Consider the following 57,671-nt stretch of genomic DNA (forward strand, 5'->3'; position numbering starts at 1 on the left):
ATTATATTTTGAGTACAAGATTAACAGACTACTTCACTCCATTGTATTTTGTTCGTAGTGATGATTGTTAATGTCATTGCGATGATGTACGAAGAAGCAATCTCTCTAATAATAGTTGTAAATTATATTTTGAGTACAAGATGAACAGACTACTTCATTCCACTGCGTTTCATTCGTAGTGACGATTTTTCATTATACTTTCAAGTAAGTAACAACTAAAGGAAACCCTTAATTACCTAGGTAATTATACCTTTTTGATAAAAACTAATGACATTTTTGTCATTTATCAAGAAACTTTCCTATTAAAAAGCTAAAAAACTCTTAAAACCTTTTGTTTTAAAGGATAAAATATTATTTTTAAAAAACGTAAATTTAAAACATTAAACAAAAGGGAAGATGAAAAACAATTACACTTTAGAAGAGCAAGCATTACAATTAGGAGGAGGAGCAACTACTTTAGACAGCAATGGAGGTGGAAGTACTGATACAGGAGGGACAGGAGATGGTTCTAGTGGAACAGGAGACGGTGGTAAAAAATAATTTTGATAATAATATTAATTAAAAAANNTTTTTTAATTAATATTATTATTTACTAATTAGATATTTATAAAAATATATTACTTTTAGGAACTTTTATAAACAAAGTATGCGTCTTCTGTTTTTTTTTCTTTTTTTATCTACTATTGCTGTTTCTCAGAAAGAGAAAGATAGCCTTTTATATAAAAAACAGAAAGATATATTAATTGATCTAGGTGTAAAAGCTTTTTATTCTAAAGATACTTTTATTTTAAAAAAATCTACGAAACAACTTTTTCAATTTTATAGAAGGCATAAAGATTCTACAGCATTAGCTAAATACTATCATTTTAAAGCCTTATATCAAAAAATAATTTATGCAAATGATAGTGCTTTTTACTATTATCATCAATCTAAAAAGATTTATAAGAACTTAAAAGATTCTGCTAATGTAGGAGCTAGGCTGCTTGGTATATCTGCTTTACAAAGAGAGGTTAAAGATTTTTTAGGAAGTGAAATTAGTTCAATTGAAGCCCTGGAGTATTTAGAGCCTATTAAATCGTATAGTTATTTGGAAAGTGTTTACAATAGTTTAGGTTTGGTTTCAGAAGAGTTAAATCAAAAAGAAGAAGCAATAAACTATTATAACAAAGCATACGAGGTAAGTAAATTAAATAAAAACCCAATAAAAAAAGAAATAGGGTATCTACGAGTTTATAATAATTTAGGTTTACTATATCAAAGAGAAGAAAAGCATAAAAAAGCTATAACTTACTTTCAAAAGGGATTAGATTTTGATAGTGTTCAAGAAAAACGACCATTACAATATGCCAGACTCTTAGAAAATATGACTTTATGTAAATTTTCATTGGATAAAAAAGGAAGCCCACTAAAACAATATGAATTAGTTATTCGGATAAGGAACAAGGCAAAAGATTTAAAAGGATTAAGTACTGTTTATACAAATGTTTGTAGATATTATATAGAAACAAAACAAACAAAAAAAGCAAAGACTAATGCTATTAAAGCTTTAAATTATGCAAAAAAATCACATAATAATAAACGTTGGTTAGAAGCTTTAAGTTTACTTTCAAAATTAAGTAAAGGAAAACAAGCTATAAAATATTTGGAAGAACATATAGAGCTAAATGATAGTTTGGTACAAAAAGAACGTAGGCAGAAAAATCAATTTGCTAAAATTAGGTATGAAACAACGAAGAAAGAAGAAGAAAACAGTTTTTTAAAAATAGAAAATGATAAAAAGCAAACTGAAATAGTTCGCCATAAACAACAAAAAGTTATTGGATGGCTGGTGGCAGTTGCTGGTTTTTTAAGTTTAGGTTTAAGTATTTTGTTTTTTGTATTAAGACGTAGAAAATTACTATACCAAGCACAGTTACAAAAAGCACAAGCACGAGAGCAAGAGCGTAAACAAATTGCAAAATCATTACATGATGAGGTAGCAGGGGATTTACGTTTATTACATAGAAAATTAGAAAAATCGCAGTTGTTTGAAGAGGCTCAAAAGCTTGATGCGGTTAAAGAAAATGTACGTCAACTATCGCATCAATTAAGTAGTGTGAGCTTTAAAAAAGTTGGCTTTAAAGACCAAATAATAAACTTAATTTCTGATTATTTTGAACTTACTTTTAAAATAACAGTAAAAGGATTGCATGAGCAAGATTGGTCGCAAGTTAATAGTGCAATAAAAAGATTATTGTATTTAAGTATAAGAGAAAGCATACAGAATAGTAAAAAACATGCCAAGGCAACAAAATTTACGATCGCTTTTTCAATACATAAAAAAAATGTATTTTTGGATGTTACTGACAACGGTATAGGTTTTGATACCTCTGTTAGTAAAAAAGGGATCGGTTTACATAATTTACAAGAAAGAGTTGAAGAGTTAAATGGAACACTATCAATTACTAGTACTGTAGGGGCTGGAACCGAAACACACATTCAAATACCTTTAAATGTCTGAAAAAATTAAAATACTTTTTGTTGATGATCATCAACTAATTATAGAAGGAATTCTTTCCTATCTAAAAGATATTGATGGTCTAGAAATTACAAGTACCAATTCTTGTGATGAAGCATTTAACTTAGTGAAATCTCACTTAAATACTGATCCGTATCAAATACTTTTTACTGACTTAAGTTTTGATAATGCCAGTGATAACTCAAATATTGATGGAGGTGAAAACTTAATTAAAGCACTTCAAAAAGAAAATGTACCTATAAAAATAGGAGTAATAACTGGGCACTCTGAAACAAATAGAGTGTATAATGTAGTGCGTAACTTAAACCCGTTAGCTTATATTTTAAAAGGAAAATGTAATACTACCGAATTGAATTTTGCAATCCAAAAAATGTTAGCAGATCAGGTGTATTATACCCATGAAATTCATGAAAAATTACTAAAAAGAGCATTGATTGAAATTCAAATGGATGATGTTGCTGTTCAAATTTTAAAAGAATTACCAAAGCATTCAAAAATATCTAATATGGAAGGTATTATCACTAAAAGTGATGGAAACCTTGTTAAAATTAGAGCTATAGAAAGTAAGTTAGCCAAGCTACGTACTGATTTAGATGCAAATAATAATACAGATTTGGTCTTGAAAGCTAAGGAGTTAGGGATACTTGACTAATCCTTTGCGGAAAATCACACTATTTACTGCGGAAATCCCCTTTTGTAACTTTTAAGTAAAAGATATCTTTGTTATAGAATTAACACTGTAAGGGAGAAATTCTAGAAAAGAAGAGAAAAGATCAAAAACCTTTTAGCATATTAGTTAAAAGGTTTTTTGTGTTAAAATACTTTCCTGAATAATTAAATATTCCTTTTAAATTTCTACAAGGAATTTGTTTTTATAGTATAAGAATAATTTTTTTAATATTTAACTAATTGATTTAAAAAATGTTAAATATGTGTTTTGCGGAAAACTACATTTTTTTCTGCGGATATCCCCTTTTTTAAAAAGTAAATGAAATCTACATTTGTAGCATCACTCATTTAATGAGCGGATATTTTAAGGGGAAAAACAAAACCTTCTAGTTTCTCATACTACTAGAAGGTTTTTTTATGCAGTAAATTTAAGGTAACGGAAAGTTACATTTTAAAGTGCGGGAAACCCCTTTTGTACACTTGTATTTCAATATACATTTGCAGTGTTGTTTAATTAAACACAAAAATAAAGGGAAATTCAAAGTAGTATATAATGGGGAAAATATTCGTAAAAAAAGCAAGCAATGTAATGGTTAATTTATTAACAGGATTAGCCGAGTTAGGAAAAGGAGCGAGCTACGCACTTAAGCATTAAAAAATATTCAATAATAAATAAAAACCTCCTAGAACTTTATCTAGGAGGTTTTTTTATGGGTAAAAACAAACTACGGAAAATTACATATTTTTCTGCGGAAATCCCCTTTTATGAGTTTTTATTGCGAGGTACATTTGCCATGTCACTCATTTGTTATGAGTAGATAAATTAAGGGGAAAAAGAAACCTTCTGACTTAGCTGTCTAGAAGGTTTTGTTTTTAGTAGAAGTACATTATAACATTAAGGAGAATTACTTTTTTAATATTTAACTAATTGATTTAAAAAATGTTAAATATGTGTTTTGCGGAAAACTACATTTTTTTCTGCGGATATCCCCTTTTTTTAAAAGTAAATGAAAACTATATTTGTTACATCACTCATTTAATGAGCGGATATTTTAAGGGGAAAAACAAAACCTTCTAGTTTCTCATACTACTAGAAGGTTTTTTTATGCAGTAAATTTAAGGTAACGGAAAGTTACATATTAAAGTGCGGGAATCCCCTTTTGTACACTTGTATTTCAATATACATTTGCAGTGTTGTTTAATTAAACACAAAAATCAAGGGAAATTCAAAGTAGTATATAATGGGGAAAATATTCGTAAAAAAAGCAAACAATATTGTGGTAACTTTATTAACAGGATTAGCCGAGTTAGGAAAAGGAGCCAGCTACGCACTTAAGCATTAAATATATATTCAATAAAAAATATAAAACCTCTTAGAACTTTATCTAAGAGGTTTTTTTATGGGCAAAAACGAACTACGGAAAATTACATTTTTAGATGCGGAAATCCCCTTTTAGGAGTTTTTATTGCGAGGTACATTTGCCATGTCACTCATTTATTATGAGTAGATAATTTAAGGGGAAAAAGAAACCTTCTGACTTAGTTGTCTAGAAGGTTTTGTTTTTAGTAGCTGTATGTAATAATGGAAGAAGTCAAGTTTGTTATGTATTGTAAAAACCTGACTTAAAATCAATTAAGAACTTGTTTTGCGGAAAACCGCATTTTTTTCTGCGGAAAACCCCTTTATAAACTTGTTAACCAGTACTATATTTGTTGCATCACTCATTTTTATGAGCGGATATTTAAGGGGAAAACAAACCTTCTGGCACAGCTGTCTAGAAGGTTTTGTCATTTTATAGATATACAATAAAGAGAATAATATTAGCTACGGAAAGTTACATTTTTAGATGCGGACATCCCCTTTTCTGGCACTGAATTTGCAAGTACATTTGCCATGTCACTCATTATTATGAGCAGATGATTTAAGGGGAAAACAAACCTTCTGGATAAGTTCTAGGAGGTTTTGTCTTTTATATATAATAGATTACATCTAAAGACTATGAATTATACAAGGCAGTTTTTTTATTTGAAGGTTAATGAAAATGTAAGTTACGGAAAATCACGTTTTTATGCACGGATATCCCCTTTTAGATATTGATAATCAGGTATATATTTGTAGTGTTGTTTATTTAAACACAAAAAACAAGGGAAATTAAAAAATTTAGAAAAATGGGAAAAATGTTACTTAAAAAAGCAAATGAAGTATTAGTTAATTTATTAGAAAGTTTAGCCGATTTAGGAAAAGGAGCGAGCTACGCACTTAAACACTAAAATTAAATTAATATTCATTATAAAACCTCCTAGAAGAACTCTAGGAGGTTTTATTTTATATAAAAAATAACAGTTACGGAAAGCTACATTTTTAGATGCGGACATCCCCTTTTCTGGCACTGAATTTGCAAGTAAATTTGCCATGTCACTCATTATTATGAGCAGATGATTTAAGGGGAAAACAAACCTTCTAGATAAAGTTCTAGGAGGTTTTGTCTTTTATACATAATAGAGTTTTTACTTAATAATTATGAATAGCACAAGACAGTTTTTTATTTCAAGGATAATGAAAATGTAAGTTACTGAAAATCAAGTTTTTATGCACGGACATCCCCTTTTAGGTATTGATAATCAGGTATATATTTGTAGTGTTGTTTATTTAAACACAAAAAACAAGGGAAATTAAAAAATTTAGAAAAATGGGAAAAATGTTACTTAAAAAAGCAAATGAAGTATTAGTTAATTTATTAGAAAGTTTAGCCGATTTAGGAAAAGGAGCGAGTTACGCACTTAAACACTAAAATTAAATTAATATTCATTGTAAAACCTCCTAGAGTTCTTCTAGGAGGTTTTATTTTGTATAAAAAATAACAGTTACGGAAAGCTACATTTTTAGATGCGGACATCCCCTTTTCTGGCACTGAATTTGCGAGTAGATTTGCCATATCACTCATTATTATGAGCAGATGATTTAAGGGGAAAACAAACCTTCTGGATAAGTTCTAGGAGGTTTTGTCTTTTATACATAATAGAGTTTTTACTCTAATAGACTATGAATTATACAAGGCAGTTTTTTTATTTGAAGGTTAATGAAAATGTAAGTTACGGAAAATCACGTTTTTATGCACGGGTATCCCCTTTTAGATATTGATAATCAGGTATATATTTGTAGTGTTGTTTATTTAAACACAAAAAACAAGGGAAATTAAAAAATTTAGAAAAATGGGAAAAATGTTACTTAAAAAAGCAAATGAAGTATTAGTTAATTTATTAGAAAGTTTAGCCGATTTAGGAAAAGGAGCGAGCTACGCACTTAAACACTAAAATTAAATTAATATTCATTGTAAAACCTCCTAGAAGAACTCTAGGAGGTTTTATTTTGTATAAAAAATAACAGTTACGGAAAGTTACATTTTTAGATGCGGACATCCCCTTTTCTGGTCCTGAATTTGCAAGTACATTTGCCATGTCACTCATTATTATGAGCAGATGATTTAAGGGGAAAACAAACCTTCTGGATAAGTTCTAGAAGGTTTTGTCTTTTTTATAATAAATCTAATATAATGTATTGTATTTTAAGTGAATAAAAATTCAAAAATTCTTCTAGTTTAATTTTTATAAAGAAATATACTTATTGCGGAAAATTACAGATTTACATGCGGGAAACCCCTTTTTTACCCTAGTAATCAAGTATACATTTGTAACGTGTTTATTTAAGCACAAAAACTTAAGGGAAATTTAAATTTTATTAAAATGGGGAAAACTTTAGTAAAAAAAGCAAACGACGCCTTTGTGGGTTTTATGTCAGCTTTAGCTGAACTAGGTAAAGGTGCAAGTTATGCACTTAAACATTAAAATCCACTTAACGGTGACTCCAAAGCCTTCTAGATGAATTCTAGAAGGTTTTTTTATTTTTAAAAAGGATATATTGTAAATTGCTGTTTTTAACCCAATACCTAGAATGGCAAAAAAGTATATTATAGCTTTAGATCAAGGAACTACAAGTTCTCGTACAGTTGTTATCAATGAAGAAGGAGAAATAATAGGAATGAATCAGCAAGAGTTTACTCAAGTTTTTCCAGAACCTGGTTGGGTAGAACATAACGCAGAAGAGATTTTAGAGTCTCAACTAACAACATTAAAAAAAGTATTACAACAAACAAATATAAAAGCTTCAGAAGTAGCAGGGATTGGAATAACAAACCAACGAGAAACCACCGTTGTTTGGAATAAAAACACAGGAAAACCAATATATAATGCTATTGTTTGGCAAGATAAACGTACTGCAAATATTTGCGAAAAATTAAAACAAAGAGGATTTGAAAATCATGTTCGTAAAACAACAGGGTTAATTATAGATAGCTATTTTTCTGCAACAAAAATACATTGGATATTAAATCATGTTGAAGGAGCAAAAGATGAAGCTGAAAAAGGAAATCTTTTGTTTGGAACAATTGACACTTGGTTACTTTGGAATTTAACTAATGGAGAGGTGCATGCTACCGATTATAGTAATGCTTCTCGCACAATGATTTATGATATAAAAAACCTTTGTTGGGATACTAAAATTTTAGAAGAATTAGAAATTCCAACTACAATGCTTCCTGAAGTAAAACCATCATCATATCATTTTGGAAACTTTAATTTAAATAATATTCAAATCCCTATAGCAGGAATTGCTGGAGATCAACAAGCCGCGCTTTTTGGGCAAGCATGTTTTAATAAAGGAGAGGCTAAAAATACTTATGGTACCGGATGCTTTATGTTATTAAATACTGGAGAGAATATAGAATTTTCTAAAAATGGATTGTTAACTACGATTGCTTGGGGTATTGATGATAAGGTGTATTACGCGTTAGAAGGAAGTGTATTTGTTGCTGGCTCAGCGATTCAATGGTTAAGAGATGGATTGGATATTATTAAAAGCGCTAAAGAGAGTGAGGAATTTGCAAAACAAGTTACTGGTGAAAACCCGGTATATGTTGTACCTGCTTTTGCTGGTTTAGGGGCGCCTTATTGGGATATGTATGCACGAGGAGCTGTATTTGGTTTAACACGTGATACAGGAAAAAACCATTTAATTAAAGCCACGTTAGAATCATTAGCTTACCAAACTAAAGATGTATTAAACGTAATGCAAAAAGATAGTGAGGTTGGTTTAACATCATTGAAAGTTGATGGAGGCGCTTGTGCAAATGATTTAATAATGCAATTTCAATCTGATATATTAAATGTACCTGTTGAAAGACCAGAGATTATAGAAACAACAGTAATGGGAGCAGCATATTTAGCCGGAATTTATGTAGGACTTTGGAAACAAGAAGATATTATTAATAGAAAGAAAATTAATAAAGAGTTTATACCTACGTTTTCAGAAGAAAAAAGAGACAGGTTATATAAAAAGTGGCAAAAAGCTGTAGAAAGAACTAAAAACTGGATAGATTAGGTTTAATTTTTCACCGAGAAAATGAACAAGGTTATCGAAAAAAATAGGTATTAAGTGTTTAATATTTTTCTTTTGAACAAAGAATTTTAAAATATAATTTTATGAAAATTAGAAGTATAATTTGTTCACTTGCAATTTTATTTTTTTTAAACTCGTGTGTTGTAAAATCATTATCACCTTTTTATACTAAAGAGACAATTAGTTTTACTGAAGAGTTTTTAGGAAAATGGAAAGACAATGAAAAAGGAAAATGGGAGGTAAAAACCTTTGAAAGTGAAATATTAAAAGGATATAAAGGAAAAGTATCTAAAGAAGACAAGCAGTTAATAAGCTTATATAAGAATTCTTACTTTGTGTCTTTTGAAAAAAAAGGAAAAGAAGCTTTTTTTATTGCTACTCCATTTAAGATTAAAGACCAACTTTTTTTAGATTTTATTCCTGTTGATTATGATAGTGAAGGTATTAACTCATTAACATTTAGTCATATTGTGTATGCGCATTCATTAGTTAAGTTTGATGTGTTTTCAAATGGAAGTATAAAAATTAAATGGTTTGATGAAGATAGAATAGAAGATCTTTTTAAAGAAGGTAAAATTAAAATCAAACATGAAAAAATAGGCTTGTTAAACGACAAGTATTTACTTACGGCTTCATCAAAAGAATTACAGAAGTTTGTTGAAAAATATATTGTTTCTAATGCCTCAAAAAAATGGGAAACCTCAATTAAATTTACATTGACTAAAGTATAATGAATAAGAATTCATTAAATAGATATAAAGCACATCATAATAAATGGATATTTAACTTTTTATTATGGGTGCTTTTATTTTTTGTAATACTGTTTTTGTTTGCTGATTTCCCTTTAAAAAAAATTGATTTTATTTATGTGGTTAGTTATTTACTTACTTTAATTCCTCCAGTAAGTTTATTAATCTATTATTTGGTGCCTAAGTTTCTTAAAAAAGAGAAGTATGTGGTATTTGTAATTTTATCAATAATAATAATATCATTATTTTCATATCTTAATATTCAATTTCACCAGTTAATAATCGATAAGATTTTCACTGATTATTATTTCATTTCATATTATAATGACGTACAAACGCTTATTGTTTTTGCTGCTGTTTCTTTAATTGCTACATTTTTTAAATTGTTAGAAGATTGGATACACTATAATCAAAATGAAAGAAGAGAAATTGAAGAGCGGTTAAAGGTTTTAAAAGGGCAAATAAATCCTCATTTTTTGTTTAATTCACTCAATGTTTTATATTCATTATCTGTAGGGAAAAATAAAGAAGTTACAGAAGCTACGTTGCAATTATCTAATATTTTAAGATATGTATTGTATGACTCTGAAAGAAAAACAACAATAGAAAAAGAAAAGGAATTAATTGAAAATTATATAGCATTTGAAAAAAACAGGCACACTGTAAATTCAACAATTAAATTTATATCCAATATTGATACGGATTCAGAAATACAACCAATGTTGTTATTGCCATTAGTTGAAAATAGTTTTAAACATGGATTAAAAAGCAATATAAATAACCCTTTTGTAATTATTAATTTAGAATTTAATAAAAATGTTTTATTATTTGAGATAGAGAATAATTTCAAAGCGAATAATTTAAAGTATACAGAAGAGTATAATGGTATTGGTGTAAAAAACATAAAAGAAAATTTAGCAATACTATATCCAAACAAACATGAATTAACAATTGAAAAAACAAATGAAACTTATAAGGTTAAACTTGTAATAGATTTAAAATAATGAAAATACAATGCGTTATTATAGATGATGAACCATCTTCACAAAACATACTTAAACATCTTATAGGAGATGTTGATTTTTTAGAGATAGCAGGAATTTGTAATGATGCAGTTGATGCAATGACGTTTTTGAAAGAAACTAAGGTTGATCTTCTTTTTCTAGATATAAATATGCCTAACTTATCGGGAATTGCATTTTATAAAATGTTAAAAAACCCTCCTTTAGTTATTTTTACTACAGCCTATTCTGAGTATGCAATAGAAGGATTTGATGTTAATGCAATAGATTATTTATTAAAACCATTTTCATTTGAACGGTTTTTAAAAGCAGTTCAAAAAGTAAAAAGCAAACTAGTTTTAGAAAAAGAGTTTATAATTATTAAATCAGATAAGAAACTATACCAACTAAAAGTAAATGATATTTTATTTGTTGAAGCGTTAGGAGATTATATTAAAATATATACAAAAGATAAAGTTTTGGTGAGTTATAAAACACTTAGAAATATACTTTCATTATTACCAGATAATAAATATATGCAAATTCATAAATCATATATTATAAATCAAAGTAAATTAGACTTTGTTGAAGGAAATCAAGTTACTATTGGTTCAAAAAAAATACCTATTGGACAAAAATTTAAAATCAATTTTTTAAAAAGATTAAACAGTTAAACTATGGCTAAATTTTATAAAAAAATTACAAACAGACTTCAAAAGTTTATTGAAAACCAAAAAATGTTTTTTGTTGCTACAGCACCTAAAGAAGGAAGAATTAATTTATCTCCTAAAGGAATGGATACCTTTAGAATTTTGGATGAAAATAAAGTTGCTTGGTTAAGTGTTACTGGAAGTGGTAATGAAACCTCTGCACATTTAATCGAAAATAATCGCATAACAATTATGTTTTGTGCTTTTGAAGGAGCTCCTAATATTCTTAGGTTGTATGGAGAAGCAACAGAGATACAAGAAAAAGATAATGATTGGAATACTTATGTAAACTTGTTTCCAAAGCTACCAGGTACACGTCAAATATTTGTAGTAGAAATAATATCTGCACAAACTTCCTGTGGTTCTTCTATACCTTTTTATGAATATTTAGGTGAACGAAATCAGTTAAATGAATGGGCTGAAGATAAAGGGAAAGATGGAATTGAATCTTATTGGGAGGAAAAAAATCAAGAAAGCATTGATGGATTAAAAACAAAATTTTCCAAATCCTGATAAAAGTCATATTCTAACCTTTTCATTGTATTTACCTTTGTATAAAAGTTTACGATATGATACAATTAGTTAATATTCCTGCAGTTTCATGGACAAATGGAACTATTATGTTGATTGTTTTTGGTATTGTTAGTTTAGGCTTAATAGCTACTCTACTAATTTTTATGAATAGTGGTAAAAAGAAAGGGTAACTATTATTTAGTGATTTTTAATAGTTGATTGTAAGAAGTGTTCTAAAAGCCCGAGTTGTTTTTCTTTTTAGAACACTTCTTTTTAGTTTTATTTAAAAGCATTTAAACCAGTAATATCTAAACCTGTAATTAATAAATGCACATCATGTGTTCCTTCATAAGTAATAACACTTTCTAGGTTCATAGAGTGACGCATTATAGAATAGTCTCCCGAAATACCCATAGCTCCTAAAACTTGTCTGGCTTCACGAGCAATGTTTATAGCCATATCTACATTATTACGTTTAGCCATTGAAATTTGTGCAGATGTAGCACGACCCTCATTTTTTAAAACTCCTAAACGCCATGTTAATAATTGAGCTTTAGTAATCTCGGTAATCATTTCAGCTAATTTTTTTTGTTGTAATTGAAACTGTCCAATTGGTTTACCAAATTGTGTACGCTCTTTAGCATAACGTAAGGCAGTATCATAACAATCCATAGCTGCACCAATAGCACCCCAAGCAATACCATATCGAGCAGAGTCTAAACATTGTAAAGGAGCACCAAGTCCTGATTTTTTTGGTAATAGATTTTCTTTAGGAACTTTTACATTGTCAAAAATTAATTCTCCAGTAATAGAAGCTCTTAATGACCATTTGTTATGAGTTTCAGGAGTAGTAAAACCTTCCATACCACGTTCTACAACGAGTCCGTGAATTCTGCCTTCTTCATTTTTAGCCCAAACTACTGCCACATCAGCAATAGGAGCATTAGAAATCCACATTTTAGCACCATTTAATAAATAATGGTCACCCATATCTTTAAATTTCGTTTCCATGCTTCCAGGATTAGATCCATGGTTTGGTTCAGTTAAACCAAAACATCCCATCCATTCACCGCTTGCTAATTTTGGTAAATATTTTCTTTTTTGTTCTTCGTTTCCGTAATTAAAAATAGGCCACATAACTAAAGAAGACTGCACTGAAGCAGTTGAACGAATACCACTATCACCTCGTTCTAATTCTTGCATTATTAAACCATAAGAAATTTGGTCTAACCCAGCACCTCCGTATTCAGCAGGAATGTAGGGTCCAAAAGCTCCTACTTCAGCTAAACCACCAACTAATTGTTCAGGAAATTTAGCATTTTGAGCAGCATCTTCAATAATAGGAGATACATTTTTCTTTACCCATTCTCGAGCAGTATCACGAATTAACTTATGCTCATCGGTTAATAAATCATCAACTTGATAGTAATCAGGAGCTTGAAATAAGTCTGGTTTCATATGTGTTTGTTTTTTTAATTTTTTTACTTACTAATTATAAAGATTACAATATGAGTTAGTAAATGATATTTATAAAATAGTTGTGGTGATTTTTAAAAATGATTTCCTCAAAAATACTCAAAAAAATGGTTATTCCTATAGGTTTACGTATGTTTGTATATGATGAGATTTACTTTAGGAAAAGAGGAGCGATTAAAAAGTAGGAAACTTATAGGTAAGTTATATGAAGAAGGGAAATCTATTAGGGTTTTTCCTTTGAGAATGGTTTATATACAAACAGAACACACTTCTAAATACCCTGCTCAAGTAGGAATGTCTGTGCCCAAGCGTAATTTTAAAAGGGCAGTAGATAGAAATAGAATTAAACGCTTATTAAGAGAAAGCTACCGTAGGGAAAAAGGAATGGTGTATTCGGAAGCTAAAAAACCATATGTGTATATGATTTCTTATATTGCAAGAGAAGAGTGGAAATATGAAGATATTGAAGAGAAAATGAGTAAATTAATGTCGCTTTTTGTAGCAGAAATTAATACAAATGAAAAATAGAAAAGTACTTTTTTTAGGAAGCATAGTTATTATTGGAATTTTATTTTCGTTTCAATCTCGTTTCTTTGAGATAGCGAAACAAATAGAAATATATAACAATCTATTTAAAATATTAAATATCAATTATATTGATGAAATAAATCCTGGTGATGTAACAGATAAAGCTATTAAAAACACACTTAAAAGCTTAGATCCATATACTAATTTTTATAACGAACAGGATGTTGAAGATGCAAGAATACGAAGAGAGGGTGAATATGGTGGTATAGGTGTTACATCGTATTATACTAAAAAAGGAATTGTTTTATCAGAAATATATAAAGGCTTTTCTGCCGACAAAGCAGCTTTAAAAGCAGGAGATATTATTATAAATGTTAATGGCCAAGATTTAAAAAATCTTGAAAGAAGTCAGCTTTCTCAAGTACTGAAAGGAACCCCTAACAAAGAACTTATATTAAAAGTAAATAGAAAAGGAGAAAATATAAATGTTAAACTTAAATTAGATAAGATTATAGTAAATCCAGTGCCTTTTTATGACATGATTGACAAAGAAACTGGATATGTTGTTTTAACTCAATTTACGAGTCAGAAAGCTACTGAGGAAGTAGCAAAAGCAATTAAAAAGTTGAAAGAAAAAGGAATGAACAAGTTAGTGTTTGATTTAAGAAGTAATCCTGGAGGTTCACTTTTTGATGCAGTAAACATTACAAACTTGTTTATACCTAAAGGGAAAAAAGTGGTTGATACAAGGGGGAAGATTAAAAAGAATAGTAGAACATATAAAACAAATAGAGAACCATTAGATGTTGAAATGCCCGTGGTTGTTCTTATTGATGATAGATCAGCCTCAGCTTCTGAAATTGTTTCTGGAGCGCTACAAGATTATGACAGGGCTGTTGTTATGGGTGAACGTTCATTTGGAAAAGGATTGGTGCAGCGCTATTTTAAGTTGAATTATGGAACCCAAATGAAAGCTACAATTTCAAAATATTATACACCTAGTGGAAGATGTATTCAAGAATTGGATTATGCCAATAGAGATTCAAAAACAGGAAAAGTACCAAAATTTTCTGAAGGGGTAGTTAATAAGTTTACAACACAGAATGGAAGAATAGTTTATGATGGTGGTGGAGTAACTCCCGATATTAAAATAAAATATTCAGAAAAAAACAAAACAACTAAAGCATTATTAAAATCAAGAGCTATTTTTAATTTTGTAACTGATTATATTCAAAAAGAAACAGCTGTAGACTCTTTAAATTTTTCATTTGATTCGCAAAAGTTTAATACGTTCAAAACATATTTATATAGTACCGATACTTCTTTTGTTACAAAGGAAGAAAAAATGTTCAAGAGAGCTTATAAAACTTTAAAAAACAAAATTGGTATACAAAAAGATTATGATAATATTTTGAAAAAGTTACAACAGCAAAAAGTAACAGAAATAACAAAAAATAAAGATGTTTTATTAGCAAAAATTGAAAAAGAAATATTAAAACTTTCTTATTATAAAGAAGGAATGTATAAACACCAATTAAAAAATGATAAAACAATAAAGCAAGCAGTTTCATTGTTGAAAAATAAAAACAGATACAATAAAATACTCAAAACTGAGTAGTTTATATAACTTATTTGATTACAAATTTATGTCGAAACCAAACCAGAAAGAAAGAACGAGAGCGCAAGAGTCAACAAATGCAATAGAAAAATTATACATTTCTATGAGGCATTTGTTTAGTCGTGGATTTTATAAGCCAATGGGGATTTCTGGAGAAACTTTACGAAAATCACTTTTAGCATTACGTCCAGAAATTTATGGATCTATAGCTGAAGAAAAAACCGAATTAAACGGGTTAATTTATGTAATAGAGCGTTTACCAGAAGGAATAGAGGAATGTCAATTTATCAACTTAACAGCTGATGAGGGTTATAGAAACTCACATTTTAAAGCAATTGTACCTCCTAAAAGAAGGAGAAATTGCTATCGTATTGATAAAGACCAAATGAACATTGAAATTACTAGAGGAAGGTCTGAAATATATGATATTCTTACTCACCTTACTTTTCTATTTATTGAGTCACATAAAATAAAAGATAGAGTTACAATTGATGGTTCTGGAGAAAAATTTATTAGAGAGTGGATACATCTTGAAGAGGTTGTTTTGTATAATAAAACACTTACAGATGAAGAAAAAGATGTGATAATTGTACATTTAGGTAACATTTTAGGAAGAACTTACGATGAAGTATATGATGTATGTAACTCATTTGCCACTGATGAAAATCCAAATCGTTTTTTACACCTTATTTATTGGTTAGGGAAATTAGCTATTAATGAAGTGGTTTTAGATCAAAAAAGATCCATAAAATTTAGTTCAGTTTTAATAGAAGAAATTGGACATCATTTTTATGGAGAAATTTGGGCAAATAACATAAAGAAAACTTTACTAGAAAACGATTTAATAAATAGACCAATACATATAATAAGTGCTAACATGCATAGTGTAATGAATACTATTTATGCTAAAAACGCTTTACCAACTAAAGCAAAAGAGTATAAAGGTTTTGAGCTTTTTGAATTGTTAAGTAATTCTGATAGTGGAGCATTACAAACAAAGGTTAAACAATATGCTTCTGAAAAAGGGTTGATTTATATAAAAGATACTTCTGGAACGAATATTAATGTTCAAATTATTGATACTGATAAAATAGACTTTAATACTATTTCATTTAAGAAAGAAAATTCAATAAATAAAAAACCAGTTATTATTGTTATGGATTATGCTTTTGGAGAACAAGCATATGAAACAATGGATGAGCTTTTAAAGCCTTATAAAACAAGAGAAGGAAAGATACATTTAGATGTTGAATCTGTTTCAATAATGGGAAAGGCAGGAATTTTAGAAGGAGGAAAGGGAGATATTATGATTCCATCATCTCATATTTTTGAAGGAACTGCAGATAATTATCCTTTTGAAAATGAATTGTCTAAAGATAATTTAGAAGGTTATGGCGTTGAGGTTTTTGATGGAGCGATGGTTTCTGTACTAGGAACTTCACTACAGAATAAAGACTTATTAAAATTTTTCCATGATTCTACATGGAATGTTATAGGATTAGAAATGGAAGGAGCTCATTACCAGAAAGCAATTCAATCTGCTTCTAAAATTAGAGGAAATATTTCAGAAAATGTAAAAGTTCGTTATGCGTACTATGCTTCTGATAACCCATTAGAAACTGGAGCTACATTAGCTTCGGGAGGATTAGGAATGAGTGGGGTAACACCTACTTATGCAATAACTGAAAAAATAATAGAACAAATTTTTTAAAGCATGGCTAATAATAAAAACGAAGAAGAAGTTGATTTAGGCTCTTTGTTTGTAATAATAGGCAAGGGTATTTCTAATTTTTTTAATTTTATTGGAAGTGTTTTTTCTGGTCTTTTTCATTTTTTCATTTTAATACTTCTTTTCTTTAAGAAAAATTATATCAAGTTAGGAATAGCTATTGTTATCGGTGCTATCGCTGGTTTAGTAATTGAATTAAAGGAAGAAAATAAGTTTGGCTCAAATCTTTTAGTTCAAACAAACTTTGATAGTGCAAGACAATTATATAATAACATTGAATTTTATAACAATCTTGTAAAGCAAAAAAATGAAAACTTACTAGCTAAAACCTTTAATTTAAATGAAGAAGAAGCTAAATCATTAAAGAAATTTTCAATTGAACCTATAGAAAACGGAAATGATATTATAACTACATATGATGAACTGATATTATCTATAGATACCCTAACAGTGAAAAGTTATTCTTTTTTAGATTTTAAAAGAACGTTTACTAAATATAACTACAAAGTTCATAATATTAGTGTTTTATCAACTAAGAATGATGTGTTTTCTAAGCTAGACGAAGTAATAATATCTTCAATAATAGAAAATAATTATTTTAATAAGTTAAAAGAACTAACAAATGAGAATTTAAATAGAACTGATAATTTATTAAGAAAAAACTTAGCTCAAACAGATTCTTTACATCATATTTATAAAAAAGTTCTTCTAGAAGAAGCAAAATCATCTAAACAAGGCACCAATATAGATTTAGGAAGTACTAGAAAAAATAGTAAAGAGCTTGATTTGTTTACAACGACTTTAAAACTTAACAAGGAACTTAAAACAATAAGTGAAGAGAAATCAGAAAAATCTGAGGTTGTGAATATCATATCTAATTTTCAACCTATAGGTTATGAAATTAAAGGTGTTTCTGAAAATAGATCTGTACAACTAGCTTTATTATCATTAGGATTAATGATTTTATATTTATTATTAATTAAGCTTAATAAATATTTAGAAAATTATAATTATAAAAAGTAATACTAATGAATATTGTTCAAACCCCTTTAGAAGGATGCTTTGTAATAGAACCAATGTTATTTGAAGATAATAGAGGTTATTTTTTTGAAAGTTTTAATGAAGAAAAATTTAAGAAAGGAATAGGTATTGACCTTAATTTTGTTCAAGATAATGAAGCATTTTCAAATAAAGGAATTGTTAGAGGTCTACATTTTCAAAAGGGAAAGTTTGCACAAGCTAAATTGGTAAGAGTTATTACAGGTAAAGTATTAGATGTTGCTGTAGATTTAAGAAAAAAATCTCAAACTTATGGGCAGCATTTTTCAATTGTTTTATCAGGTGAAAATAAGAAACAGTTATTTGTGCCAAGAGGTTTTGCTCATGGGTATTCGGTATTAGAAAATAATACGGTTTTTGCTTATAAATGTGATAACTATTACAATAAGGAGTCTGAAGGAGGTATTATTTATAATGATAAAACCCTTAATATAGATTGGAATCTATTAGATACAGAAGTTATACTATCTGATAAAGACATGCAATTACCAAATCTTTAAAAGGGATGAAAAAAATAGCCTTAATTACAGGTATAACAGGGCAAGATGGAGCATATTTAACAGAATTTTTGTTAGAGAAAAACTACGAAGTTCATGGAATAAAAAGAAGGTCTTCTAGTTTTAATACAGATCGTATAGATCACCTGTATCAAGACCCTCATGAAGAAAAAAGGAATCTTTTTTTACATTATGGAGATATGGTTGATGCTTCTAATTTAATCAGAATCATTCAAGAGGTTCAACCTGATGAAATTTACAATTTAGCAGCAATGAGCCATGTTCATGTATCTTTTGAAACACCAGAATATACAGCAAACACAAATGGTTTAGGAACTTTACGATTATTAGAAGCTATTAAAATCTTAAATTTAGAAAAGAAAACAAAAATATATCAAGCTTCTACTTCCGAATTATTTGGTAAGGTACAAGAGGTTCCGCAAACAGAAAAAACACCGTTTTATCCTCGCAGTCCATACGGAGTTGCAAAAATGTATGCTTATTGGATCACAGTAAATTATCGTGAAGCATATGGTTTGTATGCTTGTAATGGGATTTTATTTAATCATGAATCACCAATTAGAGGAGAAACTTTTGTTACAAGAAAAATAACAAGAGCAGTTTCTAAAATAGCGTTAGGGTTACAGGAGAAAGTGTATTTAGGGAATCTTAATGCCAGAAGAGACTGGGGGCATGCTAAAGATTATGTTCGAATGATGTGGATGATATTACAGGCTGAAAAACCTGAAGATTGGATTATTGCTACTGGAAAAACTACATCAGTTAGAGATTTAGTAAAAATAGCTTTTTCTGAAGTTGGAGTTGAAATTGTATTTAAAGGAAAAGATAAAGAAGAAAGAGGCTATGTAAAATCTTGTAGTAATCCTAAATATCAAATAGAAAAAGGGAAAGAAGTTGTTTGTATTGATCCACATTATTATAGACCTACTGAGGTTGATTTATTAGTAGGTGATGCATCTAAGGCAAAAGAAAAACTAGGGTGGGTTCCAGAATATTCTGTTGAAAATTTGATAGGAGAAATGATGGAAAATGATATTAAATTAGTCTATAAAAACTTGGTAAATAAGTCGAGCTAAAAGTAATGGATAAATTAGCTAAAATATTTGTAGCAGGGCATAAAGGTTTGGTTGGAAGCGCCATTTTAAAAAGACTTTTAGAAAAAGGTTATGTAAATATTATTACTAAAACAAAAGAAGAATTAGACTTAACAAATCAACAAGCTACTGCAGGTTTTTTTAAAAGCGAAAAACCAGAGTTTGTTTTTTTAGCAGCGGCAAAAGTTGGTGGAATTATAGCTAATAATACATATAGGGCTGAATTTATCTATGACAATTTGATGATTCAAAATAATGTAATTCACCAAAGTTATGTTAATGATGTAAAAAAAATGTTGTTTTTGGGGAGCACTTGTATTTATCCAAAAAACACCGAACAACCAATTAAAGAAAACTCTCTTTTAACAGGTAGTCTTGAATATACTAATGAGCCTTATGCAATAGCAAAAATAGCAGGAATCAAAATGTGTGAAAATTATAATATTCAATATGACACTAATTTTATTTCTGTAATGCCTACTAATTTATACGGGCCTAATGATAATTTTAATCTTGAAAAATCACATGTTTTACCAGCCTTAATAAGGAAAATTTATTTAGCAAAATTACTTGAAGATAATCAAGAAGAAGAAGTTATTAAAAACGTAGGAGTAGCTAACTTAGATGAAGCTTTAGTTTACTTATCAAAATTTGGAATTACAAAGCAGCAAGTTGAAATTTGGGGATCAGGTAAACCCAAGCGAGAGTTTTTGTGGAGTGATGATATGGCTGATGCTTGTGTGTTTGTAATGGAAAAAGTAAATCATAAAAAAACAGAACAAACGCATATTAATATTGGTACTGGAGAAGAAATATCTATTAAAGATTTAGCAGTACTTATTAAAAAGAGAATAGGGTTTAAAGGGAGTTTGTTGTTTAATACTAGTAAGCCCGATGGAACTATGAGAAAAATCACTGATGTTACAAAAATACATTCATTAGGATGGAAACATACTGTAGCTTTAGAGGAAGGTATTGATAAAATGTATGAGTGGTATAAACAAAACAATGAGAGGAGATAATTTCACATATAAAATAATTAAAGTTATTTTTTTTAGAGTTTTGGGAGTTTGCCTGTTATTTGGTTTAACGTTATTCTTAACAAATAATTACGAGGCTAAAATTGTTGGGAAATATGATTTTGTAAGATCATTTATATTAGTAATAGGTAGTTTATGTTTATTAGGGACTGACCATTCTATATTGTATTTTTCTGGAAAGTTAAAAAGCAAAGGCAAGTTAACAGAGATAAAAAATATATATTTTAGAATGATGAAAATTATACTCATCACATCTATAATTGTAGCAATTGTAATAATTGTAGCAAAACAATTGATTATTACTTTTTTTGAAGATCAAAGTACTTATGTGTTGATTTTGAATGGAGTATGTGTGTTGTTTTTTTATTGTTTAACAATATTAAACACAGAATTTTTTAGAGCTCTTGATTTGATTATTGTTTCTGAAATTTTTAGAAATGTAATAAAATATGTTCCTTTTTTTCTAAGCGCAATAATATTATTTTTAATAAATAAAGAAGAGTACTTAATTACTTTTTTTTTGCTATCATTTGTTTTAGTAGGTTTTATCTCAACAATATTATCTTTTTTAAAGATTAAAGAACTGGAGGATATATCTAATAATAAGAAGGAAATAAATGTTTTTACAAAAGAAATTTTTTTAGCTTCATACCCCATGGCAATAAGCAGCATGGGTTTTTTTTTGTTATTAAGTATAGATATAATTTTTTTAAAGAAATATAGAAGTGATGAAATTGTAGCATATTATAGTGTAGCCGTAAAGTTTGTGTTAATATTATCAATGATAATAAACACTGTAAATATTAATATATCATCAAAAATAGCTGAGCTGTTTAAGTCAAAACGTTTTTTAGAACTAGAAAATTTGTTAAAAAAAAGCTCTAGGTTAATTTTTTTCTTGTCTTTACCATTAATACTAATGATTGTTTTTTTTTCTGAGGACATTTTGTTTTTATTTGGAAATAACTATAAATCATCTAACAGAGCTTTGTTAATTATGGTTGTCAGTCAAGGTATTTGTACTTTATTTGGAAGTGTTAATGTTTATTTAAATATGACAGGAAAACAAAAATATTTTCAAAATATTTTAATATGTTCTGTTGTCATTAATTTTATTTTAAATAGAATCTTAATTCCAGTTTATGGCATGGAGGGTGCTGCGATAGCCTTTAGTTGTAGTTTGTTTTTTTGGAATATATTAGCAACAATAGTTGTTTATAAAAAAGACAGTTTAAAAGTGTTTATTAGGTAACGTAGTTATGAAAAAGATATTGATTTTATCATTAGGAAGAACTGGGTCATTACCTATTTATGGAGAGGAAATAAGTTCAAGATTCAAAAATCAAAATTTTGATATATTAGTATCTAAAGATAGAATTCAAAAAAGAAAATTAATTAATGCGATTGAAATAAAGACATATAAAAATAAGTTTACCTTTATTTTAAATACATTAATATATTTCCCTATTAAGTTTTTATTTTTTATGCCTAAAATATATAAAGAGTATAGTGTTCTTTATTTACCATATAAGCATTTTTGGGACTTGCCATTTATTTTACTATTTAAAATATTAAACAGAAAAATAGTTTTTACTGTGCATGACGGTATTCTTCATAAAGGAGAAAAAAATATTATAACTCAAGGATTAATGTATATAAGATTAAAATATTCAACAGAGTTTATATTTCTAACAAGTTATGTGAAAAGATTAGTTGAGAATAAATATAATAACTTAAAAAAAAGTCATATAATTCCGCATCCTATTATAGAAAATTCTTTTTTTGTAGAAAAAAAACAAATAGTAAAAACTAAAAACCTACTTTTTTTAGGCAGAATAGATAGGTATAAAGGTGTTGAAATGTTAATGAATAGTGCAGTCAAATCTTCACTTTTTTTTGATGAGTTAATAATTGCTGGAAAAAGTACCTACTCGTTTAATACTTTAAAAAGTCAAAAAATTAAAACTATTGATAAATATCTTTCAGAAGAAGAAATTGGAACTCTTTTAAGTTGGGCAGACATATTAATATTACCTTATACAGAAGCAACGCAATCTGGAGTAATAGCATTAGGGATTTTTGCTGAAAAGCCAATGATTTGTACTAGGGTTGGTGGGTTTTCAGAACAATTAAGTGATGATGAATGTTTTTGGAGCGATGTGGATGAATATGACTTAGCGAAGGTAATAAAGGAAGCGTTTTGTAATTCAAAGAAGTGTGAAGAAATAAAACAAAAATTAAAAGAAAAGAAAAGAAATCTTTCTTGGGAAACAATTTCTATGAAAATAGAAAAACTTTTGTTTTCTTAATTTTTAAATATAAAAGGTCTATAATAGATGAGAATCATTGTAAATAAATCAAAACTTACTTTTGCTTTTTTTATAACTTTAGGGTTATTTGTCTCTGTTGTTGGGGTTTTTGTTTTACCGGAACGTTTCTTTTTTGATACTAAAATAATATTATATGATAAGTATAAAGAATTAGGTTGGAGAGGTAGTTACCCTTTTACAATTTTATTTTATAAGATAACAGGATTAAAAGAACTCCATTTTTCGTTAATTGGTATTATACAATATTCTATAGTAGCATTTCTGACCTATAAAATAGGTGTGCCTAAAAATTTTGATAAGTTAAGAGTGAAAAATATATTAACTTATTTAAGTTTTATTATGATAGCTGTTTTTTTATGCATGCCAACCAAAGAATTTATAAACTATTTATGTATTACTTTTATAGCTCTTCTTTTAAAGAAAAGTAATGACAACTTGTTAAAAAATATAATTTTTGTGTTATTATCATTAATAGTTTTCGGTAGTTTTTTTAGGGAATATTATATGTTAGTTGCTTTTTTAAGTGTTATTTTTTACCTTGTTAGTAAAGTAAATATAAAAAAGAAAAAACTAGCAACTATTTTTTATGGGTTATTGACTGCTGTTTTTGTATCATTAAGTTATGGAGTTATAAAAGGAGAATTCATATCCCAAAAAACTAGAGAAAGTTACAATGCTTTAAGAATGAATGGTGAAGCTAGTAATTCGATGATAATTTCACCACTTAATACCGAATCTTGGTATGGAGAAAGTTTTGGAATAGTTTATGGTTTCTTTTCTGTTAACTTGCCATTAAATGGTTTGAAGCATTATTTATCTCCACAAATCATTGCTTTTGTTTTATGGCAATCATTACTTTTTATAATTCTTTTAATTAGATATGAGAAAAGCTTTAAAAAAGGATTGAAAAACAATTATGAATTATGGGTTTATTATATATTGTTTTCTTTTTTTATTGTGCAGGGAATTTTTGAACCAGATTTAGGGTCAGCTATTAGGCATAAAATGGGTTTTTTTCCAATAATTTATTTAGCATTATATTATCAAGATTTTTCATTAGATTCTAAAAAAAAGAAAGTTGAGTAATATTATTAATACTAAATATAATTTTTTCATTAATACTAAAGTAGATGTTTATACTTTGGTGCTTTTTATAGCTGTGTCATTCAACTTTTTGGGAACTAATATTTTTATTTTACCTATTGTGTTGTTTTTAACAACAATTCAATTTTTTAGACTAAAAAAAGGAATGGTTAGTGAGAAGTGTTTTTTTTACAATTATTTTTATCTTTTAATATATTCACCTATTTTTTCTAATGAAGTGAATAAAATTATCCTTTTGAATTTGTTATTATTCTTTCTTTTTTTTAAAAAAAAACAGAAGCGTATTAATAATAAAGTTGAAAAATATTATCCAGAAAAACTAGTTTTGATATTATTCGGCTTAATTGTTTTAAGCACAGTTATTTTTAAACCATATTTAAAAGGAATCGATATCTACTTATACTATTTATTAATACCTTTATTATTTATTTGTATCAAAAAGAATGGGTTTAATTTTTCTATTATTAAATCGATTAAATATTTTATTACTTCAATACTTGTTTCAATAATAATATTATTAGTTATTAATCTATTTTTGAATAAACTTACACTTTCAATTAATCCTTTTTTTTCAAAGTATTTAAACTTAACACATGTTTATTATGGTATGTTTGTTGGCTCAGCAAATATTTTGTTATTAATATTATTTTTAAATAAAGAAAAGTACTTATCATATACCATTGATTTTTTTATTTTTTTATGCTTTTTAATAATATTAACATATATTGGAGCTAGGATGTCTTTGATAGCAAATATTGTTATTGTTATTATAATTATATTTAAAAAATTATCTATTTCATTTTATAAAAAAATACTCTTATTGGGGCTCTCATTATTTACTTTGTTTTTTTTGTTTACTAAAACTGCTAGGTTTACGAAAGGTACAAAACAAATTATGACTATTTATAAATCTAGTATTAAGAATAATAAAGAAGAAATTATAAAAAACTCTTGGCTTAATATGTATAGAAGATATTTAGTTACCAAATATACTATTAATGAATTTAAACAGCACTATATATTAGGTATTGGCATACAAAATGTAACTACTAAAATATCTAGTAAAATAAAAAATGATGGATATATTCATTTTTATCCTATAAATTCACATAATCAATTTTTACATTTTATGATTGGTTTAGGAATTTTCGGGTTCCTTTTTTTTATATACCTCCTTTTTTATTTTATAAAAGAAACACCAAATCATTCAGTTCTTTTTATAATTTTTTTCATAATAATAATGTCAACCGAATCTATTTTAGTTAGAGGAAAAGGAATGTCTTTATTTTTTCTTTTTACTCTAAGTTTTTTAATGAATAAAACCCTTAATACTTTAAATGATTAAAATTCTTCATATAGCAAAACCTATAGGGGGTGTTGGAGTTTATATTCAATTACTTACTAAACACTTACAAGCTGAAGAGTTTTGTAATGTACTGTTGTGTAATAAAGATGATAAAATAACCACTTTTAAAAACAGTTTAGAAGAAAAAATAGAAACGTTTCATATTAATTTAAATAGAGAGATAAAACCATTAAGTGATATCAAATGCTTAATAGATATAATTAAAAAAATTAGAAAAATAAAACCAGACATTATTCATTGTCATAGTGCTAAAGCTGGCATCTTAGGAAGATTGGTTGGAACATATTTAAAAATACCAACATTATATACTCCTCATGCATATTCCTATTTAAGTACAAACTCTAAATTAAAAAAACATACATATAAACAAATTGAAAAAGCGTTTAAATTTTCTTCTGCTAAAACGTTGTGTTGCTCTTTATCAGAGTATAATAGAACTGTAAATGATTTAAATTTTAATAAAAAAAATGTCTTGTTATGGAATAACTCAATAGAAGATGTTGCCAATGTAGTTGTTAATGAATCTGGATACAATTTACCCCAAAAGTATATATGTACAATTGGTAGGCCGTCATATCAAAAAAACACAGAGTTATTAATTAATACAATTGTTGAAATTAAGAAACAGAGAAAAGATATCCATTTAGTTGTTTTGGGGGTTGGTTTTTATTCGCCTTCTTTAGTTAAAATTAAAGAGTTAATAAAAAATAAAAATTTAGAAAGTAACATTACATTAGTTGAATGGATAGAGAGAAAAAAAGCTCTGAGTATTTTAAAACAAGCAGATTTATACATTTCAACCTCTAGATATGAAGGGTTGCCATATGCAGTTATTGAAGCATTAGCGTTAGGTAAGCCTTGCGTAGTTACTAATGTTGATGGTAATAAAGACTTAATTGAAGATAATTTTAATGGTTTTAAAGTAAAAAAAGACAAGAATGAAATAGTTGATAAAGTACTTACATTAATTAATAATGAGGAGGAGAGAGAAAGAATGGGAGTAAATTCAAGGAAATATTTTGAAGAATCTTTTAAAATAGAAAAGAATATAGGCTTATTAGAAGAAATATATAAATCTATGAAATAAAGTATGGGAAAAAGATACTCAAAATACATAAATTCTCTATTTCTACTAAATGATATATTAATCATTAATTTAGTGGTATTTCTAATTAATGATCAACAATATTTGCAAATTCATTTTTTAGGCTATGCTTCTTTATTCTGGATTTTATCTTCTTTGTTTACTGGTTTTTATAATGTATATCGCTTCACTTCTTTATTTAAGGTTTTAAGTCTTATAATAATCCAGTTATCTATATTTACTTTAGGGTATTTCTCTTATTTTTCAATTTTTAGAGAAGGAGAAATAGTAAACAATCAAGCAAATGTTTTACTTACTATTTTTTTATCAATAACTATATTTAAGTTCTTAGGTATTTTCTTGTTAAAAAAATATAGAACCTATGGTAAAAACTATAGAAAAGTAATTGTGTTAGGATATGATAGCTCAGCTAAAAAATTAATTAATTTATTTAAAAAAGACAAAGAGTTAGGATATGAATATTGTGGTTTTTTTTCTGATGAATCACAAGGAAGTAATGAGCATATAGGAACTATAGAAAGTAGCTTGAAGTATGTTATAAAAAATCAGATAGATGAGATATATTGTTCATTAACTGAATTAACAGAAAAACAAGTAAAAAAAATAACAAAGTTTGCTACAAAAAAAAACAGGGTTGTAAAACTAATTCCAAATGCAAACGAACTGTATAATAAGAATACGACTTCTGAATATTATGGAGGTTCTACAGTAGTTTTAAAGGTAAAAAAAATGCCTTTCGAATTGATTGAGAATAGGATAATAAAAAGAAGTTTTGATATAGTGTTTTCATTGTTAATTTGTTTGTTTGTAATGTCTTGGTTATATCCTTTATTATTTATTTTAATAAAGTTTGAGTCAAAAGGACCAGTGGTTTTTAAACAAAAAAGAGAGGGGTTATATGGAGGAGAGTTTGTTTGTTATAAGTTTAGGTCAATGCGTATAAATAGTATGGCTGATAAAATTCATACAAGTAAAAATGATACGAGAATTACTAAGGTTGGAGCATTTTTAAGAAAAACAAGTTTAGATGAATTTCCTCAGTTTTTTAACGTTTTACTCGGCTCAATGAGTGTTGTAGGACCACGACCACATATGAATGAACAGTCTTTTAAGTTTACTAAAGAGGTTAGAAATTATATGAAAAGAAAATCTGTTAAGCCAGGTATTACTGGATTAGCACAAGTAAGTGGTTATAGAGGAGAAATTACCAATAGAATTGATATTGAAAATAGAGTGAGGTTTGATATTTTTTATATTGAAAATTGGTCACTTATGTTAGATGTAAAAATAATATTTCAAACAGTTTTTAACGTTTTTAAAGGAGAAGATAAAGCATATTAGAAATTTGAAAAAACAAGTAATCATATCGGCTTCAATTGTTTTATACAAAGAAGATATTAATGAGTTAAAAAAAACTATTAATAGCTTTTTATCATCTCCTATATCAAAAAAATTATATTTAATAGACAATACAAAGAATTCTCTGTTTAAAAATGAATTTAAAAATGATGAAATAATTTACATTGAAAATAAAAAAAACCTAGGCTTTGGTAAAGGACATAATCAAATAATTGAGACCATTACTGACTACTCACAATATCATTTAATTTTAAACCCAGATGTAGTTTTTAAAAAGGAGGTTATACCTAATTTAATAACTCAATTAAATATAGATACTGATGTTTCAATGATTGCTCCTAAAGTATTGTTTCCAAATGGAGAACACCAGTTTTCATGTAGAAGATACCCTACTATTATTGAGTTATTAGTAAGGCGATTTGGATTGTTAAAACCGTTGTTTTTTAGTCGTATTAAAAAAGGGCAATATAGAAATAGAAACCTATCTAAACCATTCTATCCTGAATATATAACAGGTTGTTTTCAATTATATAAAACAAAAGATTTTGTACAAATAAAAGGTTTTGATGAGCGTTATTTTCTATATATGGAAGACATAGATATTTGTAAAAAAATTGATTTTATAGGCAAAAAGAAACTGTATTTTCCAGAAGTAGAAGTGTATCATATTCTTAAACAAGGATCTTCAAAAAAAATAAAATTACTTTTCTACCATTTATCATCTGCAATAAAATATTTTAAAAAATGGGGAATAACTTAAAAACAACCCATTTACACACAGTATATTTGCATTACAAAATAACAACACACAACAATGAATATTTTAATATTAGGTTCAGGAGGTAGAGAACATGCCTTTGCTAAAAAAATTTCAGAAAGTAATAAGATAGCTAACTTATATGTAGCCCCAGGAAATGCTGGTACAGCTACAGTTGCCAAAAATTTACCAATAAACCCTACAGATTTTTTAAAGGTAAAAGAAACTGTTTTACAACACGAAATAAGTATGGTTATTGTTGGGCCTGAAGCACCTTTAGTAGAAGGGGTTCACGATTTTTTCTTAGCAGATAATGAGTTAAAAAAAATTCCTGTTATTGGACCTAAAAAAGATGGCGCTTTGTTAGAAGGAAGTAAAGATTTTTCTAAACAATTTATGGAAAAACATAATATTCCTACTGCAAGATATCAATCATTTACTAAAGATACTTTAAAAGAAGGTTTTGCTTTTTTAGAAACGTTGAACCCTCCATTTGTATTAAAAGCCGATGGGTTGGCAGCTGGTAAAGGTGTTTTAATTCTTAATGAGTTAGAAGAAGCCAAAACTGAATTAGAGGAAATGCTATCTAATCAAAAGTTTGGAGAGGCATCATCAACAGTTGTGATAGAAGAATTTTTAGATGGAATTGAGCTTTCTGTTTTTGTTTTAACTGATGGTAAAAGTTACAAGATATTGCCTTCAGCAAAAGACTATAAGCGTATAGGAGAAGGAGATACTGGATTAAATACGGGAGGAATGGGAGCAATCTCTCCAGTTCCTTTTGCAGATGAAGCATTCTTGCAAAAAGTAGAAGAACGTGTGGTTAAACCTACGGTAAGTGGGTTACAGAAAGATGGAATAGATTATAGGGGGTTTATTTTTATAGGATTAATGAATGTAGATGGAAACCCACAAGTAATTGAATATAATGTTCGTATGGGAGATCCTGAAACTGAAGTTGTGTTACCTAGAATTCAATCTGATTTGGTAGACTTGTTTGAAGGTGTAGCAAATCAAACTTTAGAGAGTAAATCATATGAAGTAACAAATCAAATTGCAACTACAGTTATGTTGGTTTCAGGGGGGTATCCTGAAGCATATGAAAAAGGAAAAGAAATAACAGGTTTTGATTCTGTTAATGATTCTATTGTTTTTCATGCAGGAACAACTGAAAAAGACGGAAAGGTTGTATCTAATGGGGGTCGTGTAATGGCAGTTACTTCTTTTGGAGATTCTATAGAAGAAGCATTAGAAAAATCATATGCAAGCATTGATGAAATTTCATTTGAAAAGATGAATTATAGAAAAGATATCGGATTTGATTTAGTATAAAATTAAATCAATACATAAAAATAAAAAACCTGTTCTAATTTTAGAACAGGTTTTTTATTTTAAGCTATGTAAGTTATTTATTCTTTTACATTAAGTTTAATACTTAACTCTTCTAACTGTTCATCATTCAATGTAGCTGGTGCATCAATCATTACATCACGACCAGAATTGTTTTTTGGAAAAGCAATAAAATCACGAATAGTTTCTTGTCCTCCTAAAATAGCAACCAAACGATCTAAACCGAAAGCTAAACCACCATGTGGAGGTGCTCCATATTCAAAAGCATCCATTAAGAAACCAAACTGTTCTTTAGCTTCTTCTTCAGAAAATCCTAGATGCTTAAACATAATTGCTTGAGTTTCCTTATCGTGAATACGAATAGATCCTCCTCCAATTTCATTTCCATTTAACACCAAATCGTATGCATTTGCTTTCACTGCTCCTGGATCAGTATCTAACATTTCTAACTGACCTGGTTTTGGCGATGTAAATGGGTGATGCATTGCATGATAATGCCCAGTCTCTTCGTCTAGTTCTAATAAAGGGAAATCAATTACCCATAAAGGTGCAAATTCGTTTGGTTTACGTAAACCTAAACGTTCTGCCATTTCCATACGTAAGGCACTTAATTGTGCTCTTACTTTAGTAGTATTACCAGATAAAATACAGATTAAATCTCCTGCTTTAGCTCCAGTAGTTTCAGCCCATTTAGCTAAATCTTCTTGGTTATAAAACTTATCTACAGATGATTTAAAAGAACCATCCTCGTTGCATTTTACATATACCATTCCTAAAGCTCCTACTTGCGGACGCCTTACCCAATCAATTAATTTATCAATTTCTTTACGTGTGTATGATGCTCCACCAGGAACGGCAATACCAACCACTAATTCAGCATCATTAAATACTTTAAATTCTTTATGTTGAGCAACCTTATTTAACTCACCAAACTCCATTCCAAAACGAATGTCTGGTTTGTCGTTTCCATACAAACGCATTGCATCATCAAACAACATTCGTGGGAATTTATCAACCTCAACACCATTAATCTCTTTTAGTAAATGACGTGTCATTCCTTCAAAAATCTCTAAAATATCTTCTTGTTCAACAAAAGCCATTTCACAGTCTATTTGTGTAAACTCTGGTTGACGATCAGCACGTAAATCTTCATCTCTAAAACACTTTACTATTTGAAAGTATTTATCCATTCCACCTACCATTAGCAATTGCTTAAAGGTTTGAGGTGATTGTGGTAAAGCATAAAATTGACCAGAATTCATACGTGAAGGAACTAAGAAATCGCGTGCTCCTTCTGGAGTAGACTTTATTAAATATGGAGTTTCAACATCTATAAATCCTTTGTCAGATAAATACTTACGAACTTCCATTGATACTTTTGAACGGAAAATTAAGCTGTCTTTAACTGGGTTACGACGAATATCTAAATAACGATATTTCATTCTAATATCTTCTCCACCATCTGTTTCATCTTCAATAGTAAAAGGAGGTAATTTAGCTTCATTTAATACTTCTAATGTAGCAACTAATACTTCAACATCACCAGTATTTATATTTGAATTTTTAGATTGACGCTCAATTACTGTTCCTGTAACTTGTACTACAAACTCACGACCTAAAGTTTTAGCCTTCTCCATTAACTCTTTAGAAGTACGTTCTTCATCGAAAATTAACTGTGTAATTCCGTAACGATCACGCAAATCTACCCAAATCATAAATCCTTTATCACGTGATTTTTGTACCCAACCAGAAAGGGTTACTTCAGTATTAATGTGCGATGCTCTTAACTCGCCACAAGTATGCGTTCTGTACATTGTATTCTTGTTTTAGAAGTTGCAAAATTACGGATTTTAACTTTTTACTTCAGAATATTTTATTAGATATTTAGGTATAATTTTTGATGCTTATTTTTTATGAAAAAATTGCCATTTATCTTATTGCTATTTCAATGTTATTTATTGTCAAGTCAAAACAGAGTTTTAGTTCTTTTTGATTCAATTCAAAAGAAACCCATAAAGAATGTTCATGTCAAATACAAAGGCAATGTATTTATTTCTGATAGTATAGGAAATGTTACCGTTCCGAATTTAAAAACAGGAAAATTTTATTTTTCACATATTAAATATTTAGATAGAACAATCGTTTTAAGTCAAAAACTAAATGACACTATTTTTTTAATTGAACAAAATAATAAACTTTCTGAAGTCTTAATTTCATATAAAAAGAAAAGAAAATTAACCTTTGAAACGCTACCTGAGCTAGAAAAGGGAATACATAGTTTCGCATCTGTTTTGTATGAGGGTAAGATTTATGTTTTTGGAGGAGACAAATCAATTTTAAAAGATGCAGCTACTATTGCTTTAAAAGAAGCTAGTGAATCAAATACTCCCATGAAAAGTCTTCTTCTTTATAAAAGTTTTATAAGGTATAGTAGTACTATTTACGTCTATACTATAAAAACAAAAAGATGGTCAAAACTCAAATCAAAAACTCAGCCTAAAGCAAATCATAAAGCAGTTTTAATACAGAATAAAGTGTATTTGATAGGAGGAAAAAAAATATCAAGAAATAAAGAAAGGGAATACTTAACGGATAATATTGAAGTTTTTAATCTTATTACTAAACGTAAAGAAAAATCATTAAAAAATAAACACAAAGCAGTTAATCAAGGAGTTTCAAGATTTGGAGATAAAATTATATTATTAGGTGGATCCGTAAAACGTTTAAAAAGTGGAAAACAAAAGTTTTCTAATGATGTAACACTTTATGACACGAAACAAAACAAGTGGAGAATATTGGGTAAATTGCCTGATCCTAAAGAAACGGAAAGTGTTAGAATAAAAGAAAAAGTTTATCTAATTGGAGGAAATAATAATAAGAAAATAGATAAAATAACTTCTTTTAATTTAAGAACTGGAAAGTGGAGAGTTGAGAAAAGACTACCGAATAAAATGAGTAAACCAGCTATTGAAGTTAATGGAAACCTTATTTATATTTTTAGCGAATCAAATGTTTATGTCTTTAATACATTGAATTCTTCTTTAAAAGAATTTAAAATTAATTTATTATATGAATCTTGTGAGATGTTTTTATCGGAGGGTTATTTATATTTACTTGGAGGTTATGAAGTAGATCCTTTACAAAGAGTTCCTTCAAAGAAAATGTTTAGAATTAACCTAAAGGAATTTGAAACTACACGATTTAAAACGTTTTAAGTAAAAATATTAAAATTACTTTATAAGTAAAACTCTCTTAAAAAATGACTAAACAACTTAATTATATTATACTAGCTACGGCCATAATTGTTTTTTTATTGTTACAGTTGCCCTATTTTACTACTATTCAATATCCTTTTAGATTACTGGGAACTTGGTTTCATGAAATGGGCCATGGACTTACTGCAATATGTACTGGAGGTAGTTTTAAATATTTAGAAATTTATGAAAATGGAGGAGGTGTAGCGTATTTTACATTAACTAACAGGTTTTTACCCTTAAATATAGGAAAGGCTATTACTGCAATGGGTGGTTTATTAGGTCCGGCAATAGCTGGAGCACTATTAATAGCTGGAGCAAAAAATGCAAGAAGTGCTACCATATTATTGCGATTATTAACAGGTATGATTATTCTTTCATTACTGGTATGGATTCGATCATATTGGGGAGTTATTGTATTAGGAGCTTTTGCTATTGTTTTTGTGGGAATAACATTTTTGAAAAACAAAAATATAGAAGTTGGAATATTACTGTTTTTAGGACTACAATCTATTTTGAGTAGTTACCTTCAATTAAACTATTTATTTACGAAACAGTTTAAAAGGGGAGGTCAAATTCAAAACTCAGACACACAAGCTATTGCAGAGAATACTATTGGTACATATTGGATGTGGGCTATAATTATAATACTTATTAGTTTTTATTTGGTGGTTAAAAGTATTCGATTCTATTTTAGAAAATAAAGGCATCATTTTTAACGAGACTAAAAAGTATGTGTAAATTTTCTATTTGCTCGTTTTCTACTAGTAGTTTTTGTTTTTTTGTAACAAAACTTATACTATCAAAATGACTTTAGAATCTTTTATAAAAAAACTAAAAAACACACCTTCTCAAATTGTGTTTTCAGAAACGATTTCTACTATTGAAGCGCTATATAATTTTAATGCATCTGCATTTACAAATGGAAATTTACAAAATAGTAAAACTGAAAATTTAGGATCTAGTAAAGTATTAGCTTTTGGAATGAAACAACAATTTACAAAAGAGGAGACTTTAGCTTGTTTTGGACAATATTATTTTAAAGATGTATTAGAAAATCCAAATGGTACTGATCATCAAAATATACGTAATTTTATGAATACAGGTTTTGAGGGGGTCTCTTTTGAAGATGAAGTTTTGACTAAGAAAAATTAAGAATTTTACTTTTTTTTGAGCTTGTTTAAAAGAGTATATACTATAATATATAGAGTACTACCTAATAAAAAATAAATTAGAAACCCTTGTAATAGTATTTGATTAGTAATTGTTACTCCTTCTATGTATGGAATTATTATAGCAGATATTAAAAAAAGAAGTGCGCCAAAAATAATTCCTTTAGTGATGTTGTTTTTCATATTATTTAATCAATTTTATGCAAATCTTCTCTGTTTTTTTGAAAAAAAAAATTACTTCCCAACCAAAGATAATACATTCAAAAATGGTATTAGTATTGAGTTATTGAAAACACTCAGAAATATCAAATTAAAAAGTGTATTTTTAAATCCTTTAAAAAAATGGTTATGTTTAAAAATTTACTTTTAAGTACACTTTTTCTATTCGTTTTTATAAGTTGTAAGAAAGAAAAAGAAGTGCAACTTTTAAATTCTTCAAATTATTTTGATGTTCTAAATAAAGAGTTTACGGGTGATTTAGCCTTCGAAACTACTTCTTTTGTTGAAAAATACTGGAGAGTTGTTGGTAATACGGGGTTTAATAAAAGCGTATATAGAATAGCAGAACAATTAGAAAAAGCAGGGTTTGTAAATGAAGATAAAGCTACGAAAAAAGATATTTTAACCTATAGAATTGAAAAGAGACCTTTAAAAAAACCAACTTGGGAATCTGTAAATGCAATAGTTGAAATTGAAGGTGAGAACATTCCGCTTCTACAACATAGTATTAATAGAAATATGATTGCGTTAAATTCCTATAGTACTCCAAAAGAAGGTGTAGTTGCTGAAGTTATTTATGTAAAAAATTTGAATACAATCAAAACTCTTGATGTAAAAGGAAAAATTATTTTTGTAGAAACCAGTCCTTCCAGGGTTTTTAATGAGGCTATTGTAAAAGGAGGAGCTGTTGGTGTAATTTCGTATAGTAACCCTAAATATTTACAACCAGAAAAAAACACAACTTCTATTCAGTTTAGATCGATTCCGTTAAATGAAAAAATACAGTCATGGGGAATTGCTATGTCTTATGAAGCTAAAGAAAGATTAAAAGCTAAATTATTAAAAGGAAAAGTTTCTTTAAAAGTAACCATAGCAACTAATATTTATCCATCAGAAGAATTAACGATAATAGCAGATATCAAAGGAAGTGTTATTTCTAAAGAACGTTTAGTTTTTAGTGCACACATTCAAGAACCTGGAGCAAATGATAATGCCACAGGTGTTGGAGTTGCTTTGGAAATGGCTACGCTTACAGCAAAATTAATAGAAGAAAAAAGATTTGAACCCAATAGAACATTAACTTTTTTATGGGGTGATGAAATAGTTTCAACCAATAGGTATGTTAAAGAAGATAGTGTTAGAGCTAAAGATATTAAATGGGGAATTTCATTAGACATGGTTGGTGAAGATACTAAAAAAACTGGAGGTACTTTTCTGATTGAAAAAATGCCTGACCCAAGTGCAATTTGGACAAGAGGTAATGATAAACATACAGAATGGGGTGGTTTTAAAATGAAACTTGATCAAATGAAACCTCATTATTTAAATGATTTTTTAATTGATAAATTTAAAGAACAAGGTAAACGAGCTAATTGGACTGTTAATACAAATCCCTTTGAAGGAGGAAGTGATCATGTTCCTTTTTTAAAAGCAAACATACCTAGTGTACTATTTTGGCACTTCACTGATCAGTTTTATCATACAGATAATGATAGAATAGATAAAGTATCAAAAACGACCTTGAAAAATGTTGGAGTTACTTCGTTAGTTTCAGCGTATACCTTATTGAATGCTAATAATACTACAGCAAAATCCATTTTAAAAACTATTGAAAACAAGGCTGTTTCTAGACTTCAACAAGAACAAAAACTTAGCGAAATATCACTTAAAAAAGGAGATTCATTAAATACTGAAATAGCTATTATTTCTGCATGGAATGATTGGTATTTCAAAACAGCAAATACTACTTTAGATATAGCAAAAGACTCTACAGAGCTAACAAAAAAAATTGAAGAAACTCAAAAACGAATTAATTTAATATCTGCTGAAATTATTGAAAAACTAAAGCTAACTAAAATGAATTAGTTTTTAATTTTTGAAAATAAGTAGTTGCTGCCTTTTTTACTTTAGGAGCCAATATTAATGTTGATATTATGGTAGGTATTGCCATTAAAGCATAAGCACTGTCCATTAAATTAATTACGAAATCTAGCTTAATAACTGATGCTATTATTATAACTAGTATGTAAATATAATTATAGTATTTTCCAATCTTAGCGTTGGTCAAGTAGCTCAAACAACTGTATCCATAAAATGAATAGGTAAACAAGGTTGAAAATGCAAAAATTAATACACAAACTGTTAAAATAATACTTCCTGAATTAAAAGGTAATACAGCATTAAAAGCGGCTAAGGTCATAGTAATTCCATCTCCTTCAAAACCTTTCCAAATTCCTGAAGCTAATATGGCTAAAGCTGTTAATGTACATACTAATAAGGTGTCAATTGCTGGGCCCAACATAGCTACTAAACCTTCTCTAATAGGTTCGTTTGTTTTAGCAGTTCCGTGCATCATAGGCGCAGTACCTAAACCAGCTTCATTTGAAAAAGCTGCTCTTTTTACTCCTGTAATTATTAATGCACCTAAAGCACCACCTAAAACGGATTTTCCTGTGAATGCATCAGTAAATATTAATGAAAAAATAGAAGGAACTTCTTCTATTTTTAATACTAAAATTGTAAGTACAGTTAATAAATATACTACCACCATAATAGGTACTAATTTTCCAGCAACACTTCCAATACGTTTAATTCCTCCAAAAATAACAGTAGCAACAATAATTGCTATTGAAATTCCTAAAATTAACTTAGCAGTAAATTCATTGGCTTTATTTACTTCAAAAACGTCAACTAATGTTTGTGTAAGTTGATTTGCTTGAAATGCAGGAAGTGTACCTATAAGTCCTGCTAATGCAAAAAATATAGAAAGTCCTTTCCAGTTTTTACCAAGCCCTTCTGTAATTACATACATAGGGCCACCTTTTGTATTTCCTTCTTCATCTTTACCCCTGTACATTATAGCTAAACTACAAGTAAAAAATTTAGTAGCCATTCCTACAAAAGCACTTACCCACATCCAAAAAATTGCTCCAGGACCACCCATGGCAATAGCAATGGCTACACCACTTATATTTCCCATTCCTACGGTAGCTGCAATAGCAGATGATAAAGCTTCATAGTGTGATAAGTCTCCAGGAGAGTCATGTTTGTCGTATTTACCTCTTAAGATGGCAATGGCATGTCCCATATACCTAAAAGGAACTAGTCCAGAGTATACAAACAAATATAGTCCTCCACCAATTAGTAAAATTAATAACGGAATTCCCCATATCCATGAAGAAAATTCGGAAACTAAACTTTGAATACTTAGGTACATATACTTTTAATTTTAATCGAAGGTACTAAAATGTTTATCAAAAAAAATAGGGATAATTATTATTAAACAATTATCCCCATTTTATAGTTATTTTTTAATTCATTAATTCCTCTATCTCATCGGCCTCAATAGGAATGTTTCTCATCAAATTAAATGGATTTCCATTTTCTTGAACTACTACATCGTCTTCTAAACGAATTCCAAAGCCTTCTTTTGGTAAATATATACCAGGCTCTACAGTAAATACCATGTTTGCTTTCATTGGTTCATGTAATAATCCATAATCATGAGTATCTAATCCCATATGATGTGATGTTCCATGCATAAAGTATTTTTTATATGCAGGCCAATTAGGATCTTCATTTTGTACATCAGCTTTATCTAATAACCCTAAACCTAAAAGTTCTGAAGTCATAATTTTTCCAACTTCAATATGGTAATCAGCCCAAATAGTTCCAGGAACTAACATTTTTGTAGCTTCATTTTTTACTTTATTCACAGCGTTATATACTTCTTTTTGCCTATCTGAAAAACGTCCAGAAACAGGAATGGTTCTGGTCATATCTGATGAATAATTTGCATATTCAGCACCTACGTCCATTAAAATTAAATCTCCTGCTTTACACTGTTGATTGTTCTCTATGTAATGTAGAACATTGGCGTTATTTCCTGAAGCTATAATTGGTGTATAAGCAAACTTTTTTGAACGGTTCCTAACAAACTCATGAATGTATTCTGCTTCAATTTCATATTCCCAAACACCAGGTTTTACAAACCCTAATACACGCCTAAATCCTTTTTCTGTAATATCACAAGCTGATTGTATTAAGTTTAGCTCAATACTATCTTTTACAGAACGTAGACGTTGTAAAATAGGATTGCTTTTAGCTACTGAATGTGCAGGGTATTTTTCACGCAACCATTTTGTAAATCTATCTTCTCTAGTTTCAGTTTCAACGTTTGCTCTATAATGTTCATTAGTATTAATGTATATAGTTTCAGCATAACTCATTAATTCAAACATTATTTTTTCTAGGTCTTGTAGCCAAAAAACTGTTTTTATACCACTAGATGTATACGCTTTTTCTTTAGTTAATTTTTCACCTTCCCAAACAGCAATATGTTCATTCGTTTCACGTAAAAATAAAATTTCTCTAAATTGTGGTTTTGGACATTCAGGAAATAGTACTAGTATGCTTTCTTCTTGGTCAACACCACTTAAATAAAAAATATCTCTATGTTGTTCAAAAGGTAAAGTACTATCAGCACTTACAGGATATATATCGTTTGAATTAAAAACAGCAATACTATTTGGCTTCATTTGTGCCATAAAGTTTTTTCTGTTATTAATAAATAAACTGCTATTTATTGGATCATATTTCATGAGTTATATTCTTTTTTAGAAGTTATGTAGTAATCAAAACTACATAAAAAGACCTTTATAGTTTATAGCCAAATGGCACTATTTTATGTTTTTTCGAATTCTGCTCATATTTCTAGTTGAAATCCCTAAAAAAGAAGCTAAATAACGAAGAGGAACCTTTTGTAATAAATCAGGTTCATTAATTAGAAGTTTCTGGTAACGTTCTTCTGGACTAAGTGTTAGTAAATCGATACGGTAATCATCGATTAAAAAAATTTGATTCTCTATTAAGTTAAAATAGAATTGAGAGAAAGCTTTATTGTTTTTTAAAAGGTATTTAAAGTCATTAATTTCAATAACCCACAATACACACTTACTTAAAGCCTTTATGTTTTTTCTGGAAGGTATTTCTTGTAAAAAACTTTTTAAAGAAGTTGTACAAGTATTCTTTAAAGCAAAGTACGTGGTTTTTTCTTCCTCGTTTACTAGTATTGAATGTTGCAAAATACCACTTTCAACAAAGCAAAAACTAGTAGGTATCTTACCAGTTTTAACAAAAAAATCATTCTTTGAAAGTTCTTTTTTAGAAAAATAAGATATAATTTCAGGTATGAGAGCTTCTAACAACTTGCTTTTTATTGTAGTTTTTAAGTAGCTGAAAAAAGTTAGTTGACTTTTTATCATTTTTAGCTTTTTATGACAAACTAATGTAAAAAAAAGATGCTTTAAATAGCATCTTTTTACCCTTCATTCTACTTTTTCTTTACTTACCCATAACACTTTTAATAAGTCCAATGATTACCATTAGAACTCCTCCACCAACTCCACCGCCAGCAATGCTTCCTAATATTCCTCCTAAGTCAATTCCTAATGTTCCTAATAATTGACTTCCTAATGCGCCTCCTAGAATTCCAACAACAGAATTCCATAAAGTACCCATAGAGAATTTTTTTAGTAAAGCACCAGCTAGGTTTCCACCTAGGGCACCTGTGAGTAGGCTAATAATTAATTCCATAATTGATTTTTGTTAGTTAAATGGATTATAAATTAACTAAAAAAAAACGAATAAAACAAATAAAATCAGCACTTTAAAGCTCTCCTATGTGAAATAATGCGTCTCCCATGTTAATTACGGGGAAATTATTTTTGGCAATTATGTATCCATTAATTGGTGATTTTACTGTAAAATTTGTTTCACCATAAGTATCCATAATATGTCCTAATGTTTCTCCTTTTTTTATAAAAGCGCCATTAGCCACTTTGGCTGTAAATAACCCAGCCACTTTGGCTCTAATCCATTTTCTTTTTTTAAGAAATATACTTTGTTTGGTTTTTGAAATCTCAACATTTTCATTAATCATTTGAAAGTGTTTTAAAATACGTAACGTTCCGTTAATTCCTTGTTGAATAGCATCTTCACATAAACGTAATGATTCTCCTCCCTCGTATACAATTACAGGAATGTTATTTTTATAACATTCATTTCTGAAGGATTTCGGGATTAGCTTAGAACCAAACATTAGTGGCGCATTAAATATTTTAGATAATTCTAAAGCTCTTTCATCTTGCGGTGTAAAACGAATTTGAGGAAAATTACTTCTTTGAGCTCCTCCAGTATGATAATCAATAGCAAAATCTACATTTTTAATAAGCTCTTTCATTAAATAACGTGCCATTCTACTAGCTAAAGATCCTGTATTAGATCCGGGAAAGCTTCGGTTTACATCTTTGCCATGCATGTCGCGAGATAGGTTTAAAAAGCCAAAAACATTTAATAAAGGAACTACAATTACGCAACCTCTATGAATTTTGTATCTTTTATCAATTAGCATTCTTCTAACTAATTCAATACTATTAGTTTCATCGCCATGTAACCCTCCTTGAAGTAAAACTGTTGGCCCAACTTTTTCACCATTAAAAATATATACAGGAATCTCTATATAGGTACCTGTTGGTAGTCTGTCAACAGAAATTTTTATGAGTTTAGATTCTCCTAAACCTATTTTTTCACCACGAATTATTATTTCTTCGTTTTTGAATTCTTCGTTGAACATTTTTTCTCTAAATATTTAATAATTTCTTCAGCTACATTTACCTTAGTAAAAGCTTCTATTCCTTGTAAACCTGGGGTTGAATTAACTTCTATTAGTAAAGCTCCTCTTTTTGATCTTATTAAGTCTACTCCCGCTACTGGTAGCCCTAAATAATGAGCAGCTCTTATTGCCATTTCTTTTTCTTTTGAAGTTAAATCGACTTTAGAGCCACTTCCACCTCTATGAATATTTGAACGAAAATCATCTTCCAATCCTTTTCGTTTCATTGACGAGGTTACTTTATCACCTATTACAAAAGCTCTAACATCTTCACTATTACTTTCTTTAATAAACTCTTGTAATAAAAAACTAGTGTTCATACTATAGAGTGTATCGATAATAGATTTTGCTGATTTTTCAGTTTCGGCTAAGATAACTCCCATGCCATGAGTACCTTCTTGTAACTTTATGATAACTGGAGCTCCTCCAAGTAATTGAATTTGTTCACTAATATTTTCAGTATTTGCAGAAAAAACAGTGTCCGGAATTGGAATGTTTTTTCTATTCATTATTTGTAAGGTACGTAGCTTATTTTGAGCTCTTAAAATTCCTAATGAACGAGCGGTACTAAAAACTCCATTCATTTCAAACTCTTTTACTACAGCAGCTCCATGACTTGTAACTGATGCTCCAATTCTAGGAATAATTACATCTGGTTCATCAATAATATCTTCACCTTCATAAATAATTTGTCGTTTCCCCCCACTTAATTTAATAGAACATTGAGTGTGATTTATAATACTAACATCATGCCCACGGCTAATGGCTTCATCATAAATTCGCTTAGTAGAATAAATCTGTTCACTAACCGATAGAATAAAAATGTTCATAGATTTTAATAAGTAAAAGATTAAGTTAAAAATTCTTTATTACTAGGTATTCAACAGGGTTGTAATAGATATTAAAAGTAATGATTATCCTTTATAGGTATCTACTAATAATTAAATTTCATACGTACAATCCTTAAATGAGGACATTACAAAGCTAACAATTTTTTTGTTGTAGAAATGTGTCAAGAAGTTGAAGGGAATCATAATTTCTGTTAATTTTTTTGAATTCGATACTAGTTATAGTAATTTCATAACCTGAAAAACCAAACTATAACTAATGAAAACGCTTTTAAAAACAATTTTAGCGTTGTTTTCTCTTACACTTTTAGGTCAACAACAAGTTCCAACTTCCGCAAAAACAATACAGCAAGCTCTACTTAAAAAAGAAGAGTTAAGTAAAGCTTCTATTGTAAAAAACATCCCTTTCGAGAATATTGGTCCTACTGTAATGAGTGGACGTGTTGTTGATATTGATGTAAATCCTGATAATACGACTGAATTTTATGTGGGCTACGCTTCTGGAGGTGTATGGTATACCAATAATAATGGAACTACTTTTACTCCAGTTTTAGATAATTCGCCAACCCAAAATGTAGGAGATATTGCTGTAGATTGGAAAAAAGGTACTATTTGGGTAGGTACTGGTGAAAACAACTCATCGCGTTCGTCGTATGCTGGAATAGGTATTTTAAAATCAACAGATAAAGGAAAAACATGGATAAATGTAGGTTTACATGATAGTCATCATATTGGTAGAATATTAATTAACCCTAATAATTCTGACGAAGTTATTATTGGTGTAATTGGTCATTTATATTCATCTAATAACGAACGAGGAATATTTAAAACTACAGATGGAGGAAAAACATGGAATAAAACATTGTTTGTTGACGAAAATACTGGTGTTATTGATGTTCAACAGAGTCCAAATAACTTTAATGTTTTATATGCTGCTTCATGGGAAAGAGAACGTAAGGCATGGAATTTTGATGGTGATGGAAAAAATTCTGCTATATACAAGAGTATGGATGCAGGGAGTACTTGGGTTAAAATTTCGAAAGACAATGGTTTTCCTGAAGGAAATGGAGTAGGAAGAATTGGTTTAGCAGTTTTTGATGAAAATACGGTGTATGCTTTTCATGACAACCAATTTAGAAGAGAAAAAGGAAAGAAGAAAAAAGGAAAGTCAAATGCTTTAACAAAAGACGATTTTAAAACTATGTCAAAAGCAGAGTTTTTAAAATTAAAAGATAAAAAGTTGAATTCATATTTAAAAATGAATGGATTCCAAGAGAAATATAGAGCTGAAAATGTAAAACAAATGGTAAGGTCTGGATCCGTAAAGCCAATTGATTTAGCTAAATATTTAGAAAATGCAAATTCTTTATTATTTGATACACCAGTAATTGGAGCTGAGGTTTTTAAAACCGAGAATGGAGGAAAGTCTTGGAAGAAAACACATGAAGGGTATTTAGATGATTTATATTATTCGTATGGATATTATTTTGGAGAAGTAAGAGTAGATCTTCAAGATAAGAATGCTATTTATGTTTTAGGAGTTCCAATTTTAAAATCTAAAGATGGAGGAAAAACATTTAAATCTATCAGTAAAGAAAATGTTCATGCTGATCATCAAGCTTTATGGGTGAACTCTAAAAAACAAGGTCATTTAATTGAAGGGAATGATGGAGGTTTAAATATTTCATATGATGATGGTGAAAATTGGATAAAACTTAATACTCCTCCAGTAGGACAATTCTACTCTGTATATGCAGATAATCAAAAAAACTATAAAATTTATGGAGGTTTGCAAGATAATGGAGTTTGGGTAGCCAATAATAATGCGAAGGTTAATAAAAGGTGGAAGCAAACCGGTAAAAACCCATATGAGAGTTTAATGGGAGGTGATGGAATGCAAGTAGCAGTTGATGATAGAAACCCAAATATTGTTTATACAGGATATCAATTTGGTAATTATTATCGAATAAATAGAGAGTCAGGAAGGCAAACGTATATACAACCAAAACATACTTTAGGAGAAAATCCTTATAGATTTAATTGGCAAACTCCAATTCAGTTGTCAAAACATAATCAAGATATTTTATACTTAGGAGGTAATAAATTACATCGTTCTTTAAACAAAGGAAGTAATTGGGAAACTATTTCAGGCGATTTAACTCAAGGTGGTAAAAAAGGAAATGTAGCTTATGGAACATTAACAAGTATTTCTGAAAGTCCGTTTCAGTTTGGGGTAATTTATGTTGGTTCTGATGATGGGTATATTCATATTACAAAAAATGGTGGAGGTACTTGGGAGAAGATTTCGAATACGTTGCCTCAAAACCTTTGGGTAAGTAGAGTAATTGCCTCAAAGCATAAAAAAGAACGTGTATATGCTACTTTAAATGGGTATCGTTTTGATGATTTTACTACATATATTTATCAATCGGATGATTATGGTAAAACATGGACGAGTATTGCTGGAAATATTCCAACATCTCCAGTAAATGTTATTAAAGAAGATCCTGAAAAAGAAAATATATTATATGTTGGAACGGATAATGGATTGTACGTTACTTTAAATAAAGGAATACAATGGCATTCGTTTACGAATATTCCAAATGTAGCAGTTCATGATTTAGTAATTCAACCGAAAGCAAAAGAATTAGTAGTTGGTACTCATGGAAGAAGTATATACAAAGCAAACATTACTTCGCTACAAAAGTTGAAAGCTGAAAATGAAGATGCTTTATTTAAAATAAGAAATATTAGAAAAAGTTCTTATTGGGGGAACTCATGGAGTAAATGGTTAAAACCAAATACTCCTAAATTAAAAATCCCTTTTTATGTAAATTCAACTAAGAAAGTTACTATAAATATATTTAATGAAGATACTTTGATTAATGAAATTGAAGTAGATGCTGAAAAAGGGTTTAACGAAGTTTCATTCGATGTTTCTTTTTCTAAGAAAGGAAAGAAGGCTTATTTAAAAAAGCAAGAAGATAGGGTTCTTAAAAAAGCAAAAAATGGTGTTTATTATTTACCGAAAGGAAAATATAAAGCTGTAATGAATAGTTCCAAACAGAAATTTGAAATAAAATAATAGTAAAAAGACCTTTCTTTAATTAGAAAGGTTTTTTTTTAACTTATTTTTAAAGAGGTCATACTTATTTTAGGAGTTTGTAAAGAGTCGTTAAATAACTCAATATTTTCTCCTTTTTCTTTTAAGCCCAATGCATAAATTAATGGATAATAATGATCAGGAGTTGGAATTGCTAGTTGAACCTCTTTTCCTAATTTTTGATAATCTAGTAAAGGATTGAAATCTTCATTTAAAATTAAGTTGTTTAATTTTTCTCTAGCCACATTTCCCCAATCATGTTTAGAGGTGTTACTATCTAATCGTTTTAAGTTATGTACAATATTACCACTACCAATAATTAAAACTCCTTTAGAACGAAGTTTTGTTAGCTTTTTAGCTAATTCAAAATGATACAGGGCAGGCTTGTAATAATCAATGCTTAATTGTAGTACAGGAATATCTGCTTTTGGATATAAGTGTTTTAATACCGACCAAGCACCATGATCTAACCCCCAATCATAATCTAACTCTAGATTAGTGTTCGGTAAAAGTATTTTTTGTGTTTCTTTAGCTAAAGAGGAATTACCTTTTGAAGGGTATTTTACATCATATAAATCTTGAGGGAAACCATCAAAATCATGAATTGTTTTTGGATTTTCCATAGCAGTAATTTTTGTTCCTTTAGTTAACCAGTGAGCAGAAACACAAATTATAGTAGTAGGCTTAGGTAATGTTTTTGCAACTTTTTTAAAACCTAAGGTATATTCATTTTCTTCAATAGCATTCATAGGTGTCCCATGACCAAGAAAAAGCACTGGCATTTTAGGTGTGTTTGGTAGCACATCCATTATTTTTTCTAAATCTGTTATTGGCTTCATTGCCATTGACACCGATGATAATCCTGCTAATTGTAAAAACTTTTTTCTATTCAAAATTCTCTAATAAATTCAATTCTTTTGATAAAAATACAGCTATTTTTAATATACCTTTGTTCTTATGGGAATAATACGTGTAAACAACATTCGTTTGTATACAAACCACGGATGTTTAGATGAAGAAGCTAAAATTGGCTCGGAATATAAAGTTAATATAGAAGTAAAGGCTGATTTACAAAAATCTGCACAAACAGATGAGCTTACCGATACTGTTGATTATGTACATTTAAACAATATTGTAAAAGAAGAAATGGCAATACGATCGAAGCTATTAGAACATGTAGCAAAACGTATTTTAGATAGAGTTTTTCATGAAATACCAATGGTAGATGAAGCTGAGGTGAGTGTTGCTAAAATTAACCCTCCAATAGGCGGAAATGTTGAAGAAGTTGTTATTGTTTTAAAAGATGTTCGTAAAAGTTAAAAAACATTTGGATTAAACAATAAAAAATGTAAATTTGCAGTCCTAATTAATTAGGTGTCGTGGCCGAGTGGCTAGGCAGTGGTCTGCAACACCATCTACAGCGGTTCGAATCCGCTCGACACCTCAAAAAACCCTGTAAATCTTTTGATTTTCAGGGTTTTTAATTTTAGAAAAATATTAGTTTTTAGAAATTAAAACACAAATTGAGTAATTTTTATGACTATTTATAAAGAAAAGAGCCTGTGAAATATATTTACAGGCTCTTTTTTGTTTTTATAAATGTGGGTAATTACGATAAAAAACAGCTTATTTTATCAAGTGAAGAACCATAATCAAAACTAAAATCAATATGGATTAAATCGCCAGCTTTAACATCTAGTGTGTTAGTTGTTTTTAATACTGTTGGAGGCATTAAACTATCAGTACCTGTAAAATTAGCTCCTTCACTAACTTCTACATACGATTCTAAATACAAGGCATTCACTTTTCCTGTAAATAAAACAGGAACAGAAAAGCTAAGCTTTACACCTTGTTTTTTCTCTTTTAACAATTCAATTTCGTTTACTAAAAATTGTTGTGATAAAAACATTGGTTGATGCCTGGTAAACATTACAGGATAATGATGAATATCTTCATCGATTTCTGCTTCACATAAACGTGCAAAATTTACAATTCTGTTAGGAAACAACTTTCCTTCAGGTTTTAAGTAATTACGCATGTGCTGAAATATTTGTACTTGAAATTCATTAGCACAGTAAATACTCATCAATTCACCAATAACATGATCTACTTTTTCAGGTAGTTCAACAGTTAAGGCATCTGCAAAAATAACTTCTACTTTAGCTGCCCATGGATGTTTGGCAACTTCTTTTTTTATAAATGGAATTAAATCAGGATTGTTTTCTATTAAATAGGCTTTTTTTACATGAGGCATGTATAATTTTGTTAAAGGCATTGTTCCTACCCCTATTTCACAAACTACAGCGTCTTTAAAATTGTTATTTAATTCAAAAGCCTTTTTAAAAGCATTCACTCTTTGCTCATCAGTTTCCATTATTTTATAATATACCTCAGGAAAACCATAATGAGCTTCATTAAAAGTTTGAGCATCTAAAAGTCCGTATTTTAAACTTTCGTAATTATCAATAACTTTTTCAAATAATTCTTTATTCATTTTTTAATAATTCTTTTCTAGTAAAATTAAAATCTATTTTGTCTCCTGAGTATTTACATCTTTTAACAACCCTAAAGCAAAATAAACTACCAATATACCACCAATAACAATACAAATCCACATAAAAATAGTAGTTTGCCAAAAGCTTTTGGCTTTACTAGGTTTTGTGGTTTTTTTAATTCTTGAGAAATCTGATACAGCTATTTCTCTAATTACTTTAGTGTTTTCAGAAATAAAGTTTCCTAAATCGTATTTAGGTTTAGTTAGAGTGGTATCTATTATTAGAGTGTAAATTCCATCCTTTTTTAAATTAGAAATAAGGTACTTTGGCTTTTGTAATAATTGAATATGCTCGATGTCTAACGGTGGATTATCGTCATTTTCAATTTCAATAAAGAACTCTTTTTCATTTAAATTTGTAATAGTAAATGTGTTTTCGTTTTTGGCATTTAACTCAAAAGTAGAAAGTATTTTGGTATATATTTCTTCTCTTTTTTTTACTTTATGTATTCTTTGTACAAATACTTTTGCCTTTCTCAGAAAATATTCAGTGTTAATTTTAAAGGAAATAGTATTTATTTTATGAGATTCTTCTGCTGAAAATTTAATACGAGTTACTTTTTTTTCTTTTAGAAAAACTGTTTCTTTTTTATAGTTTTCTAGTTTAGTTGAAGAGGTTTTAAAAAACTTGTTTTTATTAACCCCTGCACCAATAACATTTATAGGTAATGAGTTTTTATCACTAAAAATAACTTTTAAAAACGTATAGTTATTTAAAGGAAATTGAATAGTTTTTTTTACCGATGTGTTATTTGATGAGTTTATATTTGATAAGGTTTTATTTGAAACTAAACCATACCATTTTTTAGAATCATTACTTCCTAAAACACTATATGTTTTAGTGATTTTAGTATTTACGATCTCTAATACTAATTCTTCAAAAGGGGTGTTAGTATTGTTTTCTATTTCAATGCTAGTAATAGAATCTTTAACAACCCTGTTCGTGGTGATTTTGATAGGGTTAAAAACAGTAAAATTTTTATTTGATGGCGAAACAATAATATAAGGAACCTCATTATTATTGATATCTTTAATTCTTAGAGAAGAAAAATTCTCATTGCTTGCCGAGCGTATTTCCGTGTTGAGGTTTAAGGTATGTAAACCATTAAAGTTTGTTTTTTCTAACGTTCCTTTATAATTTTGACTAAAACTATTTATAGCTATTAAACAAGTTATAAAAAAACTATATTTATTCATCTTCTGAATTTTCATCTATTACTAATTTTTTTATTTTTTGATACACAAAAGAGATAACTAATATTAAAATACCCAAAAGGATAAAAGCAATTATTTTCCCTGTTTCTGAAACGTTTTTAATGTCGTATACAAATAATTTTAAAATTGTTAACCCTAATAAAGAGAGGGCAATGATTCTTAAGTTTTTCCATTGTTTTCTAATACCGATAATTAGAAAAATGAAAGAGAACACACCCCAAAGAATAGGATACCCAATTTTTATAATTTGTGTAGCTGTATTGTTTATTTGTTTTTTTGCATAATTAAATTTTTCATACCAATTATTTTCACTGTCAGAAAATTGATTTGTTATTTCATCACTACTTAAACTATTAGATAGATATAAACCATGAACCATTATTTCATTACTTAATACATATACTATTGCAAAAGTAAATAACCACGGAAGCCATTTGTTCTGTTTAGTATTTATAGTAAATAAAGAAGTTGTTGTTGTTAGTAATTGATATCCAAAATAAATTAAACAAGCCAAAATAATATAATGAAAATAAAATGCATAATTAGAGGTTGTATTTTCAACAAGGTTATTAATAATTTCGGTTTTTGGTAATTTGTAAAAGCTTACTATATATAAAATAATAGAAATAGTACTTACTATTAAAGCTCCTTTTGAAATGTTTTTCTTTTTAAATAAAGAAGCTATATAAAGGATAAGAGAAACAAATACAAAATGATACATCACTGGGAATGACAAGGCAGATGCTTGATTACTTATAAATTGATGCGCTTGATAATTAATTTCTAAAAGACCGGTAAAATAGGTTATAATGACGGTTGCTAATACTAATACATTTTTATAAAACTTAATTGAGAAAGTAAAAAACCTTGTTATAACATCTTTTTCTTTCTTTAATAACCAATATGTTATGAATAAAGAAACGCTAACGATAAACCCAGAAATAAATAAAGGGTTAAAGATTACAGTGAAATTTTCACTAGAGTAATACTTTCCCCAGTCTATTAGTAAACTAATAATGGTTAAAACTTGTACAATGATAGCGCCAAATTTAAAAGAACTAATCTTTGATTTTTGGGATAACCAAAATAATAATACAGATTCCAATGCCCAAAATAAAGTGATTTGGTTTCCTTCGAATTGAATAGGTATCGTTAATGTTACAAATGTAAGAGCTAAACCTATTAATAAATATATCGCATTTTTATCTAATCCGAATTTTTTGAATAAAATGATAGCATATACCAAGTTGTAAATAGCTAATAATAAGGTGAAAATTCCTGTGAAATTCGAGTTGATATCTTTTAAAATAACCATCCCAATTCCGAAAAAAATGAACGTATTTGCAACAAATATAAAATACTCAATAGTTGAAAAAACACCTTTATTTTTAAGGTTGTTTAAAACTATGGTAATGCTAAATATAAAATAATAAAGAGTAGCAAAAAGTAAAGCTCCTTTATGTGAAAAAGAAGGATCATTTATTTTTGAACCTAACCATCCAGTATACAATAATATGGTGAAAATAAAAGCTAGAATGGTGGCTATTCTCCATTTTTTAAAATAGGAAACACCTAAAACACCTATGTTCAAAATAGCTATATAAGTGAATAACACAACATAGTTTCCTTCTCCAGTACTAACCATAAAAGGTGTTGCAAAACCACCAATTAATGATAAAATAGCTAGCTCTTGACGATCATATGAAACAGAAACAAGTGTACTGAAAGCTGTTATAATTGCCATAATACTAAAAGCAATTGTTTGACTAAATAATTGATATTCGTGAAAGGCAATATAGATAGTAAAATAAAAAATACTAATAGCACCGGCTACTAAAACAGAACTAAAAGCGACATAGTTTTTCTTTAGTTTATGGGCTATTGCCATAACAAGTGAACCACATAAAATACCAATACCAACTCTTGCAGGTTCATTTATCCAATCTTTATCTATAGCATATTTTACAAAGAAGCTAATACCTAACACTAAAATTAGAATACCAATTTTATTAATTAAGTTTTCTCCAATGAACTTTTCTAAATCTGGGTTTTTCTCTTTAAATGCTTCAAACCAAGATTTTTTAGGTTCAGTTTTTGTTTTTTCTGAAACTACTTTTGATATTGATTCAATAACCTCCTTCTTTGTTGGTTTTAGTTTTAAAACTGAAGAAGATTTATCAGGAATTGTTTCAGCAACTGTAGTTTTTTTAGAAATGTCATCTATAGATTTGTTAGCTATAGGTTTTTCAATAATAGAATCTGGTTTTTTTATAACTGGATCCTTTTTGATACTATTAGTTTTCTGTTCTTGCGAAGTTATTTTTTGTTGTAAGTACCTTATTCTCTTATTAAGGTTCACAATTGTATCTTCTAATTTTTCAAATTTTGTATTGATGTTTTTGTTAATAAAATACAAGCAAAGAAGTATAACTAATAAGCTTCCAATCATAAAACTTTTTTTTATTTTAAGTCAAATGTAGGGTTTTAATATTATAGTAATAGTATGATATTAGTTAAACAATATGTTTATTGACAATTGAAAATTATTATAAATCAATATTTAAAAGCTCCTTGATTTCTTGTTTTCCATGAGTTGTTAAAATAAGTTCTCTAGTATTTTTATTTTTTCTAAACCAATCTTTTTCTAACATTTTTATTAATAAAGCATCTCCTAAAGCACCAGCTAAGTGATGTTTTCGCTCACTCCAATCTAAGCACTGATGTGCAAATGATCTTTTGGTATTTTTAGTAATTTCTATTTGGATACCAAGTTTTAAAAACCAGTTTTCTCCATAACTAGTTATTAGATATTTTTTTTCTGAAGGTTTAATTATGTTTTGTTCAAGTAAAGCATTGGTAATTTTAACACCTACTTCACCAGCTAAATGTTTGTAACAGGTTCTAGCATATGTAAATGCTGTTATTGCTGGTTTTTTTATTTTTTTATAATTTGTGTTTAGTGATAATAAACTAGCCATTGATTCTATAACTTGAGCAACTTCTGGTGTGCTAAACTTATAATAACGATGTCTGCCTTGTTTTTCTACAATTAAGATATTATTGAGAAGTAATTTTGATAAATGATTACTAGCAGATTGTAAAGATACATCAGCACAGTTAGCTAATTCAGTTGCTGTATATGCTCTTCCATCTAATAAATTCCATAGCATTTTGGCTCTTGCTTTATCACCTAATAAAGCAGCAATTTCGCTAAAATCCTTCTCTAAATATTCCATAATTTATCAATCCCAAATTTGTGGACGTTTGATTCCTAAAGTTCTTAAATAGCTTAATAGTTGACCTGTATGAACAGCTTCATGATACACCATTCTATTTAAATAATCTCCTAATTTTTTATGTTGATTTACCTCTGTTCTATTTATTGTAATTTTTTCTAAATCTAACTCATTTAAATATTCAATCATACTAAAAAAATCATTTCTGTAATTTTCTGCAAACTTTAATTCATGAGTCACATTGATATATTCTAAATTTTTCCAGGGAGAAATATAAGTGCCTAAATTACCTCTATTATTTATAACTGTGTGAAATAAATGTTCAGCTTCTAATACATGACGAACCATTTCTATACAAGTAAATGCTTTTTGATCTGGTTTCCAATTTAAATATTCTAATGGAATTTCATTCCACAAGTTAATACTGCGTCTTCTGGTTTCTTTAAAATTTAATAGAATAATTTTTTTTGAATTCATGGTTTTAAATTTTTTACAAAAGTATTTTTAAAACCAAAAATATACTTCATTTCAGAATGAAGTATGTAGTTTTTTGAGTACAAAAAAAGCCCTTTCAATTACTTGAAAGGGCTTTTTATTTCATAATAAGATTAAACCTTACTTAGCATTATTATTTTTAGTTTTTTTATAAAAAAACTTATAATGTAAGTATTGGTAGGCATCTCTAGGTAATATTTTAATCCACTTTTTGTATTTTAAAAACCATTTAAAACGAATAGAGTTTAGACCTTTAGTTAAATAACCAGCAATAAAAGGATGTACATTTAAAGTAATGTCAGTATAATTTTTTTCGCTGTTAATTAATCGCTCTAATTCTGCTTCAATTTTATCTAATAAAACTATTGGAGCTTCAACTTCTCCATTTTTATTAGGATTTGGTTCTCTTGTTTTTATGTGTAATTCAGGTCTTACACGTTGTCTTGTAATTTGTACTAATCCAAATTTACTTGGAGGTAATATTTTATGCTTTGTACGATCTAAAGCCATCGCTTCTTTTAAATGCTGAAATAGTTTTTGTCTGTTTTCAGCACTTTTCATATCAATAAAGTCAACAACAATTATACCACCCATATCTCTTAACTGTAATTGTCTAGCGATTTCAGTGGCAGCTATTAAATTGACTTCTAAAGCGGTTTCTTCTTGACTTAATGCTTTGTTTGAACGATTTCCACTATTTACATCAATAACATGTAAAGCTTCTGTATGTTCAATAACTAAATAAGCACCTTTGCTCATCGAAACTGTTTTTCCAAACGATGTTTTAATTTGTCTTTCAATACCGTATTTTTCAAAAATAGGCATCTGTGATTTGTGTAGTTTCACAATTTTTTCTTTTTCAGGATAAATTTCCTGTAGGTATTCTTTAATTTCAACCTTTAAGGCTTCATCGTTGGTTACTATGTTTGTAAAAGAATCATTCATTACATCTCTTAAAATAGAAGATGCTCTGTTTAACTCACTTAATATTTTAGTTGGAGTATTTGTGTTTGCAATGTGTTTGCAAGTTGTTTTCCAACGTTCAAGAGAGTTTTGTAAATCTTTATCTAGTTCTGCTACTTTTTTACCTTCAGCAACAGTACGTAAAATAAGTCCAAACCCTTTTGGTTTGATACTTTTTGCTAATCTTTTTAAACGTTCTTTTTCTTTGGTATCAGCTATTTTTTGTGAAACTGAAATTCTATTAGAAAAAGGAACTAATACTAAATATCTACCAGCAATAGATAACTCTGAACTAATTCGAGGACCTTTGGTAGAAATGGGTTCTTTTACAATTTGTACTAATAAATTTTGACCTGATTTTAGTACATCATTAATGCTTCCGTCTTTATTGATATCATCTTCAGAACGAAAGTTTTTTAAAGTGAATTCTTTATATTTACCTGTGCTTACCTTTTTAATGAATTTATTTAAAGATTGTACTTGTGGCCCTAAATCATGATAATGTAAAAAACCATCTTTAGGATATCCAACGTTTACAAAAGCGGCGTTTAAACCAGTCATTACTTTTCCAATTTTTGCTAGAAAAATATCTCCAACTGAAAATTTATTGTCGCTTGTTTCTTTATTTAATTCAATAAGTTTACCATCTCTTAGTAAGGCAAAATCAATATCAGAAGAATTTGAACGAATTATTAATTCTGTTTTCATCTGAATGTAGTTTTTGTGCCAACGTAATATATATACGAAGACGGATTAAAATTTGTAAACAGGTATTTTTAATACCGTTTTAAGGTGTTTAAACCTTAATGTCAATGAACTTTTGTAAGCTATTTAGCAAACGAAGAAAAAGTAAGCGGTAGCTTACTTTTTCTTATGACGATTTGCTCTTGCTCTTTTCTTTCTTTTGTGTGTAGAGATCTTAGCTCTCTTTCTTTTTTTACCACTTGGCATAATTAATAATGTTTTATAAAAACCAATGATACTTGGTTTTCGGTTAATACTTTTATTTACAAAATTACTTTACAGCTACTTTAGCTTTAACTCCTTCAGTAAAAACTTTTGAAGGTTTAAATGCAGGGATGTTATGAGCTGGTATTTTAATAGTTGTGTTCTTTGAAATGTTTCTACCAGTTTTTTCTGCTCTTTGCTTAATAATAAAGCTTCCAAAACCTCTTAAATAAACATTATCGCCATTCTCTAATGCTTCTTTTACCTCTTCCATGAATGCTTCAACAGTTGCTAATACATCTGCTTTTTCAATTCCACTCTTATCTGAAATTTTAGATACGATATCTGCTTTTGTCATTGTAAATATATTTTGATTTGTTTTCTTTAAAAATTGAGGATGCAAATATATGATAATTAATCTATTCCGAAAAAAATTAAACTTAAAAAAAAACAAACTAAATACAGTAGTTTTGTAGAACTAATTTTATTTGATGGTTTTTCATAAAGAATTAATACACTGGTATTTACAAAATAATAGATCTTTGCCTTGGAGAAAAACAAAGGATCCTTATTTCATTTGGTTAAGCGAAATTATGTTACAGCAAACAAGAGTTGCGCAAGGATTGCCTTATTTTTTAAGGGTTACAGAGGCTTTCCCAACAGTTTTCGATTTAGCAAAAGCTGAAGAAAATGAGGTGTTAAAACTATGGCAAGGTTTAGGTTATTACTCTAGAGCAAGGAATTTACATTACACTGCAAAGCATATTGCAAATGAATTAAATGGAGTGTTTCCTGATAATTATAAAACTTTGTTAAAGTTGAAAGGAGTGGGCGATTATACCGCTTCAGCTATCGCTTCTATATGTTATAATGAACCTGTTGCTGTTGTTGATGGGAATGTATATAGAGTTTTGTCACGTTATTTTGGAATACAAACACCTATTAATATAACTAAAGGAATTAAAGAGTTTAAAGAATTAGCTCAAAGTTTGATTGACGTTAAAAATCCTGGAAATTACAATCAAGCCATTATGGATTTTGGAGCATTACATTGTAAGCCACAAAACCCCTTATGTGATAGTTGTATGTTTTCAGAAAGTTGCATTGCCTTTAATTCAGATTTGGTAAAAGAATTGCCAAAAAAGGAAAAGAAGCTAAAAATTAAAAAGAGATTTTTTAATTATTTAGTGGTTGTAACAGATTCCAATGAAACAATTTTAGAAGAAAGAAAAGGAAAAGGTATTTGGGAAGGATTATATCAGTTTCCTTTAATTGAAACTGAAAAATATATTGATGTTAATGAATTAATTGATTTAGATGATTTCAAAAATTTATTTTCAAAAGAGATCTTTATTAAGCTATTCAATAAAAAAGAAATAATTCATAAACTATCACATCAACATTTATATACTCAATTTTGGATTGTTAATACTCCTTTTATAAAGGAAGCTACAACAAGTTGGAACGAAATAAAAAAACAACCTGTGCCTGTTTTAATAGACAAGTTTTTAAATGAATTTTTAAAGTTAGAAAAGTAATTTTCGTATATTTGATTTTACACAAAACTATAAAGCTATGGCTGGAACAGTAAACAAAGCTATTTTAATTGGGCATCTTGGAGATGAAGTAAAAATGCACTATTTTGAAGGAGGAAATGCAATTGGTCGTTTTCCTATAGCTACCAATGAAACGTATACCAACCGTCAAACTGGAGAAAAAATAACGAATACTGAATGGCATAATATAGTGGTACGTAATAAATTGGCTGAAATTTGTGAAAAATATTTAACAAAAGGAGATAAAGTTTATATTGAAGGACGTATTAAAAACCGTCAGTATGAGGTTGATGGCCAAAAAAGGTATACTACTGAGATACAGGTACAGGACATGACTTTCTTGTCTACTAAGAAAGATCCTAATGCTATGGTTTCTCCTCAGCAAAGCCAAACACAACCTCAGGCAAATAATAATGAAAATATTAAAGTTGCTTCAAGTGAAGACGATGATTTACCATTCTAGTTTAATTAAAATTTAAATTTTGGACCCAGACCCCGAACTGTTTTTAAATATCTACTTAAGTATTAATTGGTTAACAACACTTAATTTTGTTGTTTTACTAGTTTTACTAATCTGTTCAGCTTTAATATCAGGAACAGAAGTTGCTTTTTTCTCTATTTCACAAATTGAAATTGATAATCTTTCTGAAAAATCGAAAGGAAAAAGTATAGTTGTAAAGCTACTTGAGAATCCTAAGAAACTGTTAGGAACAATATTAATAACTAATAACTTTATAAATATTTTAATTGTTCTAATTTTTGCTTCACTTGGTGAGATTCTCTTTAGTGAACTATCTTCTGGGGTGAAGTTTTTTATTGAACTAGTATTAGTGACCTTTTTAATTTTATTGTTTGGAGAGGTTTTACCTAAAGTATATGCAACAAGAAGATCTATGCAATTTGCTAATTTTATGGCAAAACCGATACAACTATTAAATACTATTTTAACACCATTAAGTTCTCCGCTTATAAAGTTAACAAGTGTTGTTGAAAATAAACTAGGAAATAAAAACAATAATTTGTCAGTTGAAAGACTATCTCAGGCGTTAGAATTAACATCAGATAATGCCACTACAAAGGAAGAACAGAAAATTTTAGAAGGAATAGTAACTTTTGGAAATACAGAAACAGTACAAATAATGAAACCAAGAACGGATGTTTGTGCTATTTCTGATGAAACTAGTTATGCAGAAGTACTTAAAATTATTTTAAAAAATGGGTATTCGCGTAACCCTGTTTATCATGAAAATATTGATACAATTGTAGGTGTTTTATATGCAAAAGACTTATTGAAGCATTTAAATAAAACTACTTACAAATGGCAATCTTTGATTCGAGAACCGTTTTTTGTTCCTGAAAACAAAAAGTTAGATGATTTATTAAGTGA

The 57,671-nt window shown here is 28.4% G+C and carries 50 protein-coding genes and 1 tRNA gene (1 of these 51 only partly in view); 34 read left to right on the forward strand and 17 right to left on the reverse strand.

Going from position 1 to position 57,671, the window contains the following annotated elements; all coding sequences use genetic code 11:
- The first annotated feature begins 396 nt into the window (after positions 1-396).
- From DS884_RS18425 to DS884_RS18720, 9 genes are all read left to right on the forward strand, one after another.
- On the forward strand, positions 397-540 hold the full coding sequence (locus DS884_RS18425) for a hypothetical protein (RefSeq protein ID WP_158530826.1): 144 nt from the start codon (positions 397-399) through the stop codon (positions 538-540).
- A 106-nt stretch (positions 541-646) separates the two neighbouring features.
- The gene (locus DS884_RS07575; protein WP_113786337.1) at positions 647-2,500 is read left to right on the forward strand and encodes a tetratricopeptide repeat-containing sensor histidine kinase; all 1,854 of its coding nucleotides are present in this window, start codon (positions 647-649) and stop codon (positions 2,498-2,500) included.
- Positions 2,493-3,170, forward strand: a complete 678-nt coding sequence (locus DS884_RS07580) for a response regulator (protein ID WP_113786338.1) — start codon at positions 2,493-2,495, stop codon at positions 3,168-3,170. Before DS884_RS07575 ends, DS884_RS07580 begins: the two co-directional genes overlap by 8 nt.
- A gap of 3,969 nt (positions 3,171-7,139) precedes the next feature.
- On the forward strand, positions 7,140-8,624 hold the full coding sequence (gene glpK, locus DS884_RS07585) for a glycerol kinase GlpK (RefSeq protein WP_113786339.1): 1,485 nt from the start codon (positions 7,140-7,142) through the stop codon (positions 8,622-8,624).
- Between the two features lie 101 nt (positions 8,625-8,725).
- Positions 8,726-9,373 (forward strand): hypothetical protein, encoded by a 648-nt coding sequence (locus DS884_RS07590; RefSeq protein ID WP_113786340.1) that lies wholly within the window; start codon positions 8,726-8,728, stop codon positions 9,371-9,373.
- Positions 9,373-10,395: a sensor histidine kinase gene (locus tag DS884_RS07595; protein ID WP_113786341.1), complete on the forward strand. Its 1,023-nt coding sequence runs from the start codon at positions 9,373-9,375 to the stop codon at positions 10,393-10,395. The genes DS884_RS07590 and DS884_RS07595 overlap by 1 nt, the downstream gene beginning before the upstream one ends.
- Positions 10,395-11,066 carry a LytR/AlgR family response regulator transcription factor gene (locus tag DS884_RS07600; RefSeq protein WP_199488193.1) on the forward strand — a complete coding sequence of 224 codons (672 nt, stop codon included), beginning with the start codon at positions 10,395-10,397 and terminating at the stop codon, positions 11,064-11,066. Before DS884_RS07595 ends, DS884_RS07600 begins: the two co-directional genes overlap by 1 nt.
- Before the next feature lie 3 nt (positions 11,067-11,069).
- Entirely contained in the window at positions 11,070-11,615 is a 546-nt protein-coding gene (locus DS884_RS07605; RefSeq protein ID WP_113786342.1) for a pyridoxamine 5'-phosphate oxidase family protein, read from the forward strand.
- Between the two features lie 56 nt (positions 11,616-11,671).
- Entirely contained in the window at positions 11,672-11,806 is a 135-nt protein-coding gene (locus DS884_RS18720) for a hypothetical protein (RefSeq protein ID WP_255405118.1), read from the forward strand.
- Between the two features lie 88 nt (positions 11,807-11,894).
- On the opposite strand, the gene DS884_RS07610 is transcribed toward DS884_RS18720, so the two are convergent.
- Positions 11,895-13,073 (reverse strand): acyl-CoA dehydrogenase family protein, encoded by a 1,179-nt coding sequence (locus DS884_RS07610; RefSeq protein WP_113786343.1) that lies wholly within the window; start codon positions 13,071-13,073, stop codon positions 11,895-11,897.
- Positions 13,074-13,232: 159 nt separating this feature from the next.
- On the opposite strand from DS884_RS07610, the gene rnpA reads away from it, so the two are divergent.
- From rnpA to purD, 15 genes are all read left to right on the forward strand, one after another.
- The gene (rnpA, locus tag DS884_RS07615; protein ID WP_233487127.1) at positions 13,233-13,619 is read left to right on the forward strand and encodes a ribonuclease P protein component; all 387 of its coding nucleotides are present in this window, start codon (positions 13,233-13,235) and stop codon (positions 13,617-13,619) included.
- Positions 13,609-15,237 (forward strand): S41 family peptidase, encoded by a 1,629-nt coding sequence (locus DS884_RS07620; protein WP_113786344.1) that lies wholly within the window; start codon positions 13,609-13,611, stop codon positions 15,235-15,237. The genes rnpA and DS884_RS07620 overlap by 11 nt, the downstream gene beginning before the upstream one ends.
- Before the next feature lie 28 nt (positions 15,238-15,265).
- Positions 15,266-16,948, forward strand: coding sequence for a DUF6909 family protein (locus DS884_RS07625; protein WP_093869465.1), 1,683 nt, complete (start codon positions 15,266-15,268; stop codon positions 16,946-16,948).
- 3 nt (positions 16,949-16,951) lie between these two features.
- Positions 16,952-17,989: a hypothetical protein gene (locus DS884_RS07630; RefSeq protein WP_113786345.1), complete on the forward strand. Its 1,038-nt coding sequence runs from the start codon at positions 16,952-16,954 to the stop codon at positions 17,987-17,989.
- A 5-nt stretch (positions 17,990-17,994) separates the two neighbouring features.
- Complete coding sequence (gene rfbC / locus DS884_RS07635; RefSeq protein WP_113786346.1) at positions 17,995-18,525, forward strand: dTDP-4-dehydrorhamnose 3,5-epimerase; 531 nt, start codon at positions 17,995-17,997, stop codon at positions 18,523-18,525.
- Between the two features lie 5 nt (positions 18,526-18,530).
- Positions 18,531-19,619, forward strand: a complete 1,089-nt coding sequence (gmd, locus tag DS884_RS07640) for a GDP-mannose 4,6-dehydratase (protein WP_113786347.1) — start codon at positions 18,531-18,533, stop codon at positions 19,617-19,619.
- A gap of 5 nt (positions 19,620-19,624) precedes the next feature.
- Positions 19,625-20,659 (forward strand): GDP-L-fucose synthase family protein, encoded by a 1,035-nt coding sequence (locus tag DS884_RS07645; RefSeq protein ID WP_113786348.1) that lies wholly within the window; start codon positions 19,625-19,627, stop codon positions 20,657-20,659.
- On the forward strand, positions 20,625-21,929 hold the full coding sequence (locus DS884_RS07650) for an MATE family efflux transporter (protein WP_113786349.1): 1,305 nt from the start codon (positions 20,625-20,627) through the stop codon (positions 21,927-21,929). The genes DS884_RS07645 and DS884_RS07650 overlap by 35 nt, the downstream gene beginning before the upstream one ends.
- 7 nt (positions 21,930-21,936) lie before the next feature.
- Complete coding sequence (locus tag DS884_RS07655; protein WP_113786350.1) at positions 21,937-22,986, forward strand: glycosyltransferase family 4 protein; 1,050 nt, start codon at positions 21,937-21,939, stop codon at positions 22,984-22,986.
- A 27-nt stretch (positions 22,987-23,013) separates the two neighbouring features.
- Positions 23,014-24,093, forward strand: a complete 1,080-nt coding sequence (locus DS884_RS07660; RefSeq protein WP_113786351.1) for a hypothetical protein — start codon at positions 23,014-23,016, stop codon at positions 24,091-24,093.
- A 625-nt stretch (positions 24,094-24,718) separates the two neighbouring features.
- Positions 24,719-25,456, forward strand: coding sequence for an O-antigen ligase family protein (locus DS884_RS18430; RefSeq protein WP_255414819.1), 738 nt, complete (start codon positions 24,719-24,721; stop codon positions 25,454-25,456).
- Complete coding sequence (locus DS884_RS07670; RefSeq protein WP_113786353.1) at positions 25,449-26,564, forward strand: glycosyltransferase; 1,116 nt, start codon at positions 25,449-25,451, stop codon at positions 26,562-26,564. Before DS884_RS18430 ends, DS884_RS07670 begins: the two co-directional genes overlap by 8 nt.
- 3 nt (positions 26,565-26,567) lie before the next feature.
- Positions 26,568-27,923 carry an exopolysaccharide biosynthesis polyprenyl glycosylphosphotransferase gene (locus tag DS884_RS07675; RefSeq protein WP_093869455.1) on the forward strand — a complete coding sequence of 452 codons (1,356 nt, stop codon included), beginning with the start codon at positions 26,568-26,570 and terminating at the stop codon, positions 27,921-27,923.
- 4 nt (positions 27,924-27,927) lie between these two features.
- On the forward strand, positions 27,928-28,701 hold the full coding sequence (locus tag DS884_RS07680; RefSeq protein ID WP_113786354.1) for a glycosyltransferase: 774 nt from the start codon (positions 27,928-27,930) through the stop codon (positions 28,699-28,701).
- Positions 28,702-28,755: 54 nt separating this feature from the next.
- Positions 28,756-30,030: a phosphoribosylamine--glycine ligase gene (gene purD / locus DS884_RS07685; protein WP_113786355.1), complete on the forward strand. Its 1,275-nt coding sequence runs from the start codon at positions 28,756-28,758 to the stop codon at positions 30,028-30,030.
- A gap of 77 nt (positions 30,031-30,107) precedes the next feature.
- Here purD and aspS read toward each other — a convergent pair whose 3' ends face one another.
- The gene (aspS, locus tag DS884_RS07690) at positions 30,108-31,862 is read right to left on the reverse strand and encodes an aspartate--tRNA ligase (protein ID WP_113786356.1); all 1,755 of its coding nucleotides are present in this window, start codon (positions 31,860-31,862) and stop codon (positions 30,108-30,110) included.
- 99 nt (positions 31,863-31,961) lie between these two features.
- Between aspS and DS884_RS07695 the strand changes: the two genes are divergently transcribed.
- From DS884_RS07695 to DS884_RS07705, 3 genes are all read left to right on the forward strand, one after another.
- Positions 31,962-33,263 carry a Kelch repeat-containing protein gene (locus DS884_RS07695; RefSeq protein WP_093869451.1) on the forward strand — a complete coding sequence of 434 codons (1,302 nt, stop codon included), beginning with the start codon at positions 31,962-31,964 and terminating at the stop codon, positions 33,261-33,263.
- Positions 33,264-33,307: 44 nt separating this feature from the next.
- A complete protein-coding gene (locus DS884_RS07700) occupies positions 33,308-34,006 on the forward strand; it encodes a M50 family metallopeptidase (RefSeq protein ID WP_113786357.1) in 699 nt (232 codons plus the stop codon).
- Between the two features lie 103 nt (positions 34,007-34,109).
- Complete coding sequence (locus tag DS884_RS07705) at positions 34,110-34,457, forward strand: HopJ type III effector protein (protein WP_093869449.1); 348 nt, start codon at positions 34,110-34,112, stop codon at positions 34,455-34,457.
- A 5-nt stretch (positions 34,458-34,462) separates the two neighbouring features.
- Here DS884_RS07705 and DS884_RS18330 read toward each other — a convergent pair whose 3' ends face one another.
- Entirely contained in the window at positions 34,463-34,657 is a 195-nt protein-coding gene (locus tag DS884_RS18330; protein WP_093869448.1) for a hypothetical protein, read from the reverse strand.
- A gap of 165 nt (positions 34,658-34,822) precedes the next feature.
- On the opposite strand from DS884_RS18330, the gene DS884_RS07715 reads away from it, so the two are divergent.
- On the forward strand, positions 34,823-36,559 hold the full coding sequence (locus tag DS884_RS07715; RefSeq protein ID WP_113786359.1) for a M28 family peptidase: 1,737 nt from the start codon (positions 34,823-34,825) through the stop codon (positions 36,557-36,559).
- On the opposite strand, the gene DS884_RS07720 is transcribed toward DS884_RS07715, so the two are convergent.
- From DS884_RS07720 to DS884_RS07745, 6 genes are all read right to left on the reverse strand, one after another.
- Entirely contained in the window at positions 36,546-37,910 is a 1,365-nt protein-coding gene (locus tag DS884_RS07720; RefSeq protein WP_199488194.1) for an alanine/glycine:cation symporter family protein, read from the reverse strand. The two genes, DS884_RS07715 and DS884_RS07720, sit on opposite strands and share 14 nt — an antisense overlap.
- A gap of 94 nt (positions 37,911-38,004) precedes the next feature.
- Positions 38,005-39,294, reverse strand: a complete 1,290-nt coding sequence (locus DS884_RS07725; RefSeq protein ID WP_113786360.1) for an aminopeptidase P family protein — start codon at positions 39,292-39,294, stop codon at positions 38,005-38,007.
- Positions 39,295-39,372: 78 nt separating this feature from the next.
- A complete protein-coding gene (locus DS884_RS07730; RefSeq protein WP_113786361.1) occupies positions 39,373-39,957 on the reverse strand; it encodes a Crp/Fnr family transcriptional regulator in 585 nt (194 codons plus the stop codon).
- 79 nt (positions 39,958-40,036) lie between these two features.
- Positions 40,037-40,288: a hypothetical protein gene (locus DS884_RS07735; protein ID WP_093869443.1), complete on the reverse strand. Its 252-nt coding sequence runs from the start codon at positions 40,286-40,288 to the stop codon at positions 40,037-40,039.
- A gap of 73 nt (positions 40,289-40,361) precedes the next feature.
- The gene (locus DS884_RS07740; RefSeq protein WP_113786362.1) at positions 40,362-41,327 is read right to left on the reverse strand and encodes a succinylglutamate desuccinylase/aspartoacylase family protein; all 966 of its coding nucleotides are present in this window, start codon (positions 41,325-41,327) and stop codon (positions 40,362-40,364) included.
- On the reverse strand, positions 41,294-42,196 hold the full coding sequence (locus DS884_RS07745; protein WP_093869441.1) for a RimK family alpha-L-glutamate ligase: 903 nt from the start codon (positions 42,194-42,196) through the stop codon (positions 41,294-41,296). Before DS884_RS07745 ends, DS884_RS07740 begins: the two co-directional genes overlap by 34 nt.
- 277 nt (positions 42,197-42,473) lie before the next feature.
- Between DS884_RS07745 and DS884_RS07750 the strand changes: the two genes are divergently transcribed.
- Positions 42,474-45,299, forward strand: coding sequence for a WD40/YVTN/BNR-like repeat-containing protein (locus DS884_RS07750; protein WP_113786363.1), 2,826 nt, complete (start codon positions 42,474-42,476; stop codon positions 45,297-45,299).
- Between the two features lie 38 nt (positions 45,300-45,337).
- Here DS884_RS07750 and ygiD read toward each other — a convergent pair whose 3' ends face one another.
- Complete coding sequence (gene ygiD, locus DS884_RS07755) at positions 45,338-46,156, reverse strand: 4,5-DOPA dioxygenase extradiol (protein WP_113786535.1); 819 nt, start codon at positions 46,154-46,156, stop codon at positions 45,338-45,340.
- Positions 46,157-46,274: 118 nt separating this feature from the next.
- Between ygiD and folB the strand changes: the two genes are divergently transcribed.
- Together folB and DS884_RS07765 are read left to right on the forward strand one after the other, a co-directional pair.
- A complete protein-coding gene (folB, locus tag DS884_RS07760) occupies positions 46,275-46,637 on the forward strand; it encodes a dihydroneopterin aldolase (protein ID WP_093869439.1) in 363 nt (120 codons plus the stop codon).
- A gap of 53 nt (positions 46,638-46,690) precedes the next feature.
- Positions 46,691-46,761: transfer RNA gene (locus DS884_RS07765), tRNA-Cys, on the forward strand.
- Positions 46,762-46,926: 165 nt separating this feature from the next.
- Here DS884_RS07765 and DS884_RS07770 read toward each other — a convergent pair.
- From DS884_RS07770 to DS884_RS07800, 7 genes are all read right to left on the reverse strand, one after another.
- Positions 46,927-47,811, reverse strand: a complete 885-nt coding sequence (locus DS884_RS07770; RefSeq protein WP_093869438.1) for an rRNA adenine N-6-methyltransferase family protein — start codon at positions 47,809-47,811, stop codon at positions 46,927-46,929.
- A gap of 33 nt (positions 47,812-47,844) precedes the next feature.
- Entirely contained in the window at positions 47,845-49,083 is a 1,239-nt protein-coding gene (locus tag DS884_RS07775) for a hypothetical protein (protein ID WP_113786364.1), read from the reverse strand.
- Positions 49,061-51,535: a DUF2339 domain-containing protein gene (locus tag DS884_RS07780; RefSeq protein ID WP_113786365.1), complete on the reverse strand. Its 2,475-nt coding sequence runs from the start codon at positions 51,533-51,535 to the stop codon at positions 49,061-49,063. The genes DS884_RS07775 and DS884_RS07780 overlap by 23 nt, the downstream gene beginning before the upstream one ends.
- 97 nt (positions 51,536-51,632) lie before the next feature.
- Positions 51,633-52,322, reverse strand: a complete 690-nt coding sequence (locus DS884_RS07785) for an ArsR/SmtB family transcription factor (protein ID WP_113786366.1) — start codon at positions 52,320-52,322, stop codon at positions 51,633-51,635.
- 6 nt (positions 52,323-52,328) lie between these two features.
- Positions 52,329-52,799 (reverse strand): DinB family protein, encoded by a 471-nt coding sequence (locus tag DS884_RS07790; RefSeq protein WP_113786367.1) that lies wholly within the window; start codon positions 52,797-52,799, stop codon positions 52,329-52,331.
- Between the two features lie 138 nt (positions 52,800-52,937).
- Positions 52,938-54,488, reverse strand: coding sequence for a ribonuclease E/G (locus DS884_RS07795; RefSeq protein ID WP_093869433.1), 1,551 nt, complete (start codon positions 54,486-54,488; stop codon positions 52,938-52,940).
- A 307-nt stretch (positions 54,489-54,795) separates the two neighbouring features.
- A complete protein-coding gene (locus DS884_RS07800) occupies positions 54,796-55,086 on the reverse strand; it encodes an HU family DNA-binding protein (RefSeq protein WP_093869432.1) in 291 nt (96 codons plus the stop codon).
- A 133-nt stretch (positions 55,087-55,219) separates the two neighbouring features.
- Here DS884_RS07800 and mutY point away from each other — a divergent pair, with 133 nt between their 5' ends.
- The 3 genes in view from mutY to gldE are tightly spaced (at most 37 nt apart) and all read left to right on the forward strand, a layout consistent with a single transcriptional unit that may run on beyond the window.
- Positions 55,220-56,266, forward strand: coding sequence for an A/G-specific adenine glycosylase (mutY, locus tag DS884_RS07805; RefSeq protein WP_113786368.1), 1,047 nt, complete (start codon positions 55,220-55,222; stop codon positions 56,264-56,266).
- A 37-nt stretch (positions 56,267-56,303) separates the two neighbouring features.
- Positions 56,304-56,747 (forward strand): single-stranded DNA-binding protein, encoded by a 444-nt coding sequence (locus DS884_RS07810; RefSeq protein WP_093869430.1) that lies wholly within the window; start codon positions 56,304-56,306, stop codon positions 56,745-56,747.
- A gap of 19 nt (positions 56,748-56,766) precedes the next feature.
- On the forward strand, positions 56,767-57,671 hold the 5' portion of the coding sequence (gene gldE, locus DS884_RS07815; RefSeq protein ID WP_113786369.1) for a gliding motility-associated protein GldE. It continues 397 nt past the right edge of the window; the window shows 905 of its 1,302 coding nt (coding positions 1-905); the start codon lies at positions 56,767-56,769; its stop codon lies beyond the right edge, outside the window.

Origin of the sequence: Tenacibaculum sp. E3R01 (assembly GCF_003318185.1) — a bacterium.
GTDB classification, from domain to species: domain Bacteria; phylum Bacteroidota; class Bacteroidia; order Flavobacteriales; family Flavobacteriaceae; genus Polaribacter; species Polaribacter halocynthiae.

Coding starts and splice junctions, on each gene's coding strand:
- rfbC (WP_113786346.1), top strand. CDS start 17,995: ATGAATATTGTTCAAACCCCTTTAGAAGGATGCTTTGTAATAGAACCA.
- DS884_RS07630 (WP_113786345.1), top strand. CDS start 16,952: ATGGCTAATAATAAAAACGAAGAAGAAGTTGATTTAGGCTCTTTGTTT.
- DS884_RS07785 (WP_113786366.1), bottom strand. CDS start 52,322: ATGGAATATTTAGAGAAGGATTTTAGCGAAATTGCTGCTTTATTAGGT.
- DS884_RS18430 (WP_255414819.1), top strand. CDS start 24,719: ATGTTTGTTGGCTCAGCAAATATTTTGTTATTAATATTATTTTTAAAT.
- DS884_RS07675 (WP_093869455.1), top strand. CDS start 26,568: ATGGGAAAAAGATACTCAAAATACATAAATTCTCTATTTCTACTAAAT.
- DS884_RS07655 (WP_113786350.1), top strand. CDS start 21,937: ATGAAAAAGATATTGATTTTATCATTAGGAAGAACTGGGTCATTACCT.
- DS884_RS07625 (WP_093869465.1), top strand. CDS start 15,266: ATGTCGAAACCAAACCAGAAAGAAAGAACGAGAGCGCAAGAGTCAACA.
- DS884_RS07810 (WP_093869430.1), top strand. CDS start 56,304: ATGGCTGGAACAGTAAACAAAGCTATTTTAATTGGGCATCTTGGAGAT.
- gmd (WP_113786347.1), top strand. CDS start 18,531: ATGAAAAAAATAGCCTTAATTACAGGTATAACAGGGCAAGATGGAGCA.
- DS884_RS07745 (WP_093869441.1), bottom strand. CDS start 42,196: ATGAACATTTTTATTCTATCGGTTAGTGAACAGATTTATTCTACTAAG.
- aspS (WP_113786356.1), bottom strand. CDS start 31,862: ATGTACAGAACGCATACTTGTGGCGAGTTAAGAGCATCGCACATTAAT.
- DS884_RS07620 (WP_113786344.1), top strand. CDS start 13,609: ATGAAAAATAGAAAAGTACTTTTTTTAGGAAGCATAGTTATTATTGGA.
- DS884_RS07790 (WP_113786367.1), bottom strand. CDS start 52,799: ATGAATTCAAAAAAAATTATTCTATTAAATTTTAAAGAAACCAGAAGA.
- folB (WP_093869439.1), top strand. CDS start 46,275: ATGGGAATAATACGTGTAAACAACATTCGTTTGTATACAAACCACGGA.
- DS884_RS07580 (WP_113786338.1), top strand. CDS start 2,493: ATGTCTGAAAAAATTAAAATACTTTTTGTTGATGATCATCAACTAATT.
- DS884_RS07650 (WP_113786349.1), top strand. CDS start 20,625: ATGAGTGGTATAAACAAAACAATGAGAGGAGATAATTTCACATATAAA.
- DS884_RS07670 (WP_113786353.1), top strand. CDS start 25,449: ATGATTAAAATTCTTCATATAGCAAAACCTATAGGGGGTGTTGGAGTT.
- glpK (WP_113786339.1), top strand. CDS start 7,140: ATGGCAAAAAAGTATATTATAGCTTTAGATCAAGGAACTACAAGTTCT.
- ygiD (WP_113786535.1), bottom strand. CDS start 46,156: ATGAAGCCAATAACAGATTTAGAAAAAATAATGGATGTGCTACCAAAC.
- DS884_RS07590 (WP_113786340.1), top strand. CDS start 8,726: ATGAAAATTAGAAGTATAATTTGTTCACTTGCAATTTTATTTTTTTTA.
- DS884_RS07720 (WP_199488194.1), bottom strand. CDS start 37,910: ATGTACCTAAGTATTCAAAGTTTAGTTTCCGAATTTTCTTCATGGATA.
- DS884_RS07605 (WP_113786342.1), top strand. CDS start 11,070: ATGGCTAAATTTTATAAAAAAATTACAAACAGACTTCAAAAGTTTATT.
- DS884_RS07715 (WP_113786359.1), top strand. CDS start 34,823: ATGTTTAAAAATTTACTTTTAAGTACACTTTTTCTATTCGTTTTTATA.
- DS884_RS07780 (WP_113786365.1), bottom strand. CDS start 51,535: ATGATTGGAAGCTTATTAGTTATACTTCTTTGCTTGTATTTTATTAAC.
- rnpA (WP_233487127.1), top strand. CDS start 13,233: ATGATGAGATTTACTTTAGGAAAAGAGGAGCGATTAAAAAGTAGGAAA.
- DS884_RS07645 (WP_113786348.1), top strand. CDS start 19,625: ATGGATAAATTAGCTAAAATATTTGTAGCAGGGCATAAAGGTTTGGTT.
- DS884_RS07800 (WP_093869432.1), bottom strand. CDS start 55,086: ATGACAAAAGCAGATATCGTATCTAAAATTTCAGATAAGAGTGGAATT.
- DS884_RS07700 (WP_113786357.1), top strand. CDS start 33,308: ATGACTAAACAACTTAATTATATTATACTAGCTACGGCCATAATTGTT.
- DS884_RS07695 (WP_093869451.1), top strand. CDS start 31,962: ATGAAAAAATTGCCATTTATCTTATTGCTATTTCAATGTTATTTATTG.
- DS884_RS07730 (WP_113786361.1), bottom strand. CDS start 39,957: ATGATAAAAAGTCAACTAACTTTTTTCAGCTACTTAAAAACTACAATA.
- DS884_RS18720 (WP_255405118.1), top strand. CDS start 11,672: ATGATACAATTAGTTAATATTCCTGCAGTTTCATGGACAAATGGAACT.
- DS884_RS07735 (WP_093869443.1), bottom strand. CDS start 40,288: ATGGAATTAATTATTAGCCTACTCACAGGTGCCCTAGGTGGAAACCTA.
- DS884_RS07740 (WP_113786362.1), bottom strand. CDS start 41,327: ATGTTCAACGAAGAATTCAAAAACGAAGAAATAATAATTCGTGGTGAA.
- DS884_RS07795 (WP_093869433.1), bottom strand. CDS start 54,488: ATGAAAACAGAATTAATAATTCGTTCAAATTCTTCTGATATTGATTTT.
- DS884_RS07750 (WP_113786363.1), top strand. CDS start 42,474: ATGAAAACGCTTTTAAAAACAATTTTAGCGTTGTTTTCTCTTACACTT.
- DS884_RS07610 (WP_113786343.1), bottom strand. CDS start 13,073: ATGAAACCAGACTTATTTCAAGCTCCTGATTACTATCAAGTTGATGAT.
- DS884_RS18330 (WP_093869448.1), bottom strand. CDS start 34,657: ATGAAAAACAACATCACTAAAGGAATTATTTTTGGCGCACTTCTTTTT.
- DS884_RS07725 (WP_113786360.1), bottom strand. CDS start 39,294: ATGAAATATGATCCAATAAATAGCAGTTTATTTATTAATAACAGAAAA.
- DS884_RS07575 (WP_113786337.1), top strand. CDS start 647: ATGCGTCTTCTGTTTTTTTTTCTTTTTTTATCTACTATTGCTGTTTCT.
- DS884_RS07595 (WP_113786341.1), top strand. CDS start 9,373: ATGAATAAGAATTCATTAAATAGATATAAAGCACATCATAATAAATGG.
- DS884_RS07770 (WP_093869438.1), bottom strand. CDS start 47,811: ATGAATAAAGAATTATTTGAAAAAGTTATTGATAATTACGAAAGTTTA.
- DS884_RS07600 (WP_199488193.1), top strand. CDS start 10,395: ATGAAAATACAATGCGTTATTATAGATGATGAACCATCTTCACAAAAC.
- DS884_RS18425 (WP_158530826.1), top strand. CDS start 397: ATGAAAAACAATTACACTTTAGAAGAGCAAGCATTACAATTAGGAGGA.
- DS884_RS07705 (WP_093869449.1), top strand. CDS start 34,110: ATGACTTTAGAATCTTTTATAAAAAAACTAAAAAACACACCTTCTCAA.
- DS884_RS07660 (WP_113786351.1), top strand. CDS start 23,014: ATGAGAATCATTGTAAATAAATCAAAACTTACTTTTGCTTTTTTTATA.
- purD (WP_113786355.1), top strand. CDS start 28,756: ATGAATATTTTAATATTAGGTTCAGGAGGTAGAGAACATGCCTTTGCT.
- DS884_RS07775 (WP_113786364.1), bottom strand. CDS start 49,083: ATGAAAATTCAGAAGATGAATAAATATAGTTTTTTTATAACTTGTTTA.
- mutY (WP_113786368.1), top strand. CDS start 55,220: ATGGTTTTTCATAAAGAATTAATACACTGGTATTTACAAAATAATAGA.